Here is a 56,517-nt window from a genome sequence, read left to right as displayed (position 1 = left end):
CACGGTGTCGTCGGTGGTGTTGTTGACGATCAGGTGGATGACGTCGGGCAGGCGGGTCTGCATCAGCAGGGCGTCGAGGACACCGCCGATGGTCTCGGCCTCGTTGTACGCCGGGATGACGCAGCCGACGGTGGGGCGGCGCTCCTCGATGGCGGCGACCTCGGCCAGGAACTGCTCGGCGTAGGCGTTCAGGCCCGGGTCGGCGACGACGACGTAGGGGTTGTGGGCGGGCGCGGTGGCGAGGATCTCGGTCATCGGGGCTGCTCCTGGTCGGGGCGGGAGGCGGGGTCCGAGGCGGGCGCGACCGGCGAGGTGGCGGGCGCGCGGCACTGCGCGCCGTCCTGCTGGTCGTCGGGGAGGTGGGGGAGGGCGAGGTCGCCCAGGGCGGTCACCGCGCCGGTGCGCACGGCGACCGGGGCGACGGTGAGCGCGTCGTACTTGCAGTAGCTCGTGCCCTGGCCCAGGTACGGCGAGTACGGGCCGGGGCCGACGACGACGCGCAGGTCGGTGCGGGTGGTCAGCTGCCCGCCGAGGCGGAAGGTGCCGTCGGCGGCGGTGGTCGCGGTGGCGAGCACCGCGCCGGTGCCGTCGAGCAGGCGCACCTCGCCGTCGGCCAGGGCGACCCCGCTGCGGTGGGCGTCGACGAGCCGGCCGGTCACGCCGGCCCCCTGCTGGGTGAGCCGCACCGTCGCGAACGCGGCACGCCCGGAGCGGACCGCCTGCGGCGGGGTGGCGGTGGTGCCGAGCCAGTCGCCGGCGCCGGGCACGAGCAGGCGGTAGCGGCCCGGGGCGACCCCGGCGAAGGTGACGGACCCGCGCACCATCCGCGCGACCCAGTACTGGCCGGTGCGGAGCGAGACGGCGGTGACGTAGCCGGTGCCCACCGCGGGCGCGCCGCCGGCGTAGACGTCGACCTGGAGGGTGCCGGCCCGCGTGCGGAGCGCGAGATCGACGGCCGTGTAGCGACCGGCCCGGAGCCGGGGCAGCCAGAGGCTGTCGGCGGTGAAGCGACCGGCGCGGTCGTAGGTGAAGACCGAGTAGCTGCCCGCGGGCAGCCCGCCGAGCGCGAACCGGCCGCGGCTGTCGGCGGTCGTCTCGAAGACCTGCTGGTCGGTGCGGGCGGCGACCACGCGGGCCTTCGGGGCCACCCGCCCGCCCGCCCTGACGGTGCCGCCGATCGCGGCGCCCGGGGTGAGCCGGACCGTGCGCTGCGTGGTGCTCGCGGCGGTGACGCCGACCTCGACGGTCGTCGGGGCGAGCTTGGCCACGTCGTACGACGGGCGCCGGTCGCGGAAGGTCAGGCGGTAGGTGCCGGGCGCCAGGGAGAGCGAGTAGACGCCCCCGGTGGCGCGGGCGGTGCCGCTGCGGACACCGTCGGTGGTGGCCCAGGTGACGTCGACGGCGGCGCCGCCGACCCCCAGGACCTCGCCGCGCACGCGACCCGTCTCGGCGGCCTGCGCGGGGCCGGCGACGGTCACGAACACGCTCATCAGCAGGGCCAGGGCAGCCAGGGCCAGGCCGGTCGTGCGGGCCCCCCGGCCCAGCTGGGTAGTTCGCATGTCAATGACCGTAGGGACCCCGGAGCCCGGTGCCCAGAGGCTTGGGGAAGCCTGGCCGGTTCCCACGGCGACCCCTGAGCGGACGCCCGGGGATCCCTGCGGCGACCTTGAGGTGCGAGGTCGTCCGGTGCCGTCCCCGGGGCAACCGAGCCGCGACGCGCGGCGTAGGAGGAGTGACAGGCTGCGCCGCGAGGAGAGGTGGGGGAACGGTGGGGATCGACTGGGAGTCCGAGCTCGACTCGGCCATCGAGCGGCCGCGCGACCGCCCGGGGTCGGACTACCTCGCCCCGGGCCGGCGCGCGCTGCGGGCCCGGCGCCTGGCGGTCGGCGCCGGCGCGGCGGTCGTCGTCGCCGCCCTGGGCGGCGGACTCGCCGTCGCCGGTGCGACCGGGCTGCCCGGCACCGACCGCGGGGCCGGCCCGGACGTCGCCCGCGACCCGGGCACGGACCGCAGCACCGACCGTGCGGGGGCCACCGAGCGGGAGCCGGACTGCGCCGACGTGCGGCTCCTCGGCGAGCCCGCGGTCCTCGGTCCCAGCGGCCGGCTCTGCCTGGCCCCCGGGGTCGAGGTGCTGCGCCGGGTGGCGAACCCGATGGAGTACCCCGGCGACGTGGGGCGCTCGGTCGGGCTCGAGGTGGAGGTCGACGGCACGCGCGAGTTCGTCCTCGCCCTCACCGACCAGGACGGCACCTCCGTGACGTCGCGCCCCGCGACGGGGTCGCTGGAGCTGTGGCTGCCGGCCGTCGTGGCGGTCCAGCGCACCCTCGACGAGGCGGACGGCACGCCGGTCGCGGGCACCCCGCCGCCGCCCGACAGCTGGGTCGAGATCGACGCCGACGGCGACCTCGTCGCGGCGGCCGACGCGGTCCGCCTCGTGGCCCAGCGCCCCGCCGACCTGGGCGCGGCCTTCGCCGCCCCGGGGGAGACGAGCCTCGTCGCCGAGCTGCGGGTCGACGGCGAGCGCATGTACGTCGCGGTGCGCCGCAGCGACGGCGAGACCCAGGTCGTGCCCGGCGGCGGGGGCTTCGCCGACCTCGACGCGTTCGTGGAGGACGCCCGGGAGCGCTACTCCTCCGGCGAGGGGCTGCTGTGAGACGTGAGGAGCGGGAGGCCGCGTTCGCCGACTTCGTCGCGACCCGGCAGTCCCACCTGCGCCGCGTCGCCTACGGCGTGTGCCGCGACCACCACCAGGCGGAGGACCTGCTGCAGACCGCCCTGGTCAAGCTGTACGTCGCGTGGCCGCGGGTGCGCAGCGCCGACGCCGAGGCCTACACGCGACGCATCATCGTGCGTGCCCACCTCGACGAGCTCCGGCGCCCGCACCGCCGCCGCGAGCGGGCGGGGCTCGACGGTCACGACCGTGCCGAGCCGGCCGGCCCGGCGTACGAGGACCGCAGCGCGCTGCGCGACGCCCTGAGGTCGCTGCCGGAGCAGCAGCGCAAGGTGGTGGTCCTGCGGCACTGGCTCGGGCTGTCCGTGCGCGAGACCGCCCAGGACCTCGGCATCTCGGAGGGGACGGTGAAGGGCTACTCCTCGCGCGCGCTGGAGCGGCTGCAGGCCGCGCTGGAGAGCTCGGGGTCCTGAACCCGGCCGGGGTCGGCCCGGTGACGGGGGCCCGGGCCCGGCCTCAGCGTCCGGCGACCGCGCGGCCCATGCGGGCCAGCGCCTCGGTGAGCACCGCGGCGGAGGTGGCGTGGTTGAGACGCACGTGGCCCGCACCGCCGGTCCCGAAGACGTGGCCGGCGCTGAGGGCGACCCGCGCGTGGTCGAGGAAGAACCGGGCGGGGCCCGCGAGGTCGGTGACGGTCCCCGGCACCTCCCCGGGGCGGCGCACCGCGTCGTCCGTCCCGAGACCGAGGTCGCGGCAGTCGAGCCAGGCCAGGTAGGTGCCCTGCCCGGGCGTCCAGCGCACCCCGGGCAGGTGGGCGGCGAGCAGGTCGCCGAGCAGGGTGCGCTTGGCGTCCAGGCCCACCAGCAGGGCGTCGAGCCAGGCGTCGCCGTGCGCCAGGGCGGCGGTGTGCGCGAGCACGGCGACGTGGCTCGCGCCGTGCCCGACCTCCTCGGGCAGCCGCGCCAGGTCGGCGGCCGCCTCGGGTCCCGCCACGAGCACCGCGGCCTTCAGCCCGGGCAGGTTGAACGCCTTCGAGGCCGAGGTGAGGACGAAGGCGTCCTCGGCCCCCGCCACCGACAGGTACGGCGTGAAGCTCGCGCCGGCCAGCACGAGCGGGGCGTGGATCTCGTCGGCGACCACCCGCACGCCGTGCCGTCGGGCCAGGGCGGCCACGGCCTCGAGCTCGGCGCGGGTGTGCACGGCGCCGGTCGGGTTGTGCGGGTTGCTCATCAGGTACGCCGCCCGCCCCCCGCCCGCGACGGCCTCGCCGAAGGCGCGGTCGAGGTCGTCGAGGTCGAGGCGGCCCTCGGCGCGCAGCCCGGCCTCGAGGACCCGGCGCCCGTCGTGGGCGGTGAAGGCGTGGAACGGCGGGTAGACCGGCGCGCTGACGACCACGGCGTCGCCGACGTCGGTGAGCAGCCGCAGCGTCTCGACGACGCCGAGCATCACGTCGGGCACCACCGCGGTGCGGGCGACGTCGAGGCCGTCCCAGCCCCAGCGGCGGGCGGCGAACGACGCCAGCGCCTCGGCGTAGCCCGTGCCGGCGGGATAGCCGGTGTCCCCGGTGTCGACCGCCCGGTGGACGGCCGCGACCACCGGCTCGGCGAGCACGACGTCCATCTCCGCGACCCACAGCGGCAGCACGTCGTCGGGGTGGGTGCGCCACTTGACGCTGGTGCGCTCGCGCAGCTGCGCGAGTGTCAGCCGCTCGAGCGGGTCGGGCACGTCGCCGTGGTGGGTCGTGGTCGCCATGACGACAGCGAACCACCAGGGCCCGGCCCGCGCGGACCGGGGCCCGGACGCCGACGACCCCGGCCCTCCAGGCGGAGGACCGGGGTCGTCGTGCGGCCGGGGCGGGGGCTCAGGCCCAGCGCTCCGAGGCCGGCGTGAACGTCAGCCGGCGGTCACCGGTGTAGATCTGCTTGGGACGGGCGATCTTCTGCTCCTTGTCCTGCACCAGCTCGAGCCACTGCGCCAGCCAGCCCGGCGTGCGGCCGATGGCGAAGAGCACCGTGAACATCTCGGGCGGGAACTGGAAGGCCTCGTAGATCAGGCCGGAGTAGAAGTCCACGTTGGGGTAGAGCTTGCGCGAAACGAAGTACTCGTCCTCCAGCGCGATCTTCTCCAGCTCCAGCGCGATGTCGAGGAGCGGGTTGGTCCCCGTGACCTCGAAGACGTCCTCGGCGGCCTTCTTGATGATGCGCGCGCGGGGGTCGTAGTTCTTGTAGACCCGGTGGCCGAAGCCCATGAGCTTCTCGTTGCCGGCCTTCACGCCCTCGATGAAGGAGGGGATGTTCTCCTTCGTGCCGATGCGGCGCAGCATCCGCAGCACCGCCTCGTTGGCGCCGCCGTGCAGCGGGCCGTAGAGCGCGCCGACGCCGGCCGCGACCGCGGAGTAGGGGTCGACCTGCGAGGAGCCGACCGAGCGGACCGCGTTGGTCGAGCAGTTCTGCTCGTGGTCGGCGTGGAGGATGAACAGCACGTCGAGGGCCTTGACGAGACGCTCGTCGGCCTCGTACTTCTGCTCGCTCATCTTGAACAGCATCGCGAGGAAGTTCTCGGTGTAGGACAGGTCGTTGTCGGGGTAGACGTACGGCTTGCCCTGCGCGTGGCGGAACGCCCAGGCGCCCAGCGTCGGCATCTTGGCGATCATGCGGATGATCTGCATCTGGCGGTTGTCGTCGTCGCCGATGTTGCGGGCGTCCGGGTAGAACGTCGACAGGGCGCCGACGGACGCCATGAGCATGCCCATCGGGTGGGCGTCGTAGCGGAAGCCCTGCATGAAGGTCTTCACGTTCTCGTGGACGAACGTGTGGAAGGTGATGTCGTGCACCCAGGCGTCGTGCTGCTCCTTGGTGGGCAGCTCGCCGTGGATCAGCAGGTAGGCGACCTCGAGGAACGACGACTTCTCCGCCAGCTGCTCGATCGGATAGCCCCGGTACTCCAGGATCCCCTCCTCACCGTCGATGTAGGTGACGCTGCTGCGGCACGAGGCGGTGTTGACGAAGCCGGGGTCGTAGATCGCGAGGCCGGGACTGTCGTCGCCCGCCTTGATCTTCCCGAGGTCCGCGGCCTTGATGGCGCCGTCGGCGATCGGGACGTCGTACTCCTGGCCCGTACGGTTGTCGCGGACGGTGAGAGAGTCAGTCACGCGCGCAAATCTAGACCGCGTGGCGCAGACCACGACAGCGGCCCCTCGGGGCCGGACGCGCGTTTTGACCCCCCGAGCGCCACGGGCGTACCGTTGGCGGCTGCGCCTACTGCCGCGCCCGGGGCCCGCTGTGCGGGCCCGGACGCAGACCCGGACGAGACGGAGCCGGGCAGTGTCGGTCAGGAGGCGTCCGAGAGGCCACGCAGCGGCGGGGCCCACCACCGACGAGAAGAACGAGGATGCCCGTGCGCACCTACAGCCCCAAGCCCGGCGACATCGAGCGCTCCTGGCACGTGATCGACGCCGAGGACATCGTCCTGGGCCACCTCGCCGTGCAGGTCGCGAACCTGCTCCGCGGCAAGCACAAGCCGACCTTCGCCCCGCACGTCGACGGCGGTGACTTCGTGGTCGTCGTCAACGCGGAGAAGGTCGCGCTGACCGGCAAGAAGCGGACCGACAAGGTCCTCTACCGCCACTCCGGCTACCCGGGCGGCCTCACCTCCACCCCGATCGGCGAGGCGCTCGACAAGGACGCCCGCAAGGTCATCGAGGGCGCGGTCTGGGGCATGCTCCCGAAGAACCGTCTCGGTCGGCAGGTCATCAAGAAGCTGAAGGTCTACTCCGGCCCGACCCACCCGCACCAGGCCCAGAAGGCCGCCCCCTACGAGATCCGCCAGATCTCGCAGTAACGACCGACCTTCACCCACGAGCCGAGCCGAAACGATCGAGGACCTCACCACCATGGCTGACGAGACCACCACCCCCGACGTCGAGACCACCGACGCCGCCGACGAGACCTACACCACCGACGAGTCCGGTGTCGCCTACAGCTCGGAGAGCGCTGCCGCTCCCGACTCCGGCGCCGCCACCTCCATCGTCGCCCCCTCCGCGGCGACCGGTCGCCGCAAGGAGGCCGTGGCCCGCGTGCGCATCGTGCCGGGCACCGGCCAGTGGCGCCTGAACGGCCGCACGCTGGACAACTACTTCCCCAACAAGCTGCACCAGCAGGTCGTCAACGAGCCCTTCGTGACGACCCACCTGGAGGGCCGCTTCGACGTCATCGCCCGCATCCACGGCGGCGGCATTACCGGTCAGGCCGGCGCCCTGCGCCTCGGCGTGGCCCGTGCGCTCAACGCCGTCGACACCGAGGCGAACCGCGCCGACCTGAAGAAGGCCGGTCTGCTCACCCGTGACGCCCGCGTCATCGAGCGCAAGAAGGCCGGTCTGAAGAAGGCCCGCAAGGCCTCGCAGTTCTCCAAGCGCTGATCCCCACCGGACCCAGGGACTTCTCATGGGGAAGAAGATCTTCGGGACCGACGGGGTCCGGGGGCTGGCCAACGGCCCCCTGACCGCGGAGCTCGCGCTCGACCTCGGCGTGGCCGCGGCCCGGGTGCTCGTCGATCGTGGCGGGTACACCGGGCAGCGGCCGCTCGCCGTGGTCGGGCGCGACACGCGCATCTCGGGGCAGTTCCTCGAGCACGCCGTCGTCGCCGGCCTGGCCTCGGCCGGGGTCGACGTGATCCGGCTGCGGGTGCTGCCCACGCCGGGGGTCGCGTACTTCACCGACGCACTCGGCGCGGACGTGGGCGTCGTGATCTCCGCGTCGCACAACCCGATGCCCGACAACGGCATCAAGTTCCTCGCCCGCGGCGGCGTCAAGCTCGACGACGCCCTCGAGCTGCGCATCGAGGAGCTGCTCCACACCGAGTGGGATCGCCCGACCGGTGGCGAGGTCGGCCGCGTCACGCCGTACGCCCGCACGGTCGAGGAGTACGCCGACCACCTGCTGCGCACGATCGACCAGCCCCTCGCCGGGCTCACCGTCGTGCTCGACTGCGCCAACGGCGCGGCCCACGAGGTCGGCCCCCGCGCGCTGGTCCAGGCCGGGGCCCGCGTGATCGCCATCGGCGCCGAGCCCGACGGGCTCAACATCAACGACGGGTGCGGCTCGACCCACCTCGAGCCCCTGCGCCGCGCCGTCCTCGAGCACGGCGCCGACGTCGGCTTCGCCGTCGACGGCGACGCCGACCGCTGCCTGGCCGTGGACCACCTCGGCGAGGTCGTCGACGGGGACCGGATCATGGCCGTGCTCGCCACCTCCCTGAAGGAGACGGGCCGCCTCAAGGACGACACCCTGGTCGCCACCGTGATGAGCAACCTCGGTCTCGTCCGCGCGATGGACGCCGCGGGGGTCCGCGTGCTGCAGACCAAGGTCGGCGACCGCTACGTGCTCGAGGCGATGCGCGAGGGCGGCTACACGCTCGGCGGCGAGCAGTCGGGCCACGTGATCATGCGCGACCACGCCACCACGGGCGACGGCCTCCTCACCGCCCTGCACGTGCTCGAGCGCATGGTCGCCACCGGCTCCTCGCTGCGCGACCTGGCCTCGACGATGACCGTCTTCCCGCAGGTCCTCGTCAACGTCGCCGGCGTCGACCGCACCCGCGCCGACTCCGACCCCGAGGTCCTCGCCGCCGTGGAGACCGAGTCGGCCGCTCTCGGCGACACCGGCCGCGTCCTGCTCCGCCCCTCCGGCACCGAGCAGCTGGTCCGCGTCATGGTCGAGGCGGCCACGGCCGCGCAGGCGCGCGCGGTCGCCGACCGTCTCGCGGACGTCGTGCGCGCACGCCTCGCCCTGGGCTGAGCCCTTCGCACCGGCGCTCCCGCGGTGCCACCGTCCACCCGGCACGACTCATGGGCGTGCCTGGATCGTGACGGTGCCGTCGGGGTGGTGGGTGGTGCGGTAGCGGTGGTCGTGGGTGCGGCGGTGGTGCCATCCGCACAGGGGGATCGCGTTGGCCAGGTCGGTGGTGCCGCCTGCGGCCCAGGGGGTGCGGTGGTGGATCTCGCACCAGGCGATGGGTCGGGTGCACCCTCCTGCGGCGCAGTGGGTGTGGGTGGCGGTGAGGGCGCGTCGTTGGGTCTCGGTGAAGAGTCGCGATTGTCGGCCCTGGTCGAGGATCACGGAGGGCCCGGCGAGGGCTCGGGCGTAGACGGCGGGGGTGAGGCCGGAGGTGCAGGCGAGGCGTCGGGCTTCGCCGGCGGAGATGGTGTGGTCGGTGTCGAGGCCGGCGGTCTTGAGGTGGCCGCGCAGGGTGTCGATGTCGATCAGGACGGTGACCTGGGTGGTGGCGGTGCCGTGGAGGTGGTCGGTGGGCAGGTGCTCGAGGAGCTGGGCGAGGGCGAGGCCTCGTGCGTGGGCGGGGTCGGTGCGGTCGCGCTCGAACGGGTTGGCCTCGCTCGCTGCCGGACTGCTCGTCTCCGCGCCGGTCGCGCTCGTGCGTGGGTGTCGGCGGCGGGGTGCGGTCATGGCGTCGATGAGCGTGCTCAGGATGTGGGCCTGGAGGTGGGGCAGGGTGAAGTGGCCGGTGGTGGTGCCGTCGCCGTTGTCGTGGAAGGTGAGCCGCGCGCGGGCATAGGCGGTGTCTTCCTCGGCGGTGACCTGGTCGTTCTCGTGGGTGTCGACGACGGTGGGGTCGGGTTCGATCTCGGCGAGGATCCGGCGGGCGTGGCGGCGTAGCTGGGTCGGGTCGAAGCGGCCGGCGTCGGCGATCAGACGGGTCTCGCAGCGGGCGCGCTGCTCGGGGGTGACCCCGGCGGGCAGCTGGGCGAGGGCGTGGGCGATGACGCGGGCGTGGGCCGCGGACAGGGCGCCGTGGGCGAGGGCGTCGCGGGTCTCGTCGAGGGCGGGTCGGTCGGGGGTGCCGGCCGGCGAGGTCGCGAGGGCGGTTGCGAGGGCGGTGTCGCGGGCGGACTCGGGTCGGCCGCTGCGGGTGTTCTTCGCGACCCAGTCGGCGGTGGTGGCCTGCCCGGAGCGCTGCGCGACGCCGGCGGCGTCGGCGGCGGCGATGAGCGTGAGGCGTAGTGCGTCGAGGCGGGCCTGGGCGCGGTGGACCTCGGCCGGCAGCGCAGCAGGCTCGGTGGGCTCGGCCGGCGATCCGATGAGGGGCGTGGCGTGCAGGTCGTCGAGGACCAGGTGCAGCACCTCGACCTCGGTGGCCAGGGACAGGGTCCCGGGCGGCCGGAGGGGGAGAGGTGCGGCGGTCATGGATCGATACTACTCGAACATATGTTCGATTGCCCGGTCCTGTCCACGACCTGGTGTCGCTCGTGGGTCGGCGCGTGGGTCTGCTTCGAGGCGGCCTCCACCCGTCGGGCGCCTCGTGTCGCCGACCGCGCTCCCGGCAGCCTTCGTCGCGGCGGGTCGCCGCGCCCGGATGGAACAGATCGCGCGCCCGCCGGTTGCACCAGTCATGACCAACACACCGGACAAGATCGTCTACACCGCCCGCGCCTCCGTCTCCGGCGGCCGCAAGGACGGCCGCGCGCAGTCCGAGGACGGCGTGCTCGACCTGTCGCTGACCGCCCCGAAGGAGATGGGCGGCCCGGGCACCGGCACCAACCCCGAGCAGCTCTTCGCCGTCGGCTACGGCGCGTGCTTCAACGGCGCGCTGCAGGCCGTCGCCAAGAACGAGGGCGTGGACGCCTCCGGCGCGACGCTCGACATCGCGATCGGCTTCGGCCCGGACGACACGTCGTACGCGCTGACCGCCGACATCACCGTGACCATCCCCGGCACCGACGCCGAGACCGCGCAGAGCCTGGTCGAGAAGGCCCACGCCTTCTGCCCCTACTCGCGCGCCATCAGCGGCAACGTGCCGACGACCGTCACCGGCCTGGCCGCCTGAGTCGACCCGAAAACCGCTCGCCCCGGCCCCGGACGCCCCGTAGCGTCCGGGGTCGTGGTGCGCTCGGAGCCGGGGATCCGTGTCGTCGACGTCGACGACGAGGCCGACCTGCATGCCTGGTGGTCCACCGGCCACGCCGCCGGTCTCGTGGACCGGCCCTACGACGCCTGGCCGCCCTGGGAGCTCTCGCGGCGGGCTCTGACCCAGCCCCGCGACGACCAGCGCGTCGTGCTGCTCGCCGCCCGTCCGGGTGGCCGCGAGGCCGGCGCGGCCCTCGTCGTGCTGCCGAGCCTGGACCGGGTCGACACGGCCCGGATCGAGGTGTGGACCCGTCCCGGGCTGCGTCGGCGCGGGGTCGGGGCCGCGCTCCTGGGCGCCGCCGAGGCGGTGGCGGCCGCGGCGGGGCGCCGCCTGCTCGACGCCACGACGTACGTCGGGACGGGTGAGGATGAGCGGGGTGACGGCGCCCGGTTCGCCCGGCGTCACGGGTGGTCGGTCGTCGAGGAGAGCGACGCCAAGCTGCTCGAGCTCGACGCCGCGGCCCCCCGGTGGGACCCGCTGACCGCGGAGGTCCGCGAGCACCTCGGCGACCACCGCGTGCTCCTCGCCGTCGACCGGGTGCCCGACGTCCACGCGGCCGGGTTCTGCGCGCTGCTGTCGGCCTTCGCCTCGCTGCTGCCCCCGAGCGAGCGCGAGCACGGGGACGCCTCCTGGGACCTCGGTCGGCTGCGGGCCCAGGAGGCTCGCCGGCGTCGGCGGCACTCTCGTCCTGCCCGCGCACCGGGGCCGTCGGCTCGGTCTGGCGCTCAAGCTCGCGTCCCACCGCGGTCTGCTCGACCTCCGCGCCGCCGGCCGGGTGGCGTGCACCCACGTGGAGACGGAGAACGCGACCTCCAACCGCTGGATGAACGACGTCAACGAGCGCCTCGGCTACCGGCGGCTCGAGGTCGCGCTCGACCTACAGCGCCGGATGACCCCAATGCGCGACTGATTCCCGTTCTCATATAAGGTCGGCTCGCCCAGCCCGACCCACGAGGACCGGAGGACCGATGGACCGCTCGCGCGACGTCGTCCTGCGCGCCCGTGGCCTCACGGTGAGCGCGGGCCGTCACCGCCTCGTCGGTCCGGTCGACCTCGAGGTGCGGGCCGGCGAGCGGGTGGCCCTCGCGGGCCGGTCCGGGTCGGGCAAGTCGCTGACCGTGCGCGCCCTGGTCGACGCGCTCCCGGCAGGCCTGCGCCGTGACGGGGACCTGGACGTCGTCCGACGCGTCGGGTGGGTCCAGCAGGACACGGCCGTCGCCCTGCACCCCCTCGTGACGCTGGGCCGCCAGCTCGAGCGTCCGCTGCGCCGACGCGGTCTGGGTCGCGACGCCGCCCGTGGCCGGGTCCACGACGTCCTCGCCCGCACCGGTCTCGACGACCGGCACGCCGCCGCCCGCCCCGGTGAGCTCTCCGGAGGTGAGCGCCAGCGCGGATGCCTCGCCCTGGCCCTGCTCGGGGAGCCCGACCTCGTGGTCGCCGACGAGCCCACCACCGCGCTCGACACGGTGGCCCAGCGCCAGGTCCTCGACGTCCTCGTGGGCCTCGACGCGGCGCTCCTCCTCGTCACCCACGACCCCGACGTCGCCGCCCTCGCCTGCACCCGCGGGCTGCGGGTCGAGGACGGCGTGGTCCGCGACGCCGTCCTCGCCCCGACGGCGGCGCCGGGGACCGCCTCGTGAGGTCCGCGGGGTCCGGAGGGTCCGGAGGCCCGGTCGTGCCGGCGGGCGGGACCGCCCCCGTCGCCCCCCGGCTCGAGGCGGTCGGCGCGTCGTACGGCGAGCGGCTGGTCGGCGTCGACCTGGACGTGGAGCCCGGTACGGCGCTCGGCGTCGTCGGCCGCTCGGGAGCGGGCAAGACCACCCTGGTCCGGCTCCTGCTGGGCCTGGCGCGCCCCAACGCGGGGGAGGTCCGCTGGTGCGGTGAGCCGCTGCCGCGGGGGACCGGGCCCGACTCCCGGCGGCTGCGCCGCGGGCTCGGCTACGTCCCGCAGCACCCCGCCGGCAGCCTCGACCCCCGACGTCCGATCGGCCGCAGCCTCACCGAGCCGCTGCGGCGGCTCCGCGTCCCCGGCGACCGTGCGCGGCACGCCGAGCTCGTCGCGGAGGCCTGCGACGCCGTCGGCCTGGAGCCCCACCTGCGCGACCGGCGCCCGCACGAGCTGTCCGGCGGGCAGGCGCAGCGCGCCGCCATCGCCCGCGCGCTCGTCACCGGGGCCCGGGTCGTGGTCGCGGACGAGCCGGTCGCCGGGCTGGACCCGGAGCTGCGCGAGCTGGTCCTCGACCTGCTCGACGGACTCGTCGGCTCGGGCCGGCTCGGCCTCGTGTGGGTCTCCCACGACCTCGGCGCCACCGCGCGCCTGTGCGAGCGGCTCCTCGTGCTCGACGACGGCCGCACCGCGGAGCACCGTGCGACCCGCGACCTCCTCGCCGACCCCGGCCACCCCGCCACCCGGGCCCTGCTCGACGCCGCACCGCGCCGCCCGCGCGTGGTCGAGGCGTGAGCGCCCGCCCCCCGCTGCCGCCCCTCGGACCGCTCCTCGGCGCGCAGCTCGTCTTCAACACGGGCTTCTACGCCGTCGTGCCGTTCCTCGCGATCGTCCTGCGCGACGACTTCGCCCTGTCCGGCGCCGCGGTCGGCGCCGTGCTCGGCCTGCGCACCTTCGCCCAGCAGGGCATGTTCCTGCTCGGCGGCCTCCTCGTCGACGCGTACGGCGCCCGCAGCCTCGTGCTCCTCGGGTGCGCCGTCCGCGTGCTCGGCTTCGCGCTGCTGGCGGTGCCGGGACAGCTCTGGCTGTTCGTGCTCGGGGTCGTGCTCACCGGGCTCGGCGGGGCGATGTTCTCGCCGGCGCTCGAGACGCTCGTGGCCCGCGCCGGGGTGGAGCGTGCCGCGCAGGGCCGGGCCAGCACCTTCGCGCTGCTCAGCGTCGCGGGGGAGACCGGAGCCGTCCTCGGCCCGCTGCTCGGCGCGCTCCTGCTCGGCTGGGGCTTCGCCGCGGTCGCCGGCGGCGGCGCGGTCGTGTTCGTGGTGATCGGGCTCCTCCTGGCCGTGATGCTCGGCGACGACCGACCGGCCGGGGCCGCACCGGCCGGGCGGTCGGGGGCCGGGCCGTCGGGGACCGCCGCCGCGCGGGCCCGTCGGCTCCCGCCGCGCCGGATCGTGCTGCTCGCGGCGGTCTGCTCGGTCAACCTGCTGGCCTACAACCAGCTCTACCTGGGGCTGCCGGTCGAGCTCGAGCGCGTCGGTCTCGGCGTCGGCACGCTCGGTGCGCTGTTCGCCGGCGCCTCCGTGGCCACCGTCCTGCTGCAGCTGCCCGTCGCGCGCCTGTGCCGTCGTGCCGGTGCACCGGCGTCGGTCCGCACCGGCTACCTGGTCCTCGGCGGCGGCTTCGCCGTCCTCGCCGTCGCGGCGCCCCGGCCCGTGCCGGAGGTCGCCTGGGCGCCGGTCGCGCTCGCCGTCGGCCTGCTGGTGCTCGGCCACCTCGTCGTCACCCCGGTGACCCTCGAGGCCGTCGGACGTCTGGCCCCCGCCACCGCGCTGGGCGCCTCGTACGGACTCATGGCGACCGCCGGCGGCGTGGCCGTCCTGGTCGGCAACACCGGCCTCGGCCTGCTCTACCCGGCCGCGGCCACGCCCGGCGCCGGCGCCGCCGCGGTGTGGGTCGTCCTCGCCGTCCTGCCGCTCGTGCCCGCCGTGGTCGCCCCCCGGCTGCTGCGCACCGCCCCCGACGCCCCTGCTCCCGACGCCCCCGCCCCCGAGCCCCAGGAGACCCGATGAAGAAGCCCGCGCTGACCCTCGCCGCCGTGCTCGCCCTGCCCGCCCTCACCACCGGCTGCTTCTCCGGCGGCGCCGGGGGAGCCGACGGCGCCGACGGCTCCGGCGACCAGCGCCTGCGGCTCGCGATGCTGCAGCCCCCGCGGTCGGGCCTGAGCCCGCTGTCCGACGACGCGTTCAAGCTCTCGCGGTGGAGCACGGCCGAGACCCTCGTCGAGCTCGACGACGCCGGCGACCCCCGGCCGGGGCTCGCGACCTCCTGGGAGCAGACCGCGCCCCGCGAGTGGCGCCTCGAGCTGCGCGAGGACGTCGTCTTCCACGACGGCACCCCGATGGACGCCGACGCCGTGGCCGGCGCCCTGCAGGCCGCGGTCGACGCCTCGCCCGTCCCGCGGATCCTCGACGGCTTCTCCCTCGACGTCGCCACCGACGGCGACGACGCCGTCGTCCTGACCACGGGCGAGGTGGACCCCCTCCTCCCGGCCCGTCTCTCCAGCCCCCAGCTCGCCGTCCTCGCCCCCGCGGCGTACGACGGCGACGGCCCGGTCGACCCGGTCGGCACGGGCACCGGGCCGTTCGAGCTGGTCGCCTCCGACGGGACCGCCGGCGCCACGCTCGACCGCTTCGACGACTACTGGGGCGAGCCCGCGGCCGCGGCCGGCATCGACGTCTCGTACGTGCCCGACGGCACCGCGCGGGGCGCGGCGCTGCGCACCGGCGAGGCCGACGTCGTCGAGGCGGTGCCGGTCTCGCAGCAGGCGGGCATCGACCCCGACCTGCTCCACGAGGTCGCCATGCCGCGCACCAACACCCTCTACCTCAACACCGACCGCGGTCCCTTCGCGGACCCGGCCGTCCGCGCCGCCGCCCGGGAGGCGCTCGACCCGGCGCGGATCGTCGCCGACGTCTACGAGGGCAGCGCCGACGAGGCCACGGGCCTCCTCGGCCCGGCCCTGCCGTGGGCCGCGCCGTTGCGCGAGGGCGGCTCGTGGGCCGCGACGGTGGGCGGGCGGGTCGAGCCCGCGACGCCCGCCGAGGTCGACGGCGCACCGATCACCCTCGGCACCTTCACCGACCGCGCCGAGCTGCCCGAGGTCGCCGTGCTGCTCGAGCAGCAGCTCGAGGACGCGGGCTTCGAGGTCACCCAGGACGTGCGGGAGTACCAGTTCATCGAGTCCGACGCCATCGACGGCGCGTTCGACGCCTTCCTGCTGTCCCGCGCGACGGTGCTCGACTCCGGCGACCCGGTCGCCTACCTCGCGAGCGACTTCGGCTGCGAGGGGTCCTTCAACCTCTCGCAGCTCTGCGACCCGGCCGTGGACGCCGCCGTCGAGGAGGCCGCCCGCACCCCCGCGGGCGACGAGCGCCGGGCCGCGATCATCGCCGCCGAGGCGGAGCTGCTCGCCACCGACGCCGCCATCCCGCTGCTCCACGAGCGCGTCTCGCAGGGCGAGGCCGCGGGCGTCCGGGGTGCGCTGCGCGACCCGCGCGAGCGCGAGCTGGTGGACTCCGGCACGCGCGTCGAGCGCTGAGCGGCCGGGGGAGTCCGAGGTGACGGGGTCGTCCGGCGGGGCGCGGCGGGTGCCGGTGGCCGCGCTGTCGCGCGTGGTCGCGGTGCTCGCGGTCGTCGGGGGCGTGGCCCTGCTGCCGTGGCTCTCGGGCCGGGACGCGGCGTACACCGTCCTGCGGGCGCGGTACGCCGACCGCGAGGCCACGCCGGAGGCGCTCGCCGCCGTCCGGGTCGAGCTGGGGCTCGACGCCGGGCCGCTCGCGGTGGCCGGCGACTGGCTCGGCGGGCTGCTGGTCGGCGACCTCGGCGAGTCCTGGATCAGCGGCCGGCCCGTCGCCGGTGGCCTGCTCGCCGCGCTCGGGGTCTCGCTGACCCTCACGCTCGCCGCACTGGCGGTCGCGGCGGTGCTGCTGGCCGCGTCGGTCGCGCCCGTGCTGCGCGCCGGGCTGCGCGGGCGGCCGCAGGCCGGGACGGGGGCGCTCGGCGCGGCGCTGGTCGCCCTCCCGGAGTTCGTGCTCGCCACGCTGCTGCTGCTCGTCGGCGCGGTCTGGCTGGGCTGGTTCCCGCCGTACGGGTGGGCGGGGGCGGCGAACCTCCCCCTGCCCGCGCTCGCGCTCGGCCTGCCGGCGGGCGGCCTGCTGGGCCGGCTGCTCGGGACGGCCGTGGCCGCCGCCGCGGCCGAGCCCTGGGTGCGGACCTGGCTCCTGGCCGGCCACGGCCGGGTCGCGACGGGCCTGGCCGTGCTGCGCCGCGCCGTGCCGTCGGTCGCCGGCCAGGCGGCCCTCGTGGTCGTCGGCGTGACCGGGGGAGCGGTGGCGGTCGAGGAGGTCTTCGCGATCCCCGGCCTCGGCCGCCTCACGCTCGGGGCGGCGGCCGCGCAGGACCTCCCGGTCCTCCAGGCCGGACTGCTCGCGCTCCTCGGCCTCGCGGTCCTCCTCGGCGGCGCCGTCGCGGCCCTGCGGTGGCTGCTGCTGGGTGGTGCCCGCGAGCCCGAGCTGCCGCCCCCGCCGCCGGAGCCCCGCAGCCGTCGCCGGGACCTGGCGGTGGTCCTCGGCGCCGGGGGCCTGCTGGCCGTGACGGTCGTGGCCGGTCTGGTGCGCGACCCGACGGGCTCGTCCCACCCGCGGCTCGCGCCGCCGTCGTGGGCGCTGCCGCTCGGCGCCGACGCGTCCGGGCGCGACCTGCTCGCCCGGGTCGGCCACGGGGCCGTCACCACCCTCGGCACGGCGCTGGCGGTGCTGGCGGTCTGCACGGTCGTCGGGCTGCTCCTCGGCTGCCTGCCCCGCGCCTGCGCGGGCCCGGTCGAGGTCGCCAACGCGCTGCCGCCCGTGGTCGTCGGTCTCCTCGTGGTCGCCCTGTCGGGCCCCTCGGTCCTGGCCGCGGCGGTCGCGGTCGGCCTCGTGTCGTGGTCGCCGCTGGCCGCCCACACCGCCGCGCTCGTGGAGGAGGCCCGTCGCGCGCCGCACGTCGAGGTGCTGCCGCTGCTGGGCGTCGGCCGGGCCCGGCTGCTGTGGGCCCACGTGCTGCCGGCGGTGGCCGGGCCGGTGGTGCGCCACGCGGCCCTCCGGCTGCCGGGGGTGGCCCTCGCGCTGGCCTCGCTGGGCTTCCTCGGGCTGGGTGCCGCTCCACCGACCCCCGAGTGGGGCCTGCTGCTCGCCGAGGGCTCGGCGTACGTCGAGCGGGCGCCGTGGACCGTCCTCGCGCCGGCGTCGGCGCTGGTCCTGGCGGCCGTGGTCGCCGTGGCCGGCGCGTCCCTGCGACGTGGGCCGCGCCGGACGGTGCCCGGGAGGCCGGCCCGGGGCGTGGCGGGTGTGGGAGCCCCGGCGGCGGGGTAGGTTGCCGCGCGAGGGATCGGGGCCGACGAGGGGGGCACGGGTGGCGCGGGACGAGCGCGGGTCGTCGGCCGTGGCGACCTCGGTGGCCACCGCCCTGGCGGTCCTGGCCGTGCTGGCGGTCCTCGCCGCGGCCACCGTCGCCGGCGTGACCTACCGCGGCGGCGGCACCGACGGCACAACCGCGGACCCGGTGGGCCCGGGCTCCTCGACGCCCGCCGGACCGAGCACGTCGTCCGCCCCGGAGCCCGAGCTGGCGTTCCCGGACGGGCAGCGACTGGCGGGCGACGCCCGCGACAACGCGACCGTCGACGTCCCCTCGGCCGAGGAGGGGTGGACCGAGGAGGGCCTCACGGTCGGTTACCAGACCGACGACGGGACCACCGTGGGCACCGAGGACCCCTACCTGCTCGACCGCGGCTTCTGCACCGCGCCGACCGGCTTCGAGGAGTACCGCGCCTACGTCGGGCTCACCGCCCCGATCTCCGACACCTCCGGCGACGACCCGGCCCGCGACGCCGTCGACCAGACCCTGGAGCGCTGGCTGCCGGTCGTCTTCGAGGGCGACCAGGAGCCGCCCGAGGTCGACTACGCCGACACCGAGATCGCCGACGGCACGCCGGCGAGGCTGGCGACGATGCGTTTCGAGGCCCTCGACGAGGACCGCGACCGCTGCTCGCCCCCGGCGACAGAGCTCCGCTTCCTCGCCTTCGACACCGGCGACTACGTCGCGGTCGTCGTCAGCTCCCGCGGCGTGACGGTCGACGGCGAGGACCTGCCCGACGGCCTCGGCAGCGACCTGCTCGACGAGATCCTCGCCTCCGCACGGGTGCAGCAGCCGTGAGCCCCGCCGCGCGCCGGACGCTCGCCGGAGCCCTCGCCCCGCTGGCCGTGCTCGCGGTCCTGGTCTCCGGCGTGAGCGCCGCCGTGGTGTACCGCGGTGACGACATCCCGGAGGCCGACGGCGGCACGACGCCCACCGCGACCCCGCCGGGCGAGGACGTCCTCGCGCCCGACGGGTTCCGCCGCTACGAGGGCAGCGGGGGCACGAGCGCGCTGATCCCCAGCACCGGCGGCTGGGAGACCACGCAGACCTACGACGTGTTCGTCGTGAAGGGTGACGAGGGCCGGGTCCGCCTCTCCTCGCCCGCGATCTCGGACCTCGCGTGGTGCGACGACGTGCCGAACGCGACCCTCGCCGTCCTCGGCTTCACCACCCCACCCGATCTCAACACCTCCGCGCAGAACGAGGCCGCCCGGGTCCTCGACCGGTGGGTGACCGCGCTGCGGACCTCCGACGGCGACGACCTCGCCGCCACCGAGCCGACCTCGAGCGAGGTCGAGCTCGACAGCGGTGCCACCGCCTGGACCTCGGCGTCGGTCATCGAGGCGTCCGCCGAGGACGGCTGCGACCTGCAGGAGACCGAGGTCCGGGTCGTCTCGGCCGAGAGCGAGGACCGCGGGGCGGTCACGGCGGTGCTGCTGCGGGCCCTCGACGCCGAGGGCGACGAGCTGCCCGAGGGCGTCGACGCGGAGACCGCGGACGCGATCCTGCGCAGCTTCCAGCCCGGCTGAGCCGCCGCCCACCGCCCCGCGCGAGGGCTCGGGCGGACCGTCAGAGCTTGCGCAGTCGCACGTAGCGCACCGAGTGGTCCGCGTCCTTGCGGAGCACGAGCGTGGCGCGCGACCGGGTGGGGAGCACGTTCTCCCGCAGGTTCGGGCCGTTGATGGCGTCCCAGATCCGCTCCGCCTCCGCGCGGGCCTCGGCCTCGCTGAGCGCGGCGTACTTGGCGAAGTAGGACGCCGGGTCGCGGAACGCGGTCTCGCGCAGCCGCAGGAACCGCTCGACGTACCAGCGCCGGATGTCGGAGGTCGCGGCGTCGACGAAGACCGAGAAGTCGAAGAAGTCCGACACGGCCAGCCCGGTGCGCCCGTCGCTGCGCACGGCCGCGGGCTGCAGCACGTTGAGGCCCTCGACGATGACGATGTCGGGCCGGCGCACGGCGACCTTGCGGTCGGGCACCACGTCGTAGGTGAGGTGGTCGTAGGTCGGCGCGTCGACCTCCTCGCGCCCGGACTTGATGTCGACGACGAACCGCAGCAGCGCCTTGCGGTCGTAGGACTCGGGGAAGCCCTTGCGCTGCAGCAGCCCGCGGCGCTCGAGCTCGGCGTTGGGCAGCAGGAACCCGTCGGTGGTCACGAGCGCCACCTGGGGGTGCTCGGGCCAGTGGGCCAGCATGTGCTGCAGCACGCGGGCGGTGGTGGACTTCCCGACCGCCACCGAGCCCGCCAGGCCGATCACGAACGGGGTGCGCGGCGGCTGGGTGCGGTGGAGGAACTCCTCCTGGCGCCGGTGCAGCGCGCCCGCGGCCCCGACGTACAGCGACAGCAGGCGCGACAGCGGCAGGTAGACCTGCTCGACCTCGTCGAGGTCGAGCTGGTCACCGAGTCCGCGGACGCGCTCGATCTCGACCGCGTCCAGCGCGTCGTCGCCGGAGCTCGCCAGCCGGGCCCAGGCGGCGCGCTCGAGCTCGACGTACGGGGAGCTCTCGGCCGCGTGCCCGCCGTTCGCCATGGGCGTGAGCCTAGGGCGGGGCCTGCGGGAGCGGCGGACGCGGGGTCGCGGCGCGCCGTCTCCTAGACTCGGCGCCCATGTGCGGAATCGTGGGGTACGTCGGACACCGTCAGGCCCAGGACGTCGTCGTCGAGGGGCTGCGACGGCTGGAGTACCGGGGCTACGACTCGGCGGGGATCGCCCTGGTCGACGGCGGCGCCATCGCCTCCGACAAGCGAGCCGGCAAGCTGGCCAACCTGGAGGCGGCGCTCGCGGCCGCGCCGCTGCCGGCGTCCTCCACGGGCATCGGCCACACCCGGTGGGCGACCCACGGCGCGCCCACCGACGCCAACGCCCACCCCCACCTCGGGGAGAAGAGCCGCATCGCGCTCGTCCACAACGGCATCGTCGAGAACTACGTGCAGCTGCGGACCGAGCTGGAGGCCGCCGGCCACGTGCTCGCCTCGGAGACCGACACCGAGGTCGCGGCCCACGTGCTGGAGGCCGAGCTGGCCGAGGCCGGCGACCTGTCCGAGGCCATGCGCCGTACCTGCCGCCGCCTCGAGGGGGCCTTCACCCTCGTCGCCGTCGACGCCGAGGACCCGAGCACCGTCGTCGCGGCCCGCCGCAACTCCCCGCTCGTCGTCGGGATCGGCGAGGGCGAGAACTTCCTCGGCTCCGACGTCGCGGCGTTCATCGAGCACACCCGCGAGGCCCTCGAGCTGGGCCAGGACCAGGTCGTGGCCATCACCGCCGACGGCGTCGTCGTCACCGGCTTCGACGGCAGCCCCGCGGAGGGCACCCGCTACCACGTCGACTGGGACCTCTCGGCCGCCAAGAAGGACGGCTACGACTGGTACATGCGCAAGGAGATCTTCGAGCAGCCGCGCGCGGTCGCCGACGCGCTCCTGGGCCGCTGGTCCGCCGAGGGCCAGCTGCAGCTCGACGAGCTGCGCCTCTCCGAGGGCGAGCTGCGCGAGATCGACAAGATCGTGGTCATCGGCTGCGGCACCGCCAACTACTCGGGGCTCGTCGCGAAGTACGCGATCGAGCACTGGACCCGCATCCCCTGCGAGGTCGAGCTCGCCCACGAGTTCCGCTACCGCGACCCGATCCTGACCCGCAACACGCTGGTGGTGGCGATCAGCCAGTCCGGCGAGACCGCCGACACGCTCATGGCGATCCGCTACGCCAAGCTGCAGAAGGCCAAGGTCCTGGCGATCTGCAACACCAACGGCTCCACGATCCCGCGCGAGTCCGACGCGGTGATCTACACCCACGCCGGCCCCGAGATCGCCGTCGCCTCCACCAAGGGCTTCCTGACCCAGCTCATCGCCTGCTACCTGCTGGGCCTCTACCTGGCCCAGGTCCGCGGCACGAAGTTCGGCGACGAGATCACCGCCGTCGTGCGCGAGCTCGAGCTGGTGCCCGCCAAGGTGCAGCAGCAGCTCGACCGCTGCGAGGAGATCTACGCCCTGGCCCGGGAGCACGCCGACACCCGCTCGGTGCTGTTCCTCGGACGCCACGCGGGCTTCCCGGTCGCGCTCGAGGGCGCGCTCAAGCTCAAGGAGCTCGCCTACATCCACGCCGAGGGCTTCGCGGCCGGCGAGCTCAAGCACGGTCCGATCGCGCTGATCGAGGAGGGCCTCCCGGTCTTCTGCGTCATGCCCCCCAAGGGGCGCGACCAGCTCCACGACAAGATGGCGAGCGCCGTGCAGGAGGTGCGCGCCCGCGGGGCCCGCACGATCGCGCTGGTCGAGGAGGGCGACGACGCCGCGTCGTACGCCGACACGGTGATCCCGCTGCCCAAGGTCCCCACGCTGCTCCAGCCGCTGGTGGCGGTGGTGCCGCTGCAGCTGTTCGCCTGCGAGCTCGCGACGGTGATGGGCCACGACGTCGACCAGCCGCGCAACCTGGCCAAGTCCGTCACGGTCGAGTAGCGCGCCGTGGCGGTCGTCGGCGTCGGCATCGACGTGTGCGAGATCGAGCGGTTCGCGGCCTCGCTCCGTCGTACACCGGGCCTGCGGGACCGGCTGTTCACCGTCGCCGAGGCGACCCGCGGCGACGCGTCGCTGGCCGCCCGGTTCGCGGCGAAGGAGGCCCTGGCGAAGGCCCTCGGCGCCCCCGGCGGCCTGGCCTGGCACGACGCGGAGGTCGTGAGCGAGGACTCCGGCCGCCCCCGGCTCGACGTCCGTGGCACGGTCCGCGACGCCTGCGCCGCCCGCGGCGTCGTCTCCCTCCACGTGTCGCTGTCCCACGACGCCGGCATCGCCTCCGCCGTGGTGGTCCTGGAGAGCTGAGTCGGCAGGCGCGTGCACCGGGAGGGCGTCGAGTCGGCCCGGGTGCGCACCGGGAGGGCGTCGAGTCGGCCCGGACGCGCACCGGGAGGGCATCGAGTCGGCCCGGGTGCGCACGCGAGTGCCGCCTCGGGCCTGCGGCCGTGCACACGACTGCCGACTCGGGCCTGCGGCCGTGCGCGCAAGTGCCGACTCGGCCCTGCGGCCGTGCACACAGCTGCCGACTCGGGCCTCGTTAGGTTGGGTGCATGAGGCGTGCGCACACCGTGGAGGAGATCCGGTCGGCCGAGGCGGCGCTGATGGCGACGCTGCCGGAGGGCGCGCTGATGGAGCGTGCGTCCACCGGCCTGGCGCACCTCGTGGCCGACCTGCTCGGCGCCTGCTACGGGCGGACCGTGCGGCTGCTGGTCGGCTCGGGCGACAACGGCGGCGACGCCCTGTACGCCGGGGCCGTGCTGGCGCGCCGCGGGTGCCGGGTCGAGGTGCGGGCGCTGTCGTCGACCCCGCACCCGGCCGGGCTGGCGGCGCTGCGGGCGGCGGGTGGGCGCCTGCTCGGCGCGGACGAGCCCGGTCGGCGTCCCGACCTGGTCCTCGACGCCGTCGTCGGCATCGGCGGGCGCCCGGGGCTGCGCGACGACGCCGCCGCGGCGCTGGCCGAGGTGGCCGGCGTGCCGGTCGTCGCGGTCGACGTCCCCTCGGGCGTCGGGGTGGACACCGGCGAGCTGCCCACCGCCGCACAGGGCACCCACGTCACCGCCGACCTCACGGTCACCTTCGGCACCCACCGGGTCTGCCACCTCGTCGACCCGGCCGCCGCGGCGTGCGGGCCGGTCCACGTCGTGCCGCTGGGCGGTCCCGGCGGCGACCTCGTCCTGGCCCCGGCGTCGGTGACGGCGCTGCAGGCCGGCGACGTCGCCCGGCTGCTGCCGCGGCCCGTGGGGGAGTCGCAGAAGTACGACCGCGGTGTCGTCGGCGTCCGTGCGGGCTCGGCGCGCTACCCCGGCGCCGGGCTGCTCTGCGTCGCCGGCGCGGCCAGCGGGCTCGCCGGCATGGTCCGGTACGTCGGGGACGCCGAGGTCGCCGCGACCGTCAAGGCCCAGCACCCCGAGGTCGTCGGCGACGGCCGCGTGCAGGCGTGGGCGGTCGGCTCGGGCGGGGACGAGGACGCCCGGCGCCACCTCGCGGAGGCCCGCGCCGACGAGGTGCCCCTGGTCGTCGACGCCGACGCGCTGCGCCACGTCACCGACTTCGGTGGGCCCCTCGCGAGCGCCGCCGTGCTGACCCCGCACGCCGGCGAGCTCGCCACGATGCTCGACGTCGAGCGCAGCGCCGTCGAGGCCGCGCCGCTGGCCCACGTGCGGCGCGCCGCCGAGACCTTCGGCGCCGTCGTGCTCCTCAAGGGCCGGCGCACGCTCGTCGCCGACCGCGACGGCGACGTCCGGGCCGTCGGCACCGGCCCGGCCTGGCTGGCCACCGCCGGGGCCGGCGACGTGCTCACCGGCCTCGTCGGGGCCCTGCTCGCCTCCGGCCTCGCGCCGTACGACGCGGCCTCCGTGGGCGCCTGGCTGCACGGGTCGGCGGCCCGCCTCGCCTCCGCGGGGGGTCCGCTGGTCGCCGGTGACGTGGCCCGCGCGATCCCGTCCGCGGTGCGCGCCCTGCCCGCCTGAGCGCCGCGCGGGCTGAGAGACTGCCCGGCGTGCCCGCGCCGCCCACGACCCCGCCCCGCGTCGAGGTCCGCGTCGACCTCGACGCGGTCCGCGACAACGTGGCCCGCCTGCGCGGGCTCGTGGCCCCCGCGGTGCTGATGGCCGTGGTCAAGGCCGACGGCTACGGCCACGGGCTCGTCGAGGCCGCCGGGGCCGCGCGGGCCGGTGGCGCCGACTGGCTGGCCACCGCCACGCCGGAGGAGGCGCTGGCCCTGCGCGCGGCGGGCGACGCCGGGCCGCTGCTGTGCTGGCTGACGACCCCCGGCGACGACCTGCGCCCCGCGGTCGCCGCCGGCGTCGACCTCACGGCGTACGCCCCCGACGAGGTGGCCGCCGTCGCCGCCGCCGCCCGCGCCGTCGGACGCCCGGCGCGGCTGCAGCTCAAGGTCGACACCGGCCTCTCGCGCGGCGGGGCGACGCCCGCCGGGTGGCCGGCCCTGGTGCGCGCCGCGGCGGCGGCCCGCGACGCCGGGGACGTCGTCGTCACCGGCACCTGGTCGCACTTCGCCTGCGCCGACGAGCCCGCCCACCCGGCCAACGACACCCAGCAGGCGGTCTTCGACTCCGCCCTGGCCACGATGGCCGACCTCGGGGTCGACCCCGGCCTGCGCCACCTCGCCAACTCCGCCGCCGCCCTCCTGCGTCCCGCCGCGGCGTACGACGCGGTGCGCTGCGGGATCGCGACCTACGGCGTCGACCCGGCGCCGGGCGCCCACGACTGGACGGCCCTCGGGCTGCGGCCGGCGATGTCGGTGCGCGCGCGGGTGGCGATGGTGAAGCGGATCGAGGCGGGCGCGGGCGTGTCCTACGGCCACCGCTGGACCGCACCCCACGACACCTGGGTGGCCCTGGTGCCGGCGGGCTACGGCGACGGCGTGCCCCGGCACGCCTCCGACGTCGCGGAGGTCCTCGTCGCCGGGCGCCGGCGCCCGCTCCGGGGGACCGTGTGCATGGACCAGGTCGTCGTCGAGCTGGGCCCCGACGACGCGGACCGCGTCGAGCCCGGCAGCGAGGCGGTGCTCCTCGGCGACCCCGCCCGCGGCGAGCCGAGCGCGACGGAGTGGGCCGAGGTGAGCGGCACGATCGGCTACGAGGTCGTGACCCGGATGGGCGGGTGGCGCACGGTGCGCACCCACCACGGAGAGGTGGACGCATGAAGCGCGGCGTCGTCGGTCTGATCGCGGGGGTCGCGGGCCTCACCGTCACGGGCGCGGCCGCCGGCGCGGCCGTGCACCGGCGCCGCAGCATCGCCGGGCGGTCGCTGGGCCGCGAGCACGAGCTGGGCTCGCTGCGCGCGACGCCCCTCACGGTCGTGGCCGACGACGGGGTGCCGCTCCACGTCGAGGTCGACGAGGTCGACGAGGTCGACCGGCCCGAGCAGGGCGACGGGGGCGCGGCCGGCCCGGTGACCGTCGTGCTCGTCCACGGCTACGCCCTCAACCTGGACTGCTGGCACTTCCAGCGCGCTGCGCTCCGCGGCCGGCTGCGCACGGTCCTCTACGACCAGCGCTCCCACGGCCGGTCCGGCCGCTCGGAGCCCGAGCACGCCACCATCGACCAGCTCGGGTCCGACCTGGCACGCGTCCTCGAGGAGGTCACCGAGGGTCCGGTCGTGCTCGTCGGGCACTCGATGGGCGGCATGACGCTGCTCGCGCTGGCCGAGCAGCGCCCCGAGCTGTTCGCGGACCGGGTGGTCGGCGTGGGGCTGGTCGCGACCGCCGCCGGCGGCCTGCAGCCCCACAAGAGCGTCCTGCCGATGCTGCCCTCGACGATCGGCGGCGAGCTGTCGACCCGCCTGGTCGCCCTGCTCTCCCGCGGGCACCACGCCGTCGACGGCGTGCGGCGCCTGGGGCGCGACGTCGCCTTCGTCGCCACCGACATGTTCGCCTTCGGCGGCCCCGTGCCCGAGACGATGCTCGCCTTCGTCGACGACATGCTCGCCGCGACGCCGTTCGAGGTGCTCGCGGACTTCTTCCCGAGCTTCCGCCGCCTCGACAAGTACGCCGCGCTGGGCGCGCTGGAGGGCGTGCCCACCGTCGTCGTCGGCGCCACGAAGGACCGGATGACCCCGATCAGGCTCAGCCGCCGGCTCGCCGAGGGCGTCCCCGGCGCCGAGCTGGTCGAGTGCGAGGGCGCCGGGCACCTGGTGATCCTCGAGCAGCACGAGCGGGTCGACGAGGCGCTCGCCACGCTGGTCGAGCGGGCCACGGAGCTGGCGCGTGAGCGCGCCGCCTGAGGCGTCGGCGATCTACGAGGTCGCCGACACCGACGCCATGCTCGCCCTCGGCGCCGAGGTCGCGGCCCTGCTGCGGCCCGGCGACCTGCTGGTCCTCGTCGGAGGCCTCGGCGCGGGCAAGACGACCTTCACCCGCGGGCTCGGCGCCGGGCTCGGCGTGCGCGGGGCGGTGACCTCGCCGACCTTCGTCCTGGCCCGCGTCCACCCCTCCACCACCGGCGGGCCCGCGCTGGTGCACGTCGACGCCTACCGCCTCGGCGGCGGGGCCGAGCTCGACGACCTCGACCTCGACGCCGAGCTCGAGGACTCCGTCACCGTCGTCGAGTGGGGCGAGGGCCTGGCCGAGGTGCTCGCCGCCGACCGGCTCGAGGTGCGCATCGAGCGGGCGGTCGGCGCCGACGCGGGTGCCGACGCGGGTGCCGACGCGGGTGCCGACGACCGTGGGGCGGACGCCGGGACCGCGGACCCGCGGGTCCTCACCCTCACCGGTGTCGGCGACCGCTGGTCGGGCGTCGCCTGGCCGGCTCGATAGCCTGCTCGGGTGCTGCTGACCCTCGACACCGCGACGCCGTACGTGACCGTCGCCGTCCACGACGGCACCGACGTCGTCGCCGAGGTGACCGGCGAGGAGCGCATGCGGCACGGCGAGCAGGTCGCGCCCGCGATCGCCGAGGCCCTCGCGCGCGCCGGCGTCGACCGGGACGAGCTCACCGCGATCGGCGTCGGCGTCGGCCCGGGCCCGTTCACCGGGCTGCGGGTCGGTGTCGTCACCGCCCGGGTCCTGGCCCACGTCCTCGACGTCCCGGCCTACGGGGTGTGCAGCCTCGACGTCCTCGCCGTCGAGGCGGTCGCCCGCGGACAGGTCGACACCCCGTTCGTCGTGGCCTCCGACGCCCGGCGCAAGGAGGTCCACGTCGCGACCTACGACGAGCGCGCCCGGCGCCTCGAGGGACCGGTCGTGGCGAAGCCCGCCGACGTCGCCACCGCGGTGCCGGTCGTCGGGGAGGGGGCGCTGCTCTACCCCGAGGCGTTCGCCCACGCGGTCGGGCCGACCCGCGTCTCGGCCGGCTTCCTGGCCCGCACGATCGCCGGTGAGCACGCCGAGCTGCTCGACCCGGAGCCCCTCTACCTGCGCCGGCCCGACGCGGTCGCCGGGCTGTCGTCCAAGCGCGTCTCGTGAGCCCGGGGTCCCGGGCGGCCGCCGGCCCCGCGGGCGTGACGGTCCGGCGCGCCACCCGCGACGACGTGGACGCGGTCGCGGCGCTCGAGGCCGAGGCCCTCGGCGCCGACGCGTGGTCGCCCGCGCTGGTGCGCGCCGGGATCCTCGGCGACCTGCCGACCGTGCGCTACCTCGTCGCCGAGGGCGACCGGGCGACCGGGGGCACGACCGGGGGCACGACCGGGGGCACGACTAGGGGCTCGGTCGGGCACGCCGTGGCGAGCCTGGTGCCCGACGTCGCGGAGCTGCAGCGGATCGGCGTCACCGCCACCGCCCGCCGGGCCGGGGTCGCGAGCGCGCTGCTCGCCGCGGTGCTGGACGAGGCCCGGGCCGCCGGCGCCGCGCGGCTGCTGCTCGAGGTCCGCGAGGACAACGACGGGGCCCTGGCCTTCTACGCGGCGCGCGGCTTCGCCGAGATCGCGCGACGGCGCAACTACTACGCGGACCGCGCCACCGCGGTGGTGATGGAGCGACGTCTGCACGAGGAGGCGCAGGAGCAACCGTCGGGGCCTCAGTCGGCGAGCCGACCGGAGTAGAAGGTGTGGCGGGTGCGGAAGCCCAGCCGGTCGTAGACCGCGAGCGCCGGCGCGTTGTCGACGTACACCCCGAGGGTGGCCACGCCCGAGGCCCCCGCCAGCGCCCGCCGGGTCAGCGCCGCCGACAGCGCGGTGCCCAGCCCCTGCCCGCCGTACGACGGGAGCACGGCGATGCCGCGCAGGTTGCCCGTCCCGTCGGGCTGGCGGGCCAGCGCCCCGACGCCGGCGAGCACCCCGTCGGCGCCCCGGACGCCGAGCCAGCACTCGATGCCGGCCGTGCCGGGTCGCGCGTGGGTCTCGGGCATCGCGGCGTCGAGGACGGCGTCGACCGCGGCCGCACCCTGGCCCGAGTCCGAGGCGAGGTCGACCTCCTCGACGGCGGGCGGTGGTGCCGGTGGTGCCGGCGGTGCCTGCGTGGTCAGCATCCAGTGCCACGAGCGCGGCTCGGCGGGCCGCCACGCGGGCGGCAGCGCGCCGGCGGAGGCCTCGTCGAGGATCAGCCGCCAGGGTCGCTCGGCCTCGTCGGCGACCTCGGCGATCAGGGGGTCAAGGTCGGCCGCGGGCCCCACGCCGGCGGTCAGCACCCGCACGCCGTCGGCCATCGGCCGGTCCATCTCGACCACGGCCGCCTCGCCGCGGCGCCACGCCCGGCGCACCGCCCCGGGCGCGACGTGGTGGCGCCAGAACGGGTCGGTCAGTCCCTCGAGCAGCGTGTCCGGCACCGACCCATCATCACCGGCCCCGCCGCGACCGCCATGATGGAGGGGTGGCTGACCTCCCCCTGGTCCTCGGCATCGAGACCTCCTGCGACGAGACCGGCATCGGCCTGGTGCGCGGTCACACGCTGCTGGCCGACGCGGTCGCGAGCAGCGTCGAGGAGCACGCCCGCTTCGGCGGCGTCGTGCCCGAGGTGGCCAGCCGGGCCCACCTCGAGGCGATGGTGCCGACACTCGAGCGGGCCTGCGAGACCGCCGGGGTGCGCCTCGCCGACGTCGACGCCGTGGCGGTCACCGCCGGCCCCGGGCTCGCCGGGGCGCTGCTGGTCGGGGTCGCGGCCGCCAAGGCGCTCGCGATCGGTCTCGGCCGGCCCCTCTACGGCGTCAACCACCTCGCCGCCCACGTCGCCGTGGACACCCTCGAGCACGGCGCCCTGCCCGAGCCGTGCCTCGCCCTGCTGGTCTCCGGGGGCCACTCCAGCCTGCTGCGCGTCGACGACGTGACCGCCGGGGTCGACCCGCTCGGCGCCACCATCGACGACGCGGCCGGTGAGGCCTTCGACAAGGTCGCCCGCCTCCTCGGCCTCGGCTTCCCCGGCGGCCCGTTCGTCGACCGTGCCGCCGCCTCGGGCTCCTCGGTGGCGATCCAGTTCCCCCGCGGCCTGTCGAGCCGCCGCGACCTGGAGCGCCACCGCTTCGACTTCTCCTTCTCCGGGCTCAAGACCGCGGTCGCCCGGTGGGTGGAGGCGCGCGAGCGGGCCGGCGAGCCGGTGCCGGTCGCCGACGTCGCCGCGTCCTTCCAGGAGGCGGTCTGCGACGTGCTGGTGCGCAAGTCGCTGGACGCCGCCACCAGCCAGGGGATCGAGGACCTGCTGATCGGCGGCGGCGTCGCCGCCAACTCCCGGCTGCGCGCGATGGCCGTCGAGCGCGCCGAGGCCGCCGGCGTACGGGTCCGCGTGCCGCGCCCGGGCCTGTGCACCGACAACGGCGCCATGGTCGCCGCGCTGGGCTCCGAGGTCGTCCGCCGTGGGCGCACCCCCTCCGACCTGGACCTGCCCGCGGACTCCTCCCTGCCCGTCACCGACGTGCTGCTCTGAGCGCCGGCCCGCTGTGGTCCGCGGGACCCCCGCCCGGGCGTTAGGTTGGGCCGGTCACACCCCGCAGCCTCAGAGGAGCACCGCATGCAGCAGGTCAGGGCCGTCGTCGCGAAGGCCAAGGGCGAGCCCGTCAGCGTCGAGACGATCAACGTGCCGGACCCCGGCCCCGGGGAGGCGGTGGTGCAGGTGCAGTCCTGCGGCGTGTGCCACACCGACCTCCACTACCGGGAGGGCGGCATCAACGACGAGTTCCCGTTCCTGCTCGGCCACGAGGCCGCCGGGGTCGTCGAGTCCGTGGGCGAGGGGGTCACCGAGGTGGCCCCGGGCGACTTCGTCGTCCTCAACTGGCGCGCGGTGTGCGGCGAGTGCCGGGCCTGCGACCGCGGCGAGCCGCAGTACTGCTTCAACACCCACAACGCGACCCAGAGGATGACCCTCGCCGAGGGTGACCTGGCGGGCACCGAGCTGTCCCCGGCGCTGGGCATCGGCGCCTTCGCCGAGAAGACCCTCGTCGCCGCCGGCCAGTGCACGAAGGTCGACCCGGAGGCCCGCCCGGCCGCCGTCGGCCTGCTCGGGTGCGGCGTGATGGCCGGCATCGGCGCCTCGATCAACACCGGCGGGGCCGGTCGCGGCAAGAGCGTCGCCGTCATCGGCTGCGGCGGCGTGGGCGTCGCGGCGGTCGCGGGGGCGGCCCTCGCGGGCTCCAGCCCCGTCATCGCCATCGACATCGACCCCCAGAAGCTCGAGGCCGCGAAGGCCCTCGGGGCGACCCACACCATCGACTCCTCGAGCGAGGACGTCCTCGCCCGGGTCAAGGAGATCTGCGGCGGCTACCACGAGGGCGCCGAGGGCGCCGACGTCGTCGTCGAGGCCGTCGGTCGCCCGGAGACGTGGAAGCAGGCGTTCTACGCCCGCGACCTCGCCGGCACCGTCGTCCTGGTCGGCGTCCCGACCCCCGACATGACCGTCCCCGAGATCCCGCTGATCGACGTGTTCGGCCGGGGCGGCGCGCTGAAGTCGAGCTGGTACGGCGACTGCCTGCCCAAGCGCGACTTCCCGATGCTCGTCGACCTCTACCGCCAGGGTCGTCTCGACCTCGACGCCTTCGTCACCGAGGAGATCGGCATCGACGACGTCGAGGCGGCCTTCGACAAGATGCACTCCGGCGCCGTCCTCCGCTCGGTGGTGGTGCTCTGATGTCCGCCGGCCGGGGCCTGCGGGTCGACCACGCCGTCACCAGCGGCACCTTCAGCCTCGACGGGGAGACCCACGAGGTCGACAACAACGTGTGGGTCGTCGGCGACGACGACGAGTGCGTCGTCATCGACGCCCCGCACTCCGTCGACGACATCCTCGCGGTGGTGGGCGGGCGGCAGGTCAAGGCGATCATCGCCACCCACGCCCACGACGACCACGTGCGCGTCGCCCCCGAGCTGCGGGAGCGCGTCGGCGCCCCGATCCTGCTGCACCCGGCCGACAAGCCGGTCTGGGAGCTCACGCACCCCGACTCCCTGTGGGACGTGGACCTCTCCGACGACCAGACGATCAAGGTCGCGGGCGCCGTCCTCAAGGTGCTCCACACCCCGGGTCACGCCCCCGGCGCGGTCTGCCTCTACGTGCACGACCTCGGCTGCGTGTTCACCGGGGACACCCTGTTCAACGGCGGCCCCGGCGCCACCGGTCGCTCGTTCAGCGACGCCGACGAGATCGTGGCGTCGATCCGCCGGCGCCTGCTGGACCTGCCCGACGAGACCGTGGTCCACACCGGCCACGGCGAGGACACGACGATCGGCCAGGAGCGGGCGAACCTGGCCTGAGCCGTCGGCCGCGCGGGGACCCGGGGGAGCGCTCCTCGGGTCCCCGCGACAGCCGTGCCCCCGGCGCGTACAGTGACGAAAAATCTCCACACGCGGGGATCGAACCTGGGGACGGACCGTGGACCCGGACTACTGGCAGGCCTTGTGCGACGGCGACCGGCACGCGTCGCTCGCCGCCGTGAAGCGCCTGCGCGCCGCCGGTCTGACCAACGGCGAGATCATCACCGAGCACGTGCTGGTGGCGCAGCGTCGCGTCGGTGACCTCTGGCTCGCCGGGGAGTGGACGGTCTCCCAGGAGCACGCCGCCACGGCCATCAACGAGGGCCTCGTGCACTGGCTCGGCTCGTTCTCCGACCCGCCGGACCCGGCGCGTCCGCTGATCCTCGTCTCCTGCCTGGAGCAGGAGTGGCACGCGCTGCCGGCCCTCGTCGTCGCCGAGTCGATGGTCGAGGCCGGCTACCGGGTCAACTACCTCGGCGGTGCGCCCGAGCCCGACGACCTGCTGCGCCAGGTGCTGCGGCTCAAGCCGCGCGCCGTGATGTTCAGCGCCTCGCTCACCTCCTCGCTGGGCCGGCAGAAGCGGATGCTGGGCCAGATCCGCTCCCTCGGCCTGCCCGTCGTCGTCGGCGGCCAGGGGTTCGGCGCCGACGACCGCCGGGCCCTCGCGCTCGGCGCCACCGCGTGGTGCGCCAGCCCGGCCCACGCCGTACGGCTCCTCGACGAGCTGCCGACCCGCCTCGAGCGCGTGCCGGTGGAGGAGCCGACACCCGCCGACGAGGAGGCGGCCTGGATCGAGGAGCACCGCGCGGAGATCGTGCGCTACCTGGTCGCCGGCCTGCGCGACGTCGAGAGCTTCTCCGAGGCGCTGCTCAGCGCGGAGCGCGGCTGGCTCAAGGAGCTGGAGGGTCTCGCCGACCACCTCGTCGGCTGCCTGTCCGCGGCGCTGGTCACCGGCGACGAGACCATCATGCTCGAGGCCCAGGCCTGGATGAACCGGGTGCTGCTGGCCCGCGGCATCGACGGCGTGCTCCTCGTCGAGGCCTGGTCGCTGCTCGCCGAGGCGCTGCGCGGCCAGCCGCTCGCCCGCGCCACCGTCGCGTCGGCCGCCAGTTACGCCGAGCAGTCCGTCGACTCCGACGGCGACGGCCTCGCGGTCTGAGTCCGGACCCGGTCGGCTCAGTCCACCGGACGCACGAGCAGCGCGGTCCCCGCACCGGCCACCCGGGTCATCACCAGCGTGGCCGTGACGTCGCCGCGCAGGTCGAGCCGCGCGCGGAGCTGCTCGGGCACCACGTCGACGCCGCGCTTCTTGATCGTCAGGGTCCCGACACGGCGGAACCGCAGCGCGGCCCGCAGCTGCTTCTCGCGGTAGGGCAGCTCCTCGACCACCTCGTAGGAGCGGGCGAGGGGGCGGGCGGCCGGACGGTCCGCGGTCACGTAGGCCAGGTGCTCGTCGACCAGGTGGCCGCCGACCTGCGCCGCGACCGCCGTGACCAGCCCCGCGCGCACCACCGCGTCGTCCGGCTCCACGAGGTAGGACCCGACCGGCCCGACCGGGGCCGTCCCGCCGGGCGGGACCGGGTCGTCCTCGTCGGTCAGGGTGGCGAGGCCCTGGTCGGCGAGGACGGTGGCGCGGCGGCGTGCGGTCGCCAGCGCCCCGCCCCACAGCGCGGCCTCCTTGAGGTGGCCGTGGTCGCTGACCCACTCCGCCTCCACGCCGGCCGGGACCAGGTCGTGGGGGATCCCCGGCGCCACCTTCGCGACCGCCGGGGTGTCGCCGGCCAGGAGCCGCTCGACGAACTCCCACGGCGGGGTCCAGTCGTCGGCGCGGAAGCGGCGCCCGGCGCCGCTGCGACGGGCGGGGTCCACGAGGACGGCGTCGAACGGCGCGGTGGCCAGCGCGGTGCCGTCCTGCACGTCGACGGCGCCGGGCAGGCCGAGGGCGTCGAGGTTGGCCCGCGCCACGGCGGCGGTGACCGGGTCCAGGTCGACGCCGACGCACGCCGCTCCGGTCGCCGTCGCGACCGCCATCAGGTCACCGCCGATGCCGCAGGTGAGGTCGGCGAACGTGCGCACGTCGTACGCCGCGAGCCGCCGGGCCCGGTGCGCGGCGACGGCGGGCCGCGTGGACTGCTCCAGGCCGTCGGGGGTGAAGTAGAGGCCGTCCGCGGCCGCGCCGAACTTCGCCCGTGCCCGGCGGCGCAACGTGGCCTGGCCCATCGCGGCGGCCACCCGGCCGCCCTCCGCCCGGCGCCGCAGCCGCGCCTGCAGCGCGAGCTCCGCCTCGCCGCGGTCGAGGCCCGCCCCGGCGTCGGCGAGGAGCCGCTGCCCCTCGTCGGTCAGCAGCCAGGCGAAGGCGTCGAGGTCCACCCGGCCATCCTCCCGCAGCGACCGCGTCGACGGGCAGGCGCGGTCCGGCCCCTCCCTGGCACTCACCGGTGCTGAGTGCTAGTTTCGGCATTGGCACTCTCGCCACGAGAGCGCCAGCCGGCACCGGGGTGCGGCACCCGCGACGACGCTCCCCGAGGCAGGCCCCGAACACACTGCGGTCCGACGTACGCGCCGGACCGGCCCGCACACACCCGTACCAGTGGAGAAAGTGGAGGTCGACATCGTGTCGGTCAACATCAAGCCCCTCGAGGACCGCCTGGTCGTCAAGCCGCTCGACGCGGAGCAGACCACCGCGTCCGGCCTCGTGATCCCCGACACCGCCAAGGAGAAGCCCCAGGAGGGCGAGGTCCTGGCGATCGGTCCGGGTCGCGTCGACGACAACGGCAACCGCGTCCCGCTCGACGTCACCGTCGGCGACAAGGTCATCTACAGCAAGTACGGCGGCACCGAGGTGAAGTACTCCGGCGAGGACTACCTGATCCTCTCGGCGCGCGACGTGCTCGCGGTCGTCTCCTGACGACCAGCCCCCAGCTGCACCCGTAGGGCGGGTCCGTGCCGCTTCGCGGTGCGGACCCGCACTCATTCACCGAGGAGATCCACCTTGCCCAAGATCCTGGAGTTCGACGAGCACGCTCGTCGCGCGCTCGAGCGCGGCGTCGACGCGCTCGCCAACGCTGTGAAGGTCACGCTCGGCCCCAAGGGCCGCTACGTCGTCCTCGACAAGAAGTGGGGCGCCCCCACCATCACCAACGACGGCGTCACCGTCGCGCGTGAGATCGAGCTCGACGACCCGTTCGAGAACCTCGGCGCGCAGCTGACGAAGGAGGTCGCCACCAAGACCAACGACGTCGCCGGTGACGGCACCACCACCGCGACCGTGCTGGCCCAGGCGATGGTCCACGAGGGCCTGCGCGCCGTCGCGGCCGGCGCCAACCCCATGTCGCTCAAGCGCGGCATGGACAAGGCCACCGAGGCCGTCGGCGAGGCGCTGCGCTCCGCCGCCCGCGAGGTCGACTCCCGCGAGGACATGGCGTCCGTCGCGACGATCTCCAGCCGTGACGCCCTCATCGGCGACCTGCTCGCGCAGGCCTTCGACAAGGTCGGCAAGGACGGCGTGATCACCGTCGAGGAGTCCAACACCCTCGGCACCGAGCTCGAGTTCACCGAGGGGATGCAGTTCGACAAGGGCTACATCTCGCAGTACTTCGTGACCGACCCCGAGCGGATGGAGGCCGTCATCGACGACCCCTACATCCTGCTGCACCAGGGGAAGATCTCGGCGATCGGCGACCTGCTCCCGCTGCTCGAGAAGGTCATCGCCGCCGGCAAGCCGCTGTTCATCCTGGCCGAGGACGTCGACGGCGAGGCGCTGTCGACCCTGGTGGTCAACAAGATCCGCGGCACCTTCAACGCCGTCGCGGTCAAGAGCCCCGCCTTCGGTGACCGCCGCAAGGCGATGATGCAGGACATCGCGACCCTGACCGGTGGTCAGGTCGTGGCCCCCGAGGTCGGGCTCAAGCTCGACCAGGTCGGCCTCGAGGTCCTGGGCCAGGCGCGTCGCGTGGTCGTCACCAAGGACGACACCACGATCGTCGACGGCGCCGGCGACGCCGACGCCGTGGCCGGTCGCGTCAACCAGATCAAGGCCGAGATCGAGTCCACCGACTCGGACTGGGACCGCGAGAAGCTCTCCGAGCGCCTCGCCAAGCTGGCCGGCGGCGTCTGCGTCGTCCGTGTCGGCGCGGCCACCGAGGTCGAGCTCAAGGAGAAGAAGCACCGCATCGAGGACGCGGTCTCCGCGACCCGTGCGGCCATCGAGGAGGGCATCGTCCCCGGTGGTGGCTCCGCGCTGATCCACGCCGCCTCGGTGCTGGAGGACGGCCTCGGCCTCACCGGCGACGAGGCCCTCGGCGCGCGCATCGTGCGTCGTTCGGTCGACGAGCCCCTGCGCTGGATCGCCGAGAACGGCGGCGACCAGGGCTACGTGGTCATCTCCAAGGTCCGCGAGCTCGGCGTCGGCAACGGCTTCAACGCCGCCACCGGCGAGTACGGCGACCTGGTCGCCCAGGGCGTCCTGGACCCGGTGAAGGTCACCCGCTCGGCGCTCGTCAACGCCACCTCGATCGCGGGCATGCTGCTCACGACCGAGACCCTGGTCGTCGACAAGCCCGCCGAGGAGGAGCCCGCCGCGGCCGGTCACGGCCACGGTCACGGCCACTGAGCCAGGTCCCTCCCGCAGCACCCGCTCCACCTGCTCCACCCGCGACGCCCCCGGTCCCTCGGACCGGGGGCGTCGTCGCGTCCGGCCGGGCGGGGGATGGTCCCTGACGTCCGGACCCTGGCCGGGGGGTAGTCCCTGACGTTCGGACCGTGGGCCGGGGAGTAGTCCCTGACGTTCGGAGCGTGGGCCGGGGTAGTCCCTGACGTTGTGGCCCGGTCCCGGGCCGGATCCGGGTCCGAACGTCAGGGACCATCGGGCCGCCCGGTGCCGGTGGTCCGAACGTCAGGGACTACCAGGCCGCCCGGTGCCTGGTGGTCCGAACGTCAGGGACTATCCCGGCCGCCCGGCCCGGGTGGTCCGAACGTCAGGGACTACCCCGGCCGCCGGGGCCCGGAGCATGACCCGGGGCGGGCCCGTCAGGGGCAGGGGACGTCGGGGGCGGGGCGGCGTACGCCGTCGAGCAGCCAGATGCGGGGGCCGTCGCCGCAGACGTCGACCACCTCGGTGTAGCGGGTGCTGACGGTCTCCCACAGGACGGGGGCCCAGGGGTTCTGCCACGAGCCGAACCAGGCGGCCTCGACGATCCAGGTCGGCGCCTCGGGGCCCTCGAGGACGGCCCGGAGCTCGGCGTACTCGGGGTCGAGGGTGCGCATCGGCAGGCTCCACAGGTGTCGGTACGGCGAGTCCATCCCCGACAGCAGCTGCACGTCGGCGCGCCCGCCGAAGACGACCAGCGTGTCGCCGGGCCCGGACGCCGCGGCGAGCGCGTCACCGATCGCGGCCTCGCGTGGACGGTCGGCGCCGACCACGTTGACCGACACCCACGCGGCGGAGGCGACCAGGCACGAGACGACGCTGGCGACGATGACGCCGCGCATCACCAGGCCCCGCTTGCTCGTCGAGCCGCGCCGCACCAGCATCGCCGCGCACAGGGCGGTGCCCGGCACCAGCGTGAAGAGGTAGGCCCGCCAGAAGCTGCCGCCCAGCGCGAGGGCCACGACGTCGACCGCCAGCATCGCGACGATCGCGGCGGTGAGGGCCGGCTCGTCGCGCCACTCGGCGACCGCGTGCACCACGAACCCCCCGATGATCAGCACCATCCCGGCCGCGAAGGCGAAGGACAGCAGCTCGAGCGCGCGGACGTCGTTGGCCTCCGACGAGTACGCCGAGATCACGGCGAACGCGTCGGAGCGGAAGCCGTAGACGTCGTACCACAGCGTCTCCAGCCGGACGCCGGCCGCGAGGGCCCACCCGACGGTCGCGGCGACCGGCACCACGGCACCGACGGCGGCGGCGGCCCCGAGCCGGACGGCCCGACCCGGTGCCAGGCGGCCCGAGAGGGCCCCGCCGAGCAGGAGCACCGCCCCGAAGACCAGGCCCCCGGCGAGGTTCTGCTTCATCCCGAGCGCGGAGGCGGCGAGCAGCCCGGCCGCGCCGGCCTGCAGCAGGGCGCGGCCCGGCGGCGGCTCCGCGGCCGCCCCCCGGTCCCCGGTGCGCGCGGCGAGCAGCGCCAGCCAGCAGCTGCCCATCACCAGCGGGAGCCCGAGGAGCTCGCCCTTCGCCGCGACCGAGTCGACGGCGGCGTTGGACACCACGGCGGCCGTCGCGACGGCGGTCCAGGCCGCCGCGCGGTCCCCGGCCACGACGCGGGCGCACCCGGCGGCCGCGACCACCAGGAGCACGCAGGCGACCGCGCCGGCGGCCCGCAGGGCGACCACGCCGCCGAGGTGGTCGAGGAGCCCGACGAGGGCGATCAGCTGCGGCGGACGGTCGACGAAGTACTGCCCGTACATGCTGGTCGGCTCGGGGTCCCAAGCCCGGGCGACCAGGATGAAGCCGGCCTCGTCGGGCCGTGGCGGCCAGAAGAACCCGGGGAAGCGCAGCAGCGCGGCGGCGAGCGCGGCCGCGGCGACCACCGTCCGGCTCCCCACGGGCACCGAGGGTAGCGAAGCGAAACACCGCCGACCCCGCGCCGACCCCGTCGCGCAACGCGGGCGGGGGATGCTCGGCGCATGTGGTGGCGAGTGCGGACGAACCTCCCCGACCGGCCGGGGTCCCTCGCGGAGCTGGCGCGGGCATGCGGCGAGGCGGGGGTCAACATCCTGGGGCTCCAGGTCTTCCCGGGGATCGGGTCGGTGACCGACGAGCTGGTGCTCCGGGTGCCCGACGGCTGGACGTCCGCCGACCTGCTGCGCCTGGTCGGCTCGGCCGGGGGCGAGCAGGTGGCCGCGGTGCCCTGCACCGAGACGGCGCTGGTGGACCAGGCGACCCGCTACGTGCGGGCGGCGCGGACGATCCTGGCCGAGCCGGCGGCGTTCCCGGAGGTCGTCGCGGGCCTCTTCGACGCCGGCGCCGGGCCCGAGCCGCTCGACGCGGACGGCGCGCCGCTGGACGTGATGGACATGCGGGTCGGCGACGTGTCGGTGCAGGTCCGGCGCCGCGCCCCGTTCACCGCCACCGAGCACGCCCGGGGCGCGGCGCTGGCCGACCTGGTCGACGACGTGCTCGCCCGGAGCCGGGCGGAGGCCCTGCCGTCGGCCGGGCGTCGGCTGGGGGAGGGGGCCGTGCCGCAGCACGTGGCGGTCGAGGGCGGCGTGCGGGCCGTCGTCGACGGCGTGGTCGTCGGGGCCGCCGCCCTCGGCGAGACCACCCTGGAGTGGGGCGAGGGCGTGCGCCCGGTCCGGCTCAGCGTCGACCCGGCGTGGCGGCGGCGCGGCGTCGGCACGCGGCTGCTGGTCGACGTGGCCCGCCGTGCGGGCGCCGAGGGCGCGACCGACATCCTGCTCGACACCGCCGCCGACAACCAGGCCGTGCTGCCGATGGTCCTGGCCGCCGGCCTGCGCGGTCGGATCCGCATGAGCGCGGACCGGCTCACCGTGCTCATCGGCGTGCGCGAGCTGTCCGGCGCCCGCTCCTGAGCGGACGCCGGACGGCCCGCGCGCGGACCGGTCGGTGGCGCGTCAGCCGCGTCGGACGGCGGGCCCGAACTGGCGGCGGGCCGGCACCCAGTCGTTGGGGCCGTACTCCTGGGCGGTGCGCACCGACACGGCGAGCGAGCGCGGGTTGCCGACGCAGCTGCGCTTGAAGGAGAAGGTGAAGACCCGCTGCTGCGGAGGCCGCTGGACCGGTGCGCGGCCGCACGTCACCCGCTTACGAGGCGGCAGGAACGTCCCCGCCTCGTCGGCCGGCCACTTGCCGGCCCGACGGATGAACGACCGGGAGTCGTCGATGACGTCGTAGACGACCATGTACTCGGGCCCACGGTCGCGCGGGGCCGTGTCGACGAAGACGTTGTAGAAGTCACCAGGCGCGTTGGGCCGGGTCATCACGACGCGGACGGTCACCCGTTCCCGGCCGTGGTGCACGGTCACGCGCGCCATGTCGCCGATGGACCCGTTCTTGCCGTCGTTCGCGCCGCCGCGGTCCGGCACCACCCGGTAGGCCGCCGAGGCCGGTGCCGCGGCGAGGCCCAGCGCCAGCAGCGCGGCGGCGAGGACGGCGACGGTCCTGGCGAGTCGTGGTCGGATGCTGCTCCGTCGTGTACCCCCGTGGATGTCCATGCCGCCCACCCAACCGTGGTCGGCGGGCGGCGTCCAGCGTCCGCGCCTAGACTCGGGCCATGGACGACCTCCTCGGCATCCCGGACAAGTTCGCCGCCGTCGGGCTCACCTACGACGACGTGCTCCTGGCGCCCGGCTTCTCCGAGATCGCGCCCGCCGACATCGACACCACCACGCGGCTGACCCGCGAGATCTCGCTGCGGGTGCCGCTGGTGAGCGCCGCGATGGACACCGTCACGGAGTCGCGGATGGCGATCGCGATGGCCCGCGAGGGCGGGATCGGCGTGCTGCACCGCAACCTGTCGACCGCCGACCAGGCCTACCAGGTCGACCTCGTCAAGCGGACGCAGACCGGGATCATCTCCAACCCGGTCACGATCGGCCCGGACGCGACGCTCGAGGAGCTCGACCGGATCTGCGGGGAGTACCGCGTCTCCGGTCTGCCGGTCGTCGACGCCGACGACCGTCTGCTCGGCATCATCACCAACCGTGACCTGCGGTTCACCCCGGTCGCGGAGTGGGCCACCACCAAGGTGGACGAGATGATGACCCCGATGCCGCTGATCACCGGCCGCGTCGGCATCTCCCGCGAGGACGCGACCGCGCTGCTGCGCAAGCACAAGCGCGAGCGGCTGCCGCTGGTCGACGACTCCGGCCACCTGCGGGGACTCATCACCGTCAAGGACTTCGTCAAGGGCGAGCAGTTCCCCCACGCGTCGTACGACGGGGACGGCCGGCTGATGGTGGGCGCCGCGATCGGCTACTTCGGCGACGCCTGGGAGCGCGCCACCACCCTGGTCGAGGCCGGGGTCGACGTGCTGGTCGCGGACACCGCCCACGGCCACGTCAGCCTGCTGCTCGACATGGTCCGTCGGCTCAAGGCCGACCCCGCCACCCGTCACGTGCAGGTCATCGGCGGCAACGTCGGCACCCGGGCGGGCGCCCAGGCGTTCGTCGACGCGGGCGCGGACGCCGTGAAGGTGGGCGTCGGCCCGGGCTCCATCTGCACCACCCGCGTCGTGACCGGGGTGGGCGTGCCGCAGGTCACCGCGGTCCACGAGGCCTCCCTGGCCTGCGGGCCGGCCGGGGTGCCGGTCATCGCCGACGGCGGCATGAAGTACTCCGGGGAGATCGCCAAGGCCCTGGTCGCCGGCGCCGACACCGTCATGCTCGGCTCCCTGCTCGCCGGCTGCGAGGAGTCGCCGGGCGAGCTGGTCTTCGTCAACGGCAAGCAGTTCAAGTCCTACCGGGGCATGGGCTCGCTGGGCGCGATGAGCAGCCGCAACAAGAAGTCCTACTCCAAGGACCGCTACTTCCAGGCCGAGGTCGTCAGCGACGACAAGATCGTGCCCGAGGGCATCGAGGGCCAGGTCGCCTACCGCGGTCCGCTGTCGGCGGTGGCCCACCAGCTCATCGGCGGGCTCACGCAGTCGATGTTCTACGTCGGCGCCCGCAGCGTGCCCGAGCTCAAGGAGAAGGGCCGCTTCCTGCGGATCACCTCGGCGTCGCTGCAGGAGTCGCACCCGCACGACGTGCAGATGACCGTCGAGGCGCCCAACTACGCCGGGCGCTGACGCCCCACCCGTCGCCGGCGCCTCACAGCTCCCCGGTGAGGAACTGGGCGCGGCCCATCCCGAACGACCAGTCGTCGCGACCCACCTCCGCGACCGAGACCACCAGGTCCTCGGGCCGGAGCCCGCAGCGGGCCTCCAGCCGCTCGGCCAGCGCGGCGTACAGCGCCTGCTTCTGTGCGGTGTCGCGGCCCTGCTGGAAGACCTGGACCACCACCTGCTGCGAGGTCCGCTCGAGGCCGAGCCCGGTGTCCTCGAGGATGATCCGCCCCGGCGGGTGCTCGGTGACGACCTGGTAGCGGTCGCGGTCGGGGGCGGCGAACACGTCGGTCATGCACTCCTGGACGACGTCGGCGAGCAGCCGGATCTCGTCGTCGGTGCGTCCGGTCTCGAGGTCGATGCGTACGAGAGGCATGCCCGTCGGGTACCCCGGGCGGGGCCCTAGGCTGCTCCCATGACCGAGATCCAGATCGGCCAGGCCAAGCGGGCCCGGCGGGCCTACGCCTTCGACGACATCGCGATCGTCCCGTCGCGCCGCACGCGCGACCCCGAGGAGGTCAGCACCGCCTGGCAGATCGACGCCTACCGGTTCGACCTGCCGGTCGTGGCGGCGCCGATGGACTCGGTGATGTCGCCGGCGACGGCGATCGCGCTGGGCCGCCACGGTGGCCTGGGCGTGCTCAACCTCGAGGGCCTGTGGACCCGGTACGAGGACCCGACCACGCTCCTCGAGGAGATCTCGGAGCTCCGCGGCCCGGCGGCGACGAGGCGGATGCAGGAGATCTACGCGCAGCCGGTGGTGCCCGAGCTGGTGGCCGCCCGGCTCCACGAGATCCGCGACGCGGGCGTGACGGTCGCGGGCTCCCTGTCGCCCCAGCGCACCAAGGAGCTCGCGAAGACCGTCGTCGACGCCGGGGTCGACATGTTCGTCATCCGCGGCACCACGGTCTCCGCCGAGCACGTGTCGTCGGCGGCCGAGCCGCTGAACCTCAAGGAGTTCATCTACGAGCTCGACGTGCCGGTCATCGTCGGCGGCTGCGCGACCTACCAGGCCGGCCTGCACCTGATGCGCACCGGTGCCGCCGGCGTGCTCGTCGGCTTCGGCGGGGGAGCGGCCCACACCACCCGCAGCGTGCTGGGCGTCGCGGTGCCGATGGCCTCCGCGGTGGCCGACGTCGCCGCGGCGCGGCGCGACTACCTCGACGAGTCGGGTGGCCGCTACGTCCACGTCATCGCCGACGGCTCGATCGGCCGGTCGGGCGACCTGGCGAAGGCCATCGCCTGCGGCGCCGACGCCGTCATGGTCGGCTCGCCGCTCGCGCGTGCCACCGACGCCCCGGGCCACGGCTTCCACTGGGGCGCCGAGGCCCACCACCCCGAGCTGCCGCGCGGCGAGCGGGTCGAGTTCGGCACCGTCGGCACCCTCGAGCAGATCCTCTTCGGACCCTCCGAGGTCGCCGACGGGACGATGAACCTCATCGGGGCGCTGCGTCGGTCGATGGCGACCACCGGCTACACCGACCTCAAGGAGTTCCAGCGCATCGAGGTCATCGTCCAGTAGCCGCCTGCCACCTCCGGACACGCCGAGCGGGCGGCGCTGGTTGACACCCGTGACGGTTGGCGGTCGACTGGCGGGCCAGCACGACAGCCACGGGCCCGGGCCCGGGAAGCGAGCAGCCTGTGTCCGATCCGAAGCCGTCCTCCGCCGCCGTGGCCGACGACGGCGGCCTAAAGCGCTCCATCACCGGCCGCCTGCTGTTCTTCTACGTCCTCGGTGACGTCCTCGGCTCCGGCATCTACGTGCTCATCGGCTCGGTCGCCGGCGAGGTCGGGGGTGCGTTCTGGGCGGCCTTCGCGGTCGGGGTGACGGTCGCCGCGTTCACCGGGCTCGCGTACGCCGAGCTGGCGACCAAGTACCCCCAGGCGGCCGGCGCGTCGCTCTACGTCAACAAGGCGTTCGGCAACCGTGGCCTGACCTTCCTGACGACCGTGCTCTACCTCTCGGCGACGTTCGCGGCCGCGGGGTCCCTGGCCGCGGGGTTCGCGCAGTACTTCGGCCAGATCTGGGACCTGCCGCCCGCCCTGCTCGTGATGGTCCTGTTCGTCGGCCTGCTCGCGTTCGTCAACTACATCGGCATCACCGAGTCGGTGGTCGTCAACATGGCCATGACGATCGTCGAGGTCGTGGGCCTCGGCATCGTCCTGGTCGTCGGCGTGATCTACGTCAGCCGCGGCGACGCGGACTTCTCGGTGCTGCTGAACTTCTCCAGCGGCGACAACATCGTGTTCGCGATCATCGCCGGCGTCGCCCTGGCCTTTTTCGCGATGACCGGCTTCGAGAACGCCGCCAACGTCGCCGAGGAGACCATCGACCCGTCCCGCAACTTCCCGCGGGCCCTGGTCGGCGGCATGGCCGCCGCGGGCGTGATCTACGTGCTGGTGTCGATGGCCGCGGCCCTCGTCGTCCCCGTCGACACGCTGGCCAACTCCGACGCCGCGCTGCTCGAGGTGATCCGCGCCGGGATCCTCCCGGTCCCCGTGGCGGCGATGGTGCTGGTCTTCGCGGTCATCGCGATGATCGCCATCAGCAACACCACGCTGGTCCAGGTCGTGACGCAGTCCCGCATCCTCTACGGCATGGCCCGCCAGGACGTCGTCCCGGCCGCGTTCGCGAAGGTCCACCCGGTGCGGCGCAGCCCGGTCACCGCGATCGCGTTCAGCGCGGTGGTGGTCGTCCTGCTGCTCGTGGTCGGCGACCTGCTGAACCGGATCGGCCTGGAGATCGACATCGTCGAGCGGCTCGCCGCCGTCACCGTCGTGCTGCTGCTCGTCGTGTACGCGGGCGTGATCATCGCCTGCTTCAAGCTGCGCAACCAGGACGCCCGTGAGGACACCTTCCGGGCCCCCACCGCCCTGCTCGCGGTCGGCCTGCTCGGCAACGTCGTCCTCCTGTACTACGTGATCTCCACCGACCCGGGCTCCCTGCTGTGGTGCGCGGGCCTCGTGGCGGTCGGCCTGCTCCTGTTCGTCGCCGAGGTCACCTTCGGCAAGCGCGACCGCCCGCCGGGCGTCGAGCGCGGCACCCCCGTCGAGGGAAGGAAGCACTGAGATGGCCACCGCCTCCGGGATCCACGTCGTCGTCGCGACCGACGGCTCCAAGCAGTCGCTCGCGGCCGCCAAGCACCTGCTGACCTTCGCGGACCCCACCCGGATCTCGGACGTCTCCGTGGTCGGGGTCGTCAGCCCCTACGCGTCGGTGGCCTTCGCCGACGACATCTCCCAGGGGTCGTCGGACCGCACGTTCCGCGAGGCCGCCGAGGACGCCGTCGCCACCGTCGCGGCCGTCTTCGACGGCTGGGGGCCCACGGTGCACCGGCGGATCCGCAGCGGCTCCCCGGCCAACGAGATCGTCAAGGCCGCCGGAGCGCTCGGCGCCGGCCTCGTCGTCGTCGCCAGCGGCAGCCGGGGCCTCTCGGCGACCGTCCTGCTGGGCAGCACCGCCCAGCGGGTGCAGCACTCCGCGCCCTGCCCGGTGCTCGTCGTCCGACCGACGCGGAAGCCGAAGAAGGCCTAGCCCCGCGCCGGGGACGACCCGGTTGACAATTAGTACGGACCTCGTACTTAATAGTTCCTGTGACGCTCGTCATGGGGATCGACTCCTCCACCCAGTCCTGCAAGGCCGTGCTCGTGGACGCCGCCGACGGCACCGTCGTCGACGCGCGGAGCGTCCCGCACCCGCCCGGCACCGAGGTCGACCCCCGCGCCTGGCACGCCGCGGTCGACGCCGCCACCGAAGGACTGCTCGAGCGCGCCGACGCCGTCGCGGTCGGCGGCCAGCAGCACGGCATGGTCGCCCTCGACGAGGACGGCGTGCCCGTGCGCGACGCGCTGCTGTGGAACGACACGCGCTCCGCGGCCGCGGCCGACGACCTCGTCGCCGAGATGGGCGGTCCCGCGGCGTGCGCCGAGCGGGTGGGCAGCGTGCTGGTGGCCTCGTTCACCGTCACCAAGCTCCGCTGGCTGCGCGACGCCGAGCCCGACACGGCCGCCCGCGTGGCCTCCGTCCTCCTGCCGCACGACTGGGTCTCGCTGCGCCTCTCCGCCCCGGGCACCGACGCCTTCACCGATCGCGGCGACGCCTCGGGCACCGGCTACTTCGACGCCGCCACGACGCGCTGGCTGCCCGACCTGCTCGGCGCCGCCCTCGGCCACGACGCGTCGCTGCCGCGCCTGGTCGCCCCGGCCGAGCAGGCCGCGGCCACCGCTGCCGGCGCGCCGATCGGCGCCGGCACCGGGGACAACATGGCCGCCGCCCTCGGCCTCGGGCTGCGCACCGGCGACGTGCTCGTCTCGCTCGGCACGTCCGGGGTCGCCTCCACCGTCAGCGCCACGCCGGTCGCGGACCCGACGGGGGTGGTCACGGGCTTCGCCGACGCCGCCGGCGGCTACCTGCCGATGGTCACCACCATCAACGCCGCCCGGATCCTCGACCTCCAGGCCGCCTGGCTCGGCGTCGACGCCGACGGGCTCGCCGAGCTCGCGCTGTCCGCGGAGCCGGGGGCCGGCGGCGTGACCCTGTCGCCGTACTACGGCGGGGAGCGGTCGCCGAACAGGCCCCGCGCCACCGGCACCTGGAGCGGGCTGACGGACGCCACCACCCGCGCCGACCTCGCCCGCGCGGCCGTCGAGGCCCTGCTGTGCAGTGCCGCGGAGGCCATCGACCGGCTCGTCGCCGAGACCGGCCGTGAGCCCCGTCGCGTCCTGCTCACCGGCGGCGCCGCCCGCAGCCGCGCCGTCAGGGCCCTGGCCCCGGGGTTCCTCGGCCGCGAGGTGCACCTCCCGCCGCTGGCCGAGTACGTCGCGCTCGGCGCCGCGCGCCAGGCCGCCTGGGTCCTCGGCGGCGGCGACGCCCCGCCGGCCTGGGAGGTCGACGGGGCCGAGGTGCTCCCCGCCGACGACGCCCTGCTGGCCCGGTGCGGCGAGGTCCGCGCGCGCTACGCCGCCCTGCGCGACGCCACCACCGCGTGGCCCCCCGTGCCCCGCTGACCGCCCCACCTGCCCGACCCGCACCCGACCCGTACCGACCCCGGAGGACCCGCCATGACCCTGCCCACCCCGACGCCCGCCGATCGCTTCTCCTTCGGCCTGTGGACCATCGGCTACACCGGCCGGGACCCGTTCGGCGAGGCCACCCGCCCCGCGATGGACCCCGTCCACGCCCTGGAGAAGCTCGCCGAGCTCGGCGCCTACGGCGTCAACTTCCACGACGACGACCTGATCCCGTTCGGCAGCGACGACGCCGAGCGCGAGCGGATCCTGGGCCGCTTCCGCCAGGGCCTGTCCGACACCGGGCTCGCCGTCACGACCGCGACGACCAACCTCTTCTCCCACCCGGTCTTCAAGGACGGCGCCTTCACCGCCAACGACCGCGACGTCCGCCGCTTCGCGCTGCGCAAGGTGATGCGCAACATCGACCTGGCCGCCGAGCTCGGCGCCGAGGTCTACGTGTGCTGGGGCGGCCGCGAGGGCGCCGAGTCGGGCGCCGCGAAGGACGTCGCGACGGCGCTCGACCGCTTCCGCGAGGCCTTCGACGTCCTCGGCGACTACGTCACCGAGCGCGGCTACGACATCCGCTTCGCGATCGAGCCCAAGCCCAACGAGCCCCGCGGCGACATCCTCCTGCCCACCGTCGGTCACGCGCTGGCCTTCATCGAGCAGCTCTCGCGTCCCGAGCTGGTCGGCGTCAACCCCGAGGTCGGGCACGAGGAGATGGCGGGGGTCAACGCCGCCCACGGCTACGCGCAGGCCCTGTGGGCCGGCAAGCTCTTCCACATCGACCTCAACGGCCAGCACGGTCCCCGCTACGACCAGGACCTGCGCTTCGGCGCCGGCAACGTCCGCGGCGCGTTCTGGGTCGTCGACACCCTGCTCGCCGGCGGGTACGACGGGGTCGTGCACTTCGACTACAAGCCCGTGCGCACCGACGGTGAGGACGGCGTCTGGTCCTCGGCCGCGGCCTGCATGACCAACTACCTCGTGCTCCGCGACAAGGTCCGGGCGTTCCGCGCCGACCCCGAGGTCGTCGAGGCCCTCGCCGTGTCCCGCGTGCCCGAGCTCGCCGAGCCGACGCTGGGCGAGGGCGAGAGCATCGCCGACCTGCTCGCCGCCCCGGCCGAGGACGTCGAGGCCCTCGCCGCCCGCAGCATGGGCTACGAGCGGCTCGACCAGCTCGCGCTCGAGCACCTGTACGGCGTCCGGGGCTGACGTGCCGCCGGCGGGCCGCGCCGACGCCACCGCGACCACCACGCCCGACGACCTGCGACGTCGCACGACGGCGCGGGTGCTGCGGAGCCTGCGCGACGACGGGCCCGCCGGCCGGGCGCGGCTCGCCGAGGTCACGGGGCTGTCGAAGGCGACGACCGGGACGATCGCGGCGCGGCTCGCCGACCTCGGCCTGATCGACGAGGCCGACGCCGACCCCGGGACCCCCGGGGCCGGCGGGTCCGGCGGGTCGGTCGGAGCGACCCGCGGGCGTCCGGTCCGTCCGGTCGCCCTGCGGCCGGGGGTGCTGGTCGGCCTGGGGATGGAGCTCAACGTCGACTACGTGGCCGTCGCCGCGGTCGACCTGGCCGGCGGCGTGGCGCGCCACGCGGTGCGCGCCGCCGGTCCCGACGACCGGGTCGGGGCGCTGGTGGGCCTGCTCGCCGAGGTCCGGGAGGCGCTCGGCGAGGTCCGGACGGCGGGCGCCGTGCTGGCGGTGCCCGGCCTGGTCGAGGCCGACCGGGTCACCTGGGCGCCCAACCTGCGGACGACGGGGGAGGAGGTGGCGGCCCGCCTCCGCGGGCTGCTCGGGGAGGCCGTGCCCCTGCACCTCGACAACGACGCGAGCTGCGCCGCCTGGGGCGAGGTGCGCCACGGCGCCGCCCGGGGGGCGCGCCACGCGCTGTACCTCACCGGCACCGTCGGCCTCGGCGCCGGCATCGTGGCCGACGGCCAGGTGCTGCGCGGTGCCGCCGGCAACGCCGGCGAGGTCGGCCACGTGCCCCTCGGTCACCCGGGCGCCCCCTGCGGCTGCGGACGGACGGGCTGCTGGGAGACCGCCGTGGGCCTCGGCGCGATGCTCGCCGCCACCGGCCAGCCCGAGCGCGGCACCCCCGTCGCGACCGCCGAGGCCGTCGCGGCCCGGGCCACGGTCGACCCGGGCGTCCGCGAGGGCGTCCGTCGGGTGGCCGAGGACCTCGCCCGCGGCCTGGCCGTCGTCGCCAGCGTCGTCGACCCCGAGGTCGTGGTGCTCGGCGGCTACCTCGGGGCGCTGGGCGCGCACCTGCTCGACCCCGCGACCGAGGCGCTGGACCGTCTGCTGCCGTCCCCCTCGCAGCGACGGCCCGACCTGGTCGCCGGCCGCCTCGGCATCGACGCCGCCGCCGTCGGGGCCGCCGAGCTGGCTCTCGACCCGGTGCTGCTCGGCGACGTCGACCCGCCCTGAGAGCGGTCCTCCCAGGCGGTCCTCCCAGGCGGTCCTCCCAGGCGGTCCTCTCAGGCGGTGGGCGACAGGCGCGGGGCCCGCAGCACGCCGACCGGGTCGGCGAGCAGGGGCTCGAGGGCGAGCTCGGCCGCGCCGAGGAGCACGGAGTCCGAGCCGAGGCCGGGCAGGCACAGCGTCACCGACTCCCGCGGTGCGGGCAGCGTCGCGGAGTCCAGGCCGGCGGTCACGTCGCCGGGCACCAGCCGGTAGAGGAAGCGGAAGTAGCCGCCCATCACCACCATGCGCGGGTTGAAGGCGTTGACGATCCCCGCGAGCCCCTCGCCGACCTCGCGGCCGATGGCGCCCAGCCCCGGAGGGGCGGTGTCGAAGGCCTCGAGCACGGCCTCGAGCCCGGCCAGCCGCTCCGGGGGGCAGCCGACCGTCTCGGCGATGGCAGAGGCGCCGACCGCGGTCTCGAAGCAGCCGTGGTTGCCGCAGTGGCACTCGCCGCCGCCCGCGGTGAGGCGCAGGTGGCCGATCTCCCCGGCGTACCCACCGGCGCCGGCGAGCGGGACGCCGCCGGCGACCACGCCCGCGCCGACGCCGACGTGGCCGGAGACGTAGACGAGGTCCTCGATGGCGACGCCGACCCCGCGGTGGTGCTCGGCGAGGGCGCCGAGGTCGGCGTCGTTGCCGATGACGACCGGCACGTCGACGCCGAGCGCGGCGAGCACCATCGGGCCGGGGGAGACGTCGACCCAGCCGAGGTTGGGCGCGAGGCGCACGAGGCCGTCGCGGCGCCGCACCAGCCCGGGCACGGCGATCCCGATGCCGACCATCGGCGCGCCCGAGGGCGCCCCGTCGGCGACGCGGCGCACCAGCGCGGCGATGTCGGCGGCCACGCGCCAGGCCTCGCGGTCGCCGCCCACCGGCTCCTCGGCGCGCTCGTGGACGAGCCCCGCGAGACCGATCCGCGCCACGATGATCCGGTCGACCCCGAGGTCGACGGCCACCACGAAGGGGCCGTCGTCCGCGGCGGCGACGCTCTGCGACGGGCGACCGGCGCCCTGCCGGGCCCCGGTCGACGCCGGGGCCGTCGTCGTGAGCCCGAGCTCGGCGAGCTCGCCGGCCAGACCGCCGATGGTGCTCCGGTTCAGCCCCATCGCGGTCGTGAGCTCCGCGCGGGACGTCGGCCCCGCGAGGTGCACGTGGCGGAGCATCGTCGACAGGTTGTGCCGGCGGATCGCCTCCTGGTTGGCCCCGGTCCCGAGGCGGGGGGAGGTGACCACGGCCAGGATCCTAGAGGCCGGAGGCCGAGCGACGGCGCCGCGAGATGGCGTCGACGCTCGCGGCGACCAGCAGGACGATGCCGGTGACGAGGAAGTTGATGTAGGCCGCCTGGTTGAGCAGGCCCAGGCCGTTGGCGATGGTCGCGATGACGACGCCGCCCAGGACGGCGTGGATGGCGCGGCCCTTGCCGCCGAACAGGCTGGTCCCGCCGATCACGGCGGCGCCCACGGCGTACAGCAGCGTGTTGCCGCCACCCGACGCGGTCGAGACGCCGCCGGTGTAGGACGACTGGACGATGCCGGAGACCGCCGCCAGCGCGGAGCAGATCATGAAGGCGTAGACCTGCATGCGGGGCACGTTGATGCCGGCGCGGCGGGCGGCCTCGGCGTTGCCGCCGACCGCGTAGAGGTGGCGGCCGAAGGCGGTGCGGTCGAGCACGAAGGTGCAGATCAGCAGCAGGACCACGACCAGCGGCAGCACCCAGGGGATGCCGGTGATCGGGAAGTTCGGGTTGACGCTGCGGTTCAGGCTGAGCAGCCCGGTCAGGCCCAGGACGACCACCGCGACGGTGGCGATGCGGAGCAGGACCACGCTGAAGGGGTGGTGCTGGAGCCGGTTGGCGACCTGGCGGCGGTGCTGGAGCAGCGAGCCGACGGCGAAGGCGACGACCAGGAGCGCCGCCGCCACCCAGCCGGCGGTGACCGGGACGGTGTCGATGGTCAGGCCCCGCAGCACGGGGTCGTTGACGCCGACGGAGCCGCCCTGGCCGATCATCCGCAGGATCACGCCCTGGAGGCCCAGGAAGAAGGCCAGCGTCACGACGAACGACGGGATGCCGAGGCGGGCGACCAGCGCGCCGATCACGACGCCGATCACGGCGCCACAGAGGATGCCGAGCGCGACGGCGGCGTACCAGGGCCAGCCCTGGTTGGCGACGGTGAGGGCGGTGGCCGCGGCGGCGACGCCGCCCGCGACGCCCGCGGAGAGGTCGATCTGCCCGATCAGGAGCACGAAGACCAGCCCCATGGCGAGCAGCACGATGGGCCCGGCCTGGACGACGAGGTTCGCCATGTTGAGCAGCGAGAAGAAGCGGTCGTTGGAGAGGCCGAACACGACCATGAGCACGGCCAGGCCCAGGATCGCGGGCAGCGAGCCCATGTCGCCGCCGCGGACGCGGGCGACGTAGCCCTTGAGGGAGTCGAGCATGGTGGCGGCGGAGGTGCTGTCGTGGGCGAAGTCGCTGGCGGCGACGCTGTCCTTCGTGGCGCCGCCGTCGGTGCTGGTGGTGGTCGTGCTCATCGGTGCCTCTCTCGGGTCCGGTGCTCGCGTGCTCAGACGGTGGCGGTGGCGGGGTTCTCGGCGATGCCCAACGAGCCGCTGCGGCCCGCCGTGATCAGCTCGACGATCTGGCTGTGGTTGACCTGGGCGGTCGGCACGTCGGCCGCGACGCGTCCGAGGTAGAGCGCGGTCACCCGGTCGGCGACCTCGAGGACGTCGCCCATGTTGTGGCTGATGAGCACCACGCCGAGGCCGCGGTCGGCGAGCCGACGCACGAGGTCGAGGACCTGGCGGGTCTGCGCGACGCCGAGGGCGGCGGTGGGCTCGTCGAGCAGGACGATGCGGGAGTTCCACAGCACGGCCTTGGCGATCGCCACGGTCTGGCGCTGGCCGCCGGAGAGGCTGGCGACGGACTGGCGCACGGACTTCACGGTGCGCACGGACAGCGAGGCGAGGGTCTCCCGGGCGCGGGACTCCATCTCGGTCTCGTCGAGCACGACGCCCTTGCGGGTCTCGCGACCCAGGAACATGTTCTGGACGATGTCGAGGTTGTCGCACAGCGCGAGGTCCTGGTAGACGACCTCGACGCCGAGCGCCGCGACGTCGCGGGGCCCGGAGACGTCGACGGGCCTGCCGTCGAAGAGGTAGTCGCCGTTGTCGCGGCCGTAGATCCCGGCGATGACCTTCACGAGGGTGGACTTGCCCGCGCCGTTGTCGCCGACCAGGGCGGTGACCTGCCCCGGGTGGACGTCGAAGTCGACGTCGTGGAGCACGTGCGCGTTGCCGAAGCTCTTGTTGACCGAGCGCAGCTGGAGCAGGGGGGTGGTCATGCGTCCTCCGGGAGCCTGAGCGGGTTCGTCCGTACGGGGTGGAGCGGGGTGCTGGTGGGCGTGCTGGTGGGGCGTGGCCCCGCCGGTGCAGACCGGCGGGGCCACGCCCGATCGGGGTCAGGAGACGCCGGCGTCCTCGCACAGGGAGGCGAACTCGCCGGTGCAGACGTCCTCGGCGGTCTGGCCGCCGTCGTCGATGACGTCCTGGACGTTGTCGGCCGTGATCGACTGCGGCTCGAGGAGGATCGAGGGGACCTCGCGGCCACCCTCGACGTCCTCGGTGGTGCCGTTGGTCTCGGCGTCCTCGCCGTTGACGAGCGCGATCGCCGCGTCGGCGAGCGCACCGGCCTCCTGGGTGGCGGACTTGTAGACGGTCATGCACTGGTCGCCCGCGAGGATGGCCTGCAGGCCCTCCACGGTGGCGTCCTGTCCGGTCACCGGCACCTCGCCCGCACGGCCGTCGCGCTCCAGGATGGAGATCGCGGCGCCCGCCAGTCCGTCGTTGGCCGCGTAGACGCCGTCGATCTCGCCCCCGGCCTGCGTGTAGAGCTGGTCGAAGATGGTGACGGCCTCGTCCGGGTCCCAGTCGGGGACGGCCTGCTCGCCGACGTTCTCGTAGCCGCTGACCTCGTCGAGCACGCTGTGCGCGCCCTCGGAGAACAGGGTGGCGTTGTTGTCGGTGGGGGAGCCGTTGAGGTAGGCGATGTTGGCGGTGTCGCTGCCGAGGCACTCCTGGAGACCCTGGCCCTGGAGCTCGCCGACGACGGTGTTGTCGAAGCTGACGTAGTAGTCGGCGGAGCCGCCGAGGGTCAGGCGGTCGTAGTCGATCGTCCGGACGCCCGAGCTGGCGGCGCGCTCCTGGATCGCGGCGCCGGACTCGGAGTCGAGGTTGACGATCGCCAGCACGGTGGCGCCGTTGGTGATCATGCTGTCGGCGATGGTCGCCATCCGGTCGGCGCTTCCCTCGGCGTTCTGGATGTCGTACTCGACGCCGGCCTCCTCGAAGGCGGCCTCGAGAGCGGGGCGGTCCGCGCTCTCCCAGCGCACCGAGGACTCGGTGTCGGGGAGGATGACGCCGATCGCGCCCTCGGCCTCGCCGCCGGAGCCCGAGCCCGAGCCGCCCTCGGACCCGCTGTCGTCGCCGCCGCACGCGCTGACAGAGAGAGCCAGTCCCACCACGGCCATGATGGCCATTCCACGCTGTCGCTTCACGCGATCCGCCCTTCGTCCCGACGACCGAGCTCCGATGCGCGGTCCGTCATTTGTTGTCTCGAACAACGTAAAGGGTGACTGCCGTCACGTCCAGACGGTGGGATCTGCAAGTTTTCCGCAGGGCCGCCTCAGAGAGCCGCGCGCGCCGGGTGAGAGGGCGGGTCGAACCTTGGTGTCCGAGACAACAAAAGACCGGCTGGATTCGTCGGGCGGTCGACGACCTCCGGCCCGGACTGGCGGGAGGTCGGCGGGCGGTCAGCGGGCGGTCAGCACCCCGAGGTCCTCGCGCAGGGTGGTGCGGGCCCCGTCGCGCTCGAGCGCCTCCGCGAACCGGTTCACGGGGCGCGACCAGGGCCAGACGTGGAGGAGCAGGCCCGCGACCGCGACGGCGGCCGCGCCCGCGACCAGCCAGAAGGGCTCGGGGGTCTCCACCACGAAGGCGAGGGCGATCGTGAGGAGCAACGGGGCCTCGGTCAGGACGAAGCGCAGCATCGCCGCGGTCTGCCAGCGCTGCGCGGACACCGTCCGGGCCGTCCCGGCGTCGGTGCCGGGCGTCAGGGGAGGGGTGCGGTAGCCGAGCAGCTCGGCGAGCACCACGCCGCCGACGGCGAGGGCGGCGACCACGAGCGGCCACGGGCCCCACGTGGCGCCCTCCCGGGGCAGCAGCACGAAGGACAGGGCGACGGCGATAACGACCGGGGCGCCGACGAGGGCGCCGGCGAGGGGCAGGTAGGACTGGCGCATGCGCCCAGGGTGCCCCGGGAGGGCCGCCGGTGTCCGCGACATCGTGTGACGGAAACCTGTTACTCGAGGGTAGGCACGGGTGTGCTGCTCACCTACCCTCGGCACATGAACGCTCCCGATCCGTCCGCCGCCGGAGACCCCCTGCTGCACGGGCCGCGCGACCCCGAGCACGACCCGCGCGCGTCCTACGCGCTGGAGCCGGAGTACGTCGCGGCGCTGACGTCGCGGCTGCTCGCGACCTCGGGGGAGGGCCGCGCCGTGGAGTCCCCGCTGGCCGGCCAGCCGCTGGCGCACCTGCCGCTGTCGAGCACCGCCGACGTGGACGAGGCGTTCCGTCGCGCCCGTCGCGCTCAGGAGGCGTGGGCCCGCACGTCGTACGCCGAGCGCGCCGCCGCGCTGCACCGCCTGCACGACCTCGTCCTGGACCGCCAGGACGAGATCATGGACCTCATCGTCTGGGAGTCGGGCAAGGCCCGCAAGCACGCCTTCGACGAGCCCCTGCACGTCGCGCTGACGGCCCGCTACTACTCCCGCACCCTGGCCCGGCACCTGGAGCCGTCGCGCGTGCGCGGGGCGATCCCGGTGCTCACCCGGGTCGACCTGAGCCGCGTGCCCAAGGGCGTCGTCGGCGTGATCGCGCCGTGGAACTACCCGTTCACGATGGCGCTGTGCGACGGCATCGCGGCGCTCGCCGCGGGCAACGCCGTCGTCAGCAAGCCCGACAGCCAGACCATGCTGACCGCCCTGCTCGGCGCGCAGCTGCTCGAGGAGGCGGGCTTCCCCCGTGACCTGTGGCAGGTCGTGCACGGCCCGGGCTCCGAGACCGGTCCGGCGATCGTCGAGCGCGCGGACTACGTGTGCTTCACCGGCTCCACCCGCACCGGGCGCGACGTCGCCCGGCGCTGCGCCGAGCGGCTGATCGGCTGCTCGCTGGAGCTCGGCGGCAAGAACCCGATCCTGGTGCTGCGCGACGCCGACCTCGAGCGGGCCGCCGAGGGCGCCGTGCGCGCGAGCTTCTCCAACGCGGGCCAGCTCTGCGTGGCGATGGAGCGGATGTACGTCGCCGACCAGGTCTACGACCGCTTCGTCGAGCGGTTCGTCGCCCGCACGGAGGCGATGACGATCGGCGCCACGACCGGTTGGGACAACGACATGGGGTCCCTGATCTCCGCCGCCCAGCTCGAGACCGTCGTGTCCCACGTGGACGACGCCGTCGCCAAGGGCGCGCGGGTGCTCACCGGCGGCCGCGCGCGCCCCGACCTCGGGCCCTACATGTACGAGCCGACGATCCTCGAGGGCGTCACCCCCGAGATGACCTGCTTCGGCGACGAGACCTTCGGGCCCGTCATCGCGCTGTACCGGTTCGGCGACGAGGCCGACGCGGTCGCTCGCGCCAACGCGGGCTCCTACGGGCTCAACGCCGCCGTCTACAGCCGCGACGTCCGGCGGGCGCGCGACGTCGCGAGCCGGATCCGCTGCGGGACGGTCAACGTCAACGAGGCCTTCGCCGCCACCTTCGCCTCCATCGACGCCCCGATGGGCGGGATGCGGGAGTCCGGCCTCGGGCGTCGCCAGGGCGCGGAGGGCCTGCTGCGCTTCACCGAGACCCAGTCGGTCGCGACGCAGCGGGTGATGCGCTTCGGGCCGATGCTCGGCATGTCCGACGAGTCCTACGCGCGGATGATGACCGTCAGCCTCCGCGTGCTCGACAAGCTGGGTCGCGCGTGAGCGCCCGCGAGCAGGGCTCGGCGCCGGAGCACGACTACGACGTCCTCGTCGTCGGGTCGGGCTTCGGCGGGTCGGTCACGGCGCTGCGACTCACCGAGAAGGGCTACCGGGTGGCGGTCCTCGAGGCGGGCGCCCGCTTCGCCGACGACGACTTCGCGAGCACGTCGTTCGACGCCAAGCGCTTCCTGTTCGCCCCCTCCGCGGGGTGCTACGGCGTGCAGCGCATCGACGTCGTGCGCGACTGCGTGATCCTCGCCGGAGCCGGGGTGGGCGGTGGGTCGCTCAACTACGCCAACACCCTCTACGAGCCGCCGGACGCCTTCTTCCGCGACCGCGCATGGTCGCACATCACCGACTGGAAGGCCGAGCTCGCGCCGTACTACG

53 protein-coding genes and 1 pseudogene (1 of these 54 cut by a window edge) are annotated in these 56,517 nt (G+C 75.1%); 38 read left to right on the top strand and 16 right to left on the bottom strand.

Annotated features, from left to right (window positions below):
* Together ABD158_RS15660 and ABD158_RS15655 are read right to left on the bottom strand one after the other, a co-directional pair.
* Positions 1 to 255: the 5' portion of a glycosyltransferase family 2 protein gene (locus tag ABD158_RS15660; RefSeq protein ID WP_344008506.1), read on the bottom strand. The gene continues 1,203 nt to the left of window position 1, outside the view; only the first 255 of its 1,458 coding nucleotides appear in the window; it begins with the start codon at positions 253 to 255; its stop codon lies off the left edge, out of view.
* Positions 252 to 1,559: a carboxypeptidase-like regulatory domain-containing protein gene (locus ABD158_RS15655; protein WP_344008504.1), complete on the bottom strand. Its 1,308-nt coding sequence runs from the start codon at positions 1,557 to 1,559 to the stop codon at positions 252 to 254. The genes ABD158_RS15660 and ABD158_RS15655 overlap by 4 nt, the downstream gene beginning before the upstream one ends.
* Before the next feature lie 209 nt (positions 1,560 to 1,768).
* Here ABD158_RS15655 and ABD158_RS15650 point away from each other — a divergent pair, with 209 nt between their 5' ends.
* The gene (locus ABD158_RS15650; protein WP_344008503.1) at positions 1,769 to 2,653 is read left to right on the top strand and encodes a hypothetical protein; all 885 of its coding nucleotides are present in this window, start codon (positions 1,769 to 1,771) and stop codon (positions 2,651 to 2,653) included.
* The gene (locus ABD158_RS15645) at positions 2,650 to 3,144 is read left to right on the top strand and encodes a SigE family RNA polymerase sigma factor (RefSeq protein WP_344008502.1); all 495 of its coding nucleotides are present in this window, start codon (positions 2,650 to 2,652) and stop codon (positions 3,142 to 3,144) included. The genes ABD158_RS15650 and ABD158_RS15645 overlap by 4 nt, the downstream gene beginning before the upstream one ends.
* A 43-nt stretch (positions 3,145 to 3,187) precedes the next feature.
* On the opposite strand, the gene ABD158_RS15640 is transcribed toward ABD158_RS15645, so the two are convergent.
* Positions 3,188 to 4,423 carry a MalY/PatB family protein gene (locus tag ABD158_RS15640; protein WP_344008501.1) on the bottom strand — a complete coding sequence of 412 codons (1,236 nt, stop codon included), beginning with the start codon at positions 4,421 to 4,423 and terminating at the stop codon, positions 3,188 to 3,190.
* Positions 4,424 to 4,532: 109 nt separating this feature from the next.
* Complete coding sequence (locus tag ABD158_RS15635; protein WP_344008500.1) at positions 4,533 to 5,822, bottom strand: citrate synthase; 1,290 nt, start codon at positions 5,820 to 5,822, stop codon at positions 4,533 to 4,535.
* Positions 5,823 to 6,067: 245 nt separating this feature from the next.
* On the opposite strand from ABD158_RS15635, the gene rplM reads away from it, so the two are divergent.
* Genes rplM through glmM form a run of 3 tightly spaced genes read left to right on the top strand, consistent with a single transcriptional unit; the run spans position 6,068 to position 8,466 of the window.
* Positions 6,068 to 6,511 carry a 50S ribosomal protein L13 gene (gene rplM, locus ABD158_RS15630; protein WP_344008600.1) on the top strand — a complete coding sequence of 148 codons (444 nt, stop codon included), beginning with the start codon at positions 6,068 to 6,070 and terminating at the stop codon, positions 6,509 to 6,511.
* Positions 6,512 to 6,563: 52 nt separating this feature from the next.
* Entirely contained in the window at positions 6,564 to 7,088 is a 525-nt protein-coding gene (gene rpsI, locus ABD158_RS15625; protein WP_344008499.1) for a 30S ribosomal protein S9, read from the top strand.
* A gap of 25 nt (positions 7,089 to 7,113) precedes the next feature.
* Positions 7,114 to 8,466 carry a phosphoglucosamine mutase gene (gene glmM / locus ABD158_RS15620; protein WP_344008497.1) on the top strand — a complete coding sequence of 451 codons (1,353 nt, stop codon included), beginning with the start codon at positions 7,114 to 7,116 and terminating at the stop codon, positions 8,464 to 8,466.
* 48 nt (positions 8,467 to 8,514) lie between these two features.
* Here the strand turns inward: glmM and ABD158_RS15615 are convergent, their stop codons facing one another.
* Entirely contained in the window at positions 8,515 to 9,870 is a 1,356-nt protein-coding gene (locus tag ABD158_RS15615) for an HNH endonuclease signature motif containing protein (protein ID WP_344008496.1), read from the bottom strand.
* 205 nt (positions 9,871 to 10,075) lie between these two features.
* Between ABD158_RS15615 and ABD158_RS15610 the strand changes: the two genes are divergently transcribed.
* From ABD158_RS15610 to ABD158_RS15575, 9 genes and pseudogenes are all read left to right on the top strand, one after another.
* On the top strand, positions 10,076 to 10,510 hold the full coding sequence (locus ABD158_RS15610) for an organic hydroperoxide resistance protein (protein WP_344008495.1): 435 nt from the start codon (positions 10,076 to 10,078) through the stop codon (positions 10,508 to 10,510).
* Positions 10,511 to 10,564: 54 nt separating this feature from the next.
* A pseudogene (locus ABD158_RS19280) lies at positions 10,565 to 10,921 on the top strand (GNAT family N-acetyltransferase); the annotation flags it as partial.
* A gap of 638 nt (positions 10,922 to 11,559) precedes the next feature.
* On the top strand, positions 11,560 to 12,231 hold the full coding sequence (locus ABD158_RS15605; protein WP_344008494.1) for an ATP-binding cassette domain-containing protein: 672 nt from the start codon (positions 11,560 to 11,562) through the stop codon (positions 12,229 to 12,231).
* 35 nt (positions 12,232 to 12,266) lie between these two features.
* Positions 12,267 to 13,052, top strand: coding sequence for an ATP-binding cassette domain-containing protein (locus ABD158_RS15600; RefSeq protein WP_344008492.1), 786 nt, complete (start codon positions 12,267 to 12,269; stop codon positions 13,050 to 13,052).
* The gene (locus ABD158_RS15595) at positions 13,049 to 14,326 is read left to right on the top strand and encodes an MFS transporter (protein ID WP_344008491.1); all 1,278 of its coding nucleotides are present in this window, start codon (positions 13,049 to 13,051) and stop codon (positions 14,324 to 14,326) included. Before ABD158_RS15600 ends, ABD158_RS15595 begins: the two co-directional genes overlap by 4 nt.
* Positions 14,323 to 15,855, top strand: coding sequence for an ABC transporter substrate-binding protein (locus ABD158_RS15590; protein WP_344008490.1), 1,533 nt, complete (start codon positions 14,323 to 14,325; stop codon positions 15,853 to 15,855). The genes ABD158_RS15595 and ABD158_RS15590 overlap by 4 nt, the downstream gene beginning before the upstream one ends.
* Before the next feature lie 19 nt (positions 15,856 to 15,874).
* Positions 15,875 to 17,668: an ABC transporter permease subunit gene (locus ABD158_RS15585; RefSeq protein WP_344008488.1), complete on the top strand. Its 1,794-nt coding sequence runs from the start codon at positions 15,875 to 15,877 to the stop codon at positions 17,666 to 17,668.
* A 40-nt stretch (positions 17,669 to 17,708) separates the two neighbouring features.
* Positions 17,709 to 18,509, top strand: coding sequence for a hypothetical protein (locus ABD158_RS15580; protein WP_344008487.1), 801 nt, complete (start codon positions 17,709 to 17,711; stop codon positions 18,507 to 18,509).
* The gene (locus ABD158_RS15575) at positions 18,506 to 19,240 is read left to right on the top strand and encodes a DUF8017 domain-containing protein (RefSeq protein ID WP_344008486.1); all 735 of its coding nucleotides are present in this window, start codon (positions 18,506 to 18,508) and stop codon (positions 19,238 to 19,240) included. Before ABD158_RS15580 ends, ABD158_RS15575 begins: the two co-directional genes overlap by 4 nt.
* Positions 19,241 to 19,280: 40 nt before the next feature.
* On the opposite strand, the gene coaA is transcribed toward ABD158_RS15575, so the two are convergent.
* Positions 19,281 to 20,240 carry a type I pantothenate kinase gene (coaA, locus tag ABD158_RS15570; protein WP_344008485.1) on the bottom strand — a complete coding sequence of 320 codons (960 nt, stop codon included), beginning with the start codon at positions 20,238 to 20,240 and terminating at the stop codon, positions 19,281 to 19,283.
* 77 nt (positions 20,241 to 20,317) lie between these two features.
* Between coaA and glmS the strand changes: the two genes are divergently transcribed.
* The 8 genes from glmS to ABD158_RS15530 all read left to right on the top strand — a co-directional run bounded on the left by glmS (position 20,318) and on the right by ABD158_RS15530 (position 28,213).
* Positions 20,318 to 22,159 (top strand): glutamine--fructose-6-phosphate transaminase (isomerizing), encoded by a 1,842-nt coding sequence (glmS, locus tag ABD158_RS15565; RefSeq protein WP_344008483.1) that lies wholly within the window; start codon positions 20,318 to 20,320, stop codon positions 22,157 to 22,159.
* Positions 22,160 to 22,165: 6 nt separating this feature from the next.
* Positions 22,166 to 22,519 (top strand): holo-ACP synthase, encoded by a 354-nt coding sequence (locus ABD158_RS15560; RefSeq protein WP_344008482.1) that lies wholly within the window; start codon positions 22,166 to 22,168, stop codon positions 22,517 to 22,519.
* 245 nt (positions 22,520 to 22,764) lie between these two features.
* Positions 22,765 to 24,183 carry a bifunctional ADP-dependent NAD(P)H-hydrate dehydratase/NAD(P)H-hydrate epimerase gene (locus ABD158_RS15555; protein WP_344008481.1) on the top strand — a complete coding sequence of 473 codons (1,419 nt, stop codon included), beginning with the start codon at positions 22,765 to 22,767 and terminating at the stop codon, positions 24,181 to 24,183.
* Positions 24,184 to 24,212: 29 nt separating this feature from the next.
* Positions 24,213 to 25,379, top strand: coding sequence for an alanine racemase (alr, locus tag ABD158_RS15550; RefSeq protein WP_344008480.1), 1,167 nt, complete (start codon positions 24,213 to 24,215; stop codon positions 25,377 to 25,379).
* Entirely contained in the window at positions 25,376 to 26,458 is a 1,083-nt protein-coding gene (locus tag ABD158_RS15545; RefSeq protein WP_344008479.1) for an alpha/beta fold hydrolase, read from the top strand. Before alr ends, ABD158_RS15545 begins: the two co-directional genes overlap by 4 nt.
* A complete protein-coding gene (gene tsaE, locus ABD158_RS15540) occupies positions 26,442 to 26,990 on the top strand; it encodes a tRNA (adenosine(37)-N6)-threonylcarbamoyltransferase complex ATPase subunit type 1 TsaE (protein ID WP_344008478.1) in 549 nt (182 codons plus the stop codon). Before ABD158_RS15545 ends, tsaE begins: the two co-directional genes overlap by 17 nt.
* Before the next feature lie 9 nt (positions 26,991 to 26,999).
* Positions 27,000 to 27,638, top strand: a complete 639-nt coding sequence (tsaB, locus tag ABD158_RS15535; protein ID WP_344008477.1) for a tRNA (adenosine(37)-N6)-threonylcarbamoyltransferase complex dimerization subunit type 1 TsaB — start codon at positions 27,000 to 27,002, stop codon at positions 27,636 to 27,638.
* Entirely contained in the window at positions 27,635 to 28,213 is a 579-nt protein-coding gene (locus ABD158_RS15530) for a GNAT family N-acetyltransferase (RefSeq protein WP_344008476.1), read from the top strand. Before tsaB ends, ABD158_RS15530 begins: the two co-directional genes overlap by 4 nt.
* On the opposite strand, the gene ABD158_RS15525 is transcribed toward ABD158_RS15530, so the two are convergent.
* On the bottom strand, positions 28,189 to 28,935 hold the full coding sequence (locus ABD158_RS15525; protein WP_344008475.1) for a GNAT family N-acetyltransferase: 747 nt from the start codon (positions 28,933 to 28,935) through the stop codon (positions 28,189 to 28,191). The genes ABD158_RS15530 and ABD158_RS15525 overlap by 25 nt on opposite strands.
* A 44-nt stretch (positions 28,936 to 28,979) precedes the next feature.
* On the opposite strand from ABD158_RS15525, the gene tsaD reads away from it, so the two are divergent.
* From tsaD to ABD158_RS15505, 4 genes are all read left to right on the top strand, one after another.
* Complete coding sequence (gene tsaD / locus ABD158_RS15520) at positions 28,980 to 30,026, top strand: tRNA (adenosine(37)-N6)-threonylcarbamoyltransferase complex transferase subunit TsaD (RefSeq protein WP_344008474.1); 1,047 nt, start codon at positions 28,980 to 28,982, stop codon at positions 30,024 to 30,026.
* Between the two features lie 84 nt (positions 30,027 to 30,110).
* Complete coding sequence (locus ABD158_RS15515; protein WP_344008472.1) at positions 30,111 to 31,223, top strand: S-(hydroxymethyl)mycothiol dehydrogenase; 1,113 nt, start codon at positions 30,111 to 30,113, stop codon at positions 31,221 to 31,223.
* Positions 31,223 to 31,843 (top strand): MBL fold metallo-hydrolase, encoded by a 621-nt coding sequence (locus ABD158_RS15510; protein WP_344008471.1) that lies wholly within the window; start codon positions 31,223 to 31,225, stop codon positions 31,841 to 31,843. The genes ABD158_RS15515 and ABD158_RS15510 overlap by 1 nt, the downstream gene beginning before the upstream one ends.
* A gap of 118 nt (positions 31,844 to 31,961) precedes the next feature.
* Positions 31,962 to 33,002 carry a cobalamin B12-binding domain-containing protein gene (locus ABD158_RS15505; protein WP_344008470.1) on the top strand — a complete coding sequence of 347 codons (1,041 nt, stop codon included), beginning with the start codon at positions 31,962 to 31,964 and terminating at the stop codon, positions 33,000 to 33,002.
* Between the two features lie 17 nt (positions 33,003 to 33,019).
* Here the strand turns inward: ABD158_RS15505 and ABD158_RS15500 are convergent, their stop codons facing one another.
* Entirely contained in the window at positions 33,020 to 34,213 is a 1,194-nt protein-coding gene (locus ABD158_RS15500; protein WP_344008469.1) for a class I SAM-dependent methyltransferase, read from the bottom strand.
* A gap of 244 nt (positions 34,214 to 34,457) precedes the next feature.
* Between ABD158_RS15500 and groES the strand changes: the two genes are divergently transcribed.
* Complete coding sequence (gene groES / locus ABD158_RS15495) at positions 34,458 to 34,751, top strand: co-chaperone GroES (RefSeq protein WP_344008599.1); 294 nt, start codon at positions 34,458 to 34,460, stop codon at positions 34,749 to 34,751.
* An 84-nt stretch (positions 34,752 to 34,835) separates the two neighbouring features.
* The gene (gene groL, locus ABD158_RS15490; protein WP_344008468.1) at positions 34,836 to 36,455 is read left to right on the top strand and encodes a chaperonin GroEL; all 1,620 of its coding nucleotides are present in this window, start codon (positions 34,836 to 34,838) and stop codon (positions 36,453 to 36,455) included.
* Positions 36,456 to 36,871: 416 nt separating this feature from the next.
* On the opposite strand, the gene ABD158_RS15485 is transcribed toward groL, so the two are convergent.
* A complete protein-coding gene (locus ABD158_RS15485) occupies positions 36,872 to 38,386 on the bottom strand; it encodes a hypothetical protein (protein ID WP_344008467.1) in 1,515 nt (504 codons plus the stop codon).
* A gap of 81 nt (positions 38,387 to 38,467) precedes the next feature.
* Between ABD158_RS15485 and ABD158_RS15480 the strand changes: the two genes are divergently transcribed.
* Complete coding sequence (locus ABD158_RS15480) at positions 38,468 to 39,373, top strand: GNAT family N-acetyltransferase (RefSeq protein WP_344008466.1); 906 nt, start codon at positions 38,468 to 38,470, stop codon at positions 39,371 to 39,373.
* Between the two features lie 42 nt (positions 39,374 to 39,415).
* Here the strand turns inward: ABD158_RS15480 and ABD158_RS15475 are convergent, their stop codons facing one another.
* Positions 39,416 to 40,015 carry a hypothetical protein gene (locus ABD158_RS15475; RefSeq protein ID WP_344008465.1) on the bottom strand — a complete coding sequence of 200 codons (600 nt, stop codon included), beginning with the start codon at positions 40,013 to 40,015 and terminating at the stop codon, positions 39,416 to 39,418.
* Between the two features lie 59 nt (positions 40,016 to 40,074).
* Between ABD158_RS15475 and guaB the strand changes: the two genes are divergently transcribed.
* Positions 40,075 to 41,589, top strand: a complete 1,515-nt coding sequence (gene guaB, locus ABD158_RS15470) for an IMP dehydrogenase (protein WP_344008464.1) — start codon at positions 40,075 to 40,077, stop codon at positions 41,587 to 41,589.
* A 22-nt stretch (positions 41,590 to 41,611) separates the two neighbouring features.
* Here the strand turns inward: guaB and ABD158_RS15465 are convergent, their stop codons facing one another.
* Positions 41,612 to 42,001: a tautomerase family protein gene (locus ABD158_RS15465; RefSeq protein WP_344008463.1), complete on the bottom strand. Its 390-nt coding sequence runs from the start codon at positions 41,999 to 42,001 to the stop codon at positions 41,612 to 41,614.
* Positions 42,002 to 42,040: 39 nt separating this feature from the next.
* Between ABD158_RS15465 and ABD158_RS15460 the strand changes: the two genes are divergently transcribed.
* The 6 genes from ABD158_RS15460 (at position 42,041) to ABD158_RS15435 (ending at position 49,072) form a co-directional block, all read left to right on the top strand.
* A complete protein-coding gene (locus ABD158_RS15460) occupies positions 42,041 to 43,147 on the top strand; it encodes a GuaB3 family IMP dehydrogenase-related protein (RefSeq protein ID WP_344008462.1) in 1,107 nt (368 codons plus the stop codon).
* Positions 43,148 to 43,266: 119 nt separating this feature from the next.
* Complete coding sequence (locus ABD158_RS15455) at positions 43,267 to 44,694, top strand: APC family permease (RefSeq protein WP_344008460.1); 1,428 nt, start codon at positions 43,267 to 43,269, stop codon at positions 44,692 to 44,694.
* A gap of 1 nt (position 44,695) precedes the next feature.
* Complete coding sequence (locus ABD158_RS15450) at positions 44,696 to 45,160, top strand: universal stress protein (RefSeq protein ID WP_344008458.1); 465 nt, start codon at positions 44,696 to 44,698, stop codon at positions 45,158 to 45,160.
* 59 nt (positions 45,161 to 45,219) lie between these two features.
* Positions 45,220 to 46,632, top strand: a complete 1,413-nt coding sequence (locus tag ABD158_RS15445) for an FGGY family carbohydrate kinase (protein WP_344008457.1) — start codon at positions 45,220 to 45,222, stop codon at positions 46,630 to 46,632.
* Between the two features lie 54 nt (positions 46,633 to 46,686).
* A complete protein-coding gene (gene xylA, locus ABD158_RS15440; protein ID WP_344008455.1) occupies positions 46,687 to 47,850 on the top strand; it encodes a xylose isomerase in 1,164 nt (387 codons plus the stop codon).
* A gap of 1 nt (position 47,851) precedes the next feature.
* On the top strand, positions 47,852 to 49,072 hold the full coding sequence (locus ABD158_RS15435) for an ROK family protein (protein ID WP_344008454.1): 1,221 nt from the start codon (positions 47,852 to 47,854) through the stop codon (positions 49,070 to 49,072).
* A gap of 50 nt (positions 49,073 to 49,122) precedes the next feature.
* Here ABD158_RS15435 and ABD158_RS15430 read toward each other — a convergent pair whose 3' ends face one another.
* The 5 genes from ABD158_RS15430 to ABD158_RS15410 all read right to left on the bottom strand — a co-directional run bounded on the left by ABD158_RS15430 (position 49,123) and on the right by ABD158_RS15410 (position 54,405).
* Positions 49,123 to 50,340: an ROK family protein gene (locus ABD158_RS15430; protein ID WP_344008453.1), complete on the bottom strand. Its 1,218-nt coding sequence runs from the start codon at positions 50,338 to 50,340 to the stop codon at positions 49,123 to 49,125.
* A 10-nt stretch (positions 50,341 to 50,350) separates the two neighbouring features.
* On the bottom strand, positions 50,351 to 51,640 hold the full coding sequence (locus ABD158_RS15425; protein WP_344008452.1) for a sugar ABC transporter permease: 1,290 nt from the start codon (positions 51,638 to 51,640) through the stop codon (positions 50,351 to 50,353).
* A gap of 32 nt (positions 51,641 to 51,672) precedes the next feature.
* On the bottom strand, positions 51,673 to 52,449 hold the full coding sequence (locus ABD158_RS15420) for an ATP-binding cassette domain-containing protein (RefSeq protein WP_344008451.1): 777 nt from the start codon (positions 52,447 to 52,449) through the stop codon (positions 51,673 to 51,675).
* A 117-nt stretch (positions 52,450 to 52,566) separates the two neighbouring features.
* Positions 52,567 to 53,634: a sugar ABC transporter substrate-binding protein gene (locus ABD158_RS15415; RefSeq protein WP_344008450.1), complete on the bottom strand. Its 1,068-nt coding sequence runs from the start codon at positions 53,632 to 53,634 to the stop codon at positions 52,567 to 52,569.
* 282 nt (positions 53,635 to 53,916) lie between these two features.
* Complete coding sequence (locus tag ABD158_RS15410; protein ID WP_344008449.1) at positions 53,917 to 54,405, bottom strand: hypothetical protein; 489 nt, start codon at positions 54,403 to 54,405, stop codon at positions 53,917 to 53,919.
* Between the two features lie 105 nt (positions 54,406 to 54,510).
* Here ABD158_RS15410 and ABD158_RS15405 point away from each other — a divergent pair, with 105 nt between their 5' ends.
* Positions 54,511 to 56,133: a succinic semialdehyde dehydrogenase gene (locus tag ABD158_RS15405; protein WP_344008448.1), complete on the top strand. Its 1,623-nt coding sequence runs from the start codon at positions 54,511 to 54,513 to the stop codon at positions 56,131 to 56,133.
* The coding region (locus tag ABD158_RS15400) for an FAD-dependent oxidoreductase (RefSeq protein WP_344008447.1) at positions 56,130 to 56,517 on the top strand (388 nt) is incomplete at its 3' end. The genes ABD158_RS15405 and ABD158_RS15400, both read left to right, overlap by 4 nt.

Source organism: Nocardioides lentus, from assembly GCF_039529515.1.
In the GTDB taxonomy this organism is placed as follows: Bacteria; Actinomycetota; Actinomycetes; order Propionibacteriales; family Nocardioidaceae; genus Nocardioides; species Nocardioides lentus.
The sequence above is the reverse complement of the archived record's forward strand: the minus strand, read 5'-3'. Positions and strand labels throughout refer to the sequence as shown.

Coding starts and splice junctions, on each gene's coding strand:
- ABD158_RS15655 (WP_344008504.1), bottom strand. CDS start 1,559: ATGCGAACTACCCAGCTGGGCCGGGGGGCCCGCACGACCGGCCTGGCC.
- ABD158_RS15640 (WP_344008501.1), bottom strand. CDS start 4,423: ATGGCGACCACGACCCACCACGGCGACGTGCCCGACCCGCTCGAGCGG.
- rpsI (WP_344008499.1), top strand. CDS start 6,564: ATGGCTGACGAGACCACCACCCCCGACGTCGAGACCACCGACGCCGCC.
- glmM (WP_344008497.1), top strand. CDS start 7,114: ATGGGGAAGAAGATCTTCGGGACCGACGGGGTCCGGGGGCTGGCCAAC.
- ABD158_RS15615 (WP_344008496.1), bottom strand. CDS start 9,870: ATGACCGCCGCACCTCTCCCCCTCCGGCCGCCCGGGACCCTGTCCCTG.
- ABD158_RS15610 (WP_344008495.1), top strand. CDS start 10,076: ATGACCAACACACCGGACAAGATCGTCTACACCGCCCGCGCCTCCGTC.
- ABD158_RS15605 (WP_344008494.1), top strand. CDS start 11,560: ATGGACCGCTCGCGCGACGTCGTCCTGCGCGCCCGTGGCCTCACGGTG.
- ABD158_RS15590 (WP_344008490.1), top strand. CDS start 14,323: ATGAAGAAGCCCGCGCTGACCCTCGCCGCCGTGCTCGCCCTGCCCGCC.
- coaA (WP_344008485.1), bottom strand. CDS start 20,240: ATGGCGAACGGCGGGCACGCGGCCGAGAGCTCCCCGTACGTCGAGCTC.
- glmS (WP_344008483.1), top strand. CDS start 20,318: ATGTGCGGAATCGTGGGGTACGTCGGACACCGTCAGGCCCAGGACGTC.
- ABD158_RS15555 (WP_344008481.1), top strand. CDS start 22,765: ATGAGGCGTGCGCACACCGTGGAGGAGATCCGGTCGGCCGAGGCGGCG.
- ABD158_RS15545 (WP_344008479.1), top strand. CDS start 25,376: ATGAAGCGCGGCGTCGTCGGTCTGATCGCGGGGGTCGCGGGCCTCACC.
- ABD158_RS15515 (WP_344008472.1), top strand. CDS start 30,111: ATGCAGCAGGTCAGGGCCGTCGTCGCGAAGGCCAAGGGCGAGCCCGTC.
- ABD158_RS15510 (WP_344008471.1), top strand. CDS start 31,223: ATGTCCGCCGGCCGGGGCCTGCGGGTCGACCACGCCGTCACCAGCGGC.
- ABD158_RS15480 (WP_344008466.1), top strand. CDS start 38,468: ATGTGGTGGCGAGTGCGGACGAACCTCCCCGACCGGCCGGGGTCCCTC.
- ABD158_RS15475 (WP_344008465.1), bottom strand. CDS start 40,015: ATGGACATCCACGGGGGTACACGACGGAGCAGCATCCGACCACGACTC.
- guaB (WP_344008464.1), top strand. CDS start 40,075: ATGGACGACCTCCTCGGCATCCCGGACAAGTTCGCCGCCGTCGGGCTC.
- ABD158_RS15465 (WP_344008463.1), bottom strand. CDS start 42,001: ATGCCTCTCGTACGCATCGACCTCGAGACCGGACGCACCGACGACGAG.
- ABD158_RS15460 (WP_344008462.1), top strand. CDS start 42,041: ATGACCGAGATCCAGATCGGCCAGGCCAAGCGGGCCCGGCGGGCCTAC.
- ABD158_RS15450 (WP_344008458.1), top strand. CDS start 44,696: ATGGCCACCGCCTCCGGGATCCACGTCGTCGTCGCGACCGACGGCTCC.
- xylA (WP_344008455.1), top strand. CDS start 46,687: ATGACCCTGCCCACCCCGACGCCCGCCGATCGCTTCTCCTTCGGCCTG.
- ABD158_RS15425 (WP_344008452.1), bottom strand. CDS start 51,640: ATGAGCACGACCACCACCAGCACCGACGGCGGCGCCACGAAGGACAGC.
- ABD158_RS15420 (WP_344008451.1), bottom strand. CDS start 52,449: ATGACCACCCCCCTGCTCCAGCTGCGCTCGGTCAACAAGAGCTTCGGC.
- ABD158_RS15415 (WP_344008450.1), bottom strand. CDS start 53,634: ATGGCCGTGGTGGGACTGGCTCTCTCTGTCAGCGCGTGCGGCGGCGAC.
- ABD158_RS15410 (WP_344008449.1), bottom strand. CDS start 54,405: ATGCGCCAGTCCTACCTGCCCCTCGCCGGCGCCCTCGTCGGCGCCCCG.
- ABD158_RS15405 (WP_344008448.1), top strand. CDS start 54,511: ATGAACGCTCCCGATCCGTCCGCCGCCGGAGACCCCCTGCTGCACGGG.